The 56769-nt window shown below is 43.1% G+C and carries 42 protein-coding genes; 19 read left to right on the top strand and 23 right to left on the bottom strand.

What is annotated here, in order from left to right; genetic code table 11:
- Positions 1–68: 68 nt before the first annotated feature.
- Positions 69–1142, top strand: a complete 1074-nt coding sequence (locus AAEY79_RS11815; protein WP_352288462.1) for a dicarboxylate/amino acid:cation symporter — start codon at positions 69–71, stop codon at positions 1140–1142.
- A 211-nt stretch (positions 1143–1353) separates the two neighbouring features.
- On the opposite strand, the gene AAEY79_RS11810 is transcribed toward AAEY79_RS11815, so the two are convergent.
- Positions 1354–2109: a TSUP family transporter gene (locus tag AAEY79_RS11810; RefSeq protein WP_025652307.1), complete on the bottom strand. Its 756-nt coding sequence runs from the start codon at positions 2107–2109 to the stop codon at positions 1354–1356.
- Positions 2110–2626: 517 nt separating this feature from the next.
- On the opposite strand from AAEY79_RS11810, the gene nhaA reads away from it, so the two are divergent.
- Positions 2627–3826: a Na+/H+ antiporter NhaA gene (nhaA, locus tag AAEY79_RS11805; RefSeq protein WP_025652306.1), complete on the top strand. Its 1200-nt coding sequence runs from the start codon at positions 2627–2629 to the stop codon at positions 3824–3826.
- A gap of 72 nt (positions 3827–3898) precedes the next feature.
- A complete protein-coding gene (locus tag AAEY79_RS11800; RefSeq protein WP_025652305.1) occupies positions 3899–5239 on the top strand; it encodes an oxygenase MpaB family protein in 1341 nt (446 codons plus the stop codon).
- 110 nt (positions 5240–5349) lie between these two features.
- On the opposite strand, the gene AAEY79_RS11795 is transcribed toward AAEY79_RS11800, so the two are convergent.
- Entirely contained in the window at positions 5350–6102 is a 753-nt protein-coding gene (locus AAEY79_RS11795) for a CoA pyrophosphatase (RefSeq protein WP_037025361.1), read from the bottom strand.
- A gap of 519 nt (positions 6103–6621) precedes the next feature.
- On the opposite strand from AAEY79_RS11795, the gene AAEY79_RS11790 reads away from it, so the two are divergent.
- Positions 6622–7185: an NUDIX hydrolase gene (locus AAEY79_RS11790; protein WP_025652303.1), complete on the top strand. Its 564-nt coding sequence runs from the start codon at positions 6622–6624 to the stop codon at positions 7183–7185.
- A gap of 121 nt (positions 7186–7306) precedes the next feature.
- Here AAEY79_RS11790 and AAEY79_RS11785 read toward each other — a convergent pair whose 3' ends face one another.
- Positions 7307–10384: an insulinase family protein gene (locus AAEY79_RS11785; protein ID WP_352288459.1), complete on the bottom strand. Its 3078-nt coding sequence runs from the start codon at positions 10382–10384 to the stop codon at positions 7307–7309.
- Between the two features lie 298 nt (positions 10385–10682).
- Here AAEY79_RS11785 and AAEY79_RS11780 point away from each other — a divergent pair, with 298 nt between their 5' ends.
- Positions 10683–11150 carry a universal stress protein gene (locus AAEY79_RS11780; RefSeq protein ID WP_025652301.1) on the top strand — a complete coding sequence of 156 codons (468 nt, stop codon included), beginning with the start codon at positions 10683–10685 and terminating at the stop codon, positions 11148–11150.
- Positions 11151–11270: 120 nt separating this feature from the next.
- On the opposite strand, the gene AAEY79_RS11775 is transcribed toward AAEY79_RS11780, so the two are convergent.
- The gene (locus tag AAEY79_RS11775) at positions 11271–12200 is read right to left on the bottom strand and encodes a LysR substrate-binding domain-containing protein (RefSeq protein ID WP_037025358.1); all 930 of its coding nucleotides are present in this window, start codon (positions 12198–12200) and stop codon (positions 11271–11273) included.
- 187 nt (positions 12201–12387) lie between these two features.
- Between AAEY79_RS11775 and AAEY79_RS11770 the strand changes: the two genes are divergently transcribed.
- Complete coding sequence (locus tag AAEY79_RS11770) at positions 12388–13470, top strand: YeiH family protein (protein ID WP_025652300.1); 1083 nt, start codon at positions 12388–12390, stop codon at positions 13468–13470.
- A gap of 207 nt (positions 13471–13677) precedes the next feature.
- Here AAEY79_RS11770 and AAEY79_RS11765 read toward each other — a convergent pair whose 3' ends face one another.
- Both AAEY79_RS11765 and AAEY79_RS11760 read right to left on the bottom strand, forming a co-directional pair.
- Positions 13678–13887, bottom strand: a complete 210-nt coding sequence (locus AAEY79_RS11765; protein ID WP_010201661.1) for a cold-shock protein — start codon at positions 13885–13887, stop codon at positions 13678–13680.
- A 245-nt stretch (positions 13888–14132) separates the two neighbouring features.
- Positions 14133–14552: a YbaN family protein gene (locus tag AAEY79_RS11760; RefSeq protein ID WP_025652299.1), complete on the bottom strand. Its 420-nt coding sequence runs from the start codon at positions 14550–14552 to the stop codon at positions 14133–14135.
- Between the two features lie 455 nt (positions 14553–15007).
- Between AAEY79_RS11760 and AAEY79_RS11755 the strand changes: the two genes are divergently transcribed.
- Complete coding sequence (locus AAEY79_RS11755) at positions 15008–17071, top strand: carboxypeptidase-like regulatory domain-containing protein (RefSeq protein ID WP_025652298.1); 2064 nt, start codon at positions 15008–15010, stop codon at positions 17069–17071.
- A gap of 251 nt (positions 17072–17322) precedes the next feature.
- Positions 17323–18456, top strand: a complete 1134-nt coding sequence (locus AAEY79_RS11750) for a sterol desaturase family protein (RefSeq protein WP_201565529.1) — start codon at positions 17323–17325, stop codon at positions 18454–18456.
- A gap of 9 nt (positions 18457–18465) precedes the next feature.
- Here the strand turns inward: AAEY79_RS11750 and AAEY79_RS11745 are convergent, their stop codons facing one another.
- The 4 genes from AAEY79_RS11745 to AAEY79_RS11730 all read right to left on the bottom strand — a co-directional run bounded on the left by AAEY79_RS11745 (position 18466) and on the right by AAEY79_RS11730 (position 24596).
- Positions 18466–18654 (bottom strand): hypothetical protein, encoded by a 189-nt coding sequence (locus AAEY79_RS11745; protein ID WP_227692007.1) that lies wholly within the window; start codon positions 18652–18654, stop codon positions 18466–18468.
- Positions 18655–18799: 145 nt separating this feature from the next.
- Positions 18800–21196 (bottom strand): SIR2 family protein, encoded by a 2397-nt coding sequence (locus AAEY79_RS11740; RefSeq protein WP_201565530.1) that lies wholly within the window; start codon positions 21194–21196, stop codon positions 18800–18802.
- 169 nt (positions 21197–21365) lie between these two features.
- Complete coding sequence (locus AAEY79_RS11735) at positions 21366–21470, bottom strand: hypothetical protein (protein WP_201565659.1); 105 nt, start codon at positions 21468–21470, stop codon at positions 21366–21368.
- A gap of 180 nt (positions 21471–21650) precedes the next feature.
- On the bottom strand, positions 21651–24596 hold the full coding sequence (locus AAEY79_RS11730) for a valine--tRNA ligase (RefSeq protein ID WP_352288454.1): 2946 nt from the start codon (positions 24594–24596) through the stop codon (positions 21651–21653).
- A gap of 374 nt (positions 24597–24970) precedes the next feature.
- Here AAEY79_RS11730 and AAEY79_RS11725 point away from each other — a divergent pair, with 374 nt between their 5' ends.
- Positions 24971–26128 carry a formate/nitrite transporter family protein gene (locus AAEY79_RS11725; protein ID WP_025652292.1) on the top strand — a complete coding sequence of 386 codons (1158 nt, stop codon included), beginning with the start codon at positions 24971–24973 and terminating at the stop codon, positions 26126–26128.
- 146 nt (positions 26129–26274) lie between these two features.
- On the opposite strand, the gene AAEY79_RS11720 is transcribed toward AAEY79_RS11725, so the two are convergent.
- The 6 genes from AAEY79_RS11720 to AAEY79_RS11695 all read right to left on the bottom strand — a co-directional run bounded on the left by AAEY79_RS11720 (position 26275) and on the right by AAEY79_RS11695 (position 31939).
- Complete coding sequence (locus AAEY79_RS11720) at positions 26275–27198, bottom strand: bile acid:sodium symporter family protein (protein WP_025652291.1); 924 nt, start codon at positions 27196–27198, stop codon at positions 26275–26277.
- Positions 27199–27748: 550 nt separating this feature from the next.
- Positions 27749–28237, bottom strand: coding sequence for a YbjQ family protein (locus AAEY79_RS11715; protein WP_025652290.1), 489 nt, complete (start codon positions 28235–28237; stop codon positions 27749–27751).
- Between the two features lie 49 nt (positions 28238–28286).
- A complete protein-coding gene (locus AAEY79_RS11710) occupies positions 28287–28724 on the bottom strand; it encodes a YbjQ family protein (protein ID WP_227502364.1) in 438 nt (145 codons plus the stop codon).
- Between the two features lie 163 nt (positions 28725–28887).
- Complete coding sequence (locus AAEY79_RS11705; protein WP_025652288.1) at positions 28888–29445, bottom strand: UPF0149 family protein; 558 nt, start codon at positions 29443–29445, stop codon at positions 28888–28890.
- 511 nt (positions 29446–29956) lie between these two features.
- Entirely contained in the window at positions 29957–30193 is a 237-nt protein-coding gene (locus AAEY79_RS11700; protein WP_025652287.1) for a PA3496 family putative envelope integrity protein, read from the bottom strand.
- 207 nt (positions 30194–30400) lie between these two features.
- Positions 30401–31939 carry a hypothetical protein gene (locus AAEY79_RS11695; protein ID WP_201565540.1) on the bottom strand — a complete coding sequence of 513 codons (1539 nt, stop codon included), beginning with the start codon at positions 31937–31939 and terminating at the stop codon, positions 30401–30403.
- 527 nt (positions 31940–32466) lie between these two features.
- Between AAEY79_RS11695 and serB the strand changes: the two genes are divergently transcribed.
- The 6 genes from serB (at position 32467) to hemJ (ending at position 38284) form a co-directional block, all read left to right on the top strand.
- Complete coding sequence (gene serB / locus AAEY79_RS11690; protein WP_201632973.1) at positions 32467–33657, top strand: phosphoserine phosphatase SerB; 1191 nt, start codon at positions 32467–32469, stop codon at positions 33655–33657.
- Positions 33658–33918: 261 nt separating this feature from the next.
- Positions 33919–34923: a DUF368 domain-containing protein gene (locus tag AAEY79_RS11685; RefSeq protein WP_201632971.1), complete on the top strand. Its 1005-nt coding sequence runs from the start codon at positions 33919–33921 to the stop codon at positions 34921–34923.
- A gap of 250 nt (positions 34924–35173) precedes the next feature.
- Positions 35174–35575, top strand: coding sequence for an AciT family ciprofloxacin tolerance protein (aciT, locus tag AAEY79_RS11680; protein WP_352244183.1), 402 nt, complete (start codon positions 35174–35176; stop codon positions 35573–35575).
- A 266-nt stretch (positions 35576–35841) separates the two neighbouring features.
- Positions 35842–36348 carry an SCP2 sterol-binding domain-containing protein gene (locus AAEY79_RS11675; RefSeq protein WP_025652282.1) on the top strand — a complete coding sequence of 169 codons (507 nt, stop codon included), beginning with the start codon at positions 35842–35844 and terminating at the stop codon, positions 36346–36348.
- 358 nt (positions 36349–36706) lie between these two features.
- Entirely contained in the window at positions 36707–37741 is a 1035-nt protein-coding gene (bioB, locus tag AAEY79_RS11670) for a biotin synthase BioB (protein WP_025652281.1), read from the top strand.
- Positions 37742–37849: 108 nt separating this feature from the next.
- Positions 37850–38284 (top strand): protoporphyrinogen oxidase HemJ, encoded by a 435-nt coding sequence (gene hemJ / locus AAEY79_RS11665; RefSeq protein WP_037025402.1) that lies wholly within the window; start codon positions 37850–37852, stop codon positions 38282–38284.
- Positions 38285–38399: 115 nt separating this feature from the next.
- Here hemJ and AAEY79_RS11660 read toward each other — a convergent pair whose 3' ends face one another.
- Positions 38400–39209: a hypothetical protein gene (locus tag AAEY79_RS11660; RefSeq protein ID WP_352288450.1), complete on the bottom strand. Its 810-nt coding sequence runs from the start codon at positions 39207–39209 to the stop codon at positions 38400–38402.
- Between the two features lie 212 nt (positions 39210–39421).
- On the opposite strand from AAEY79_RS11660, the gene AAEY79_RS11655 reads away from it, so the two are divergent.
- Positions 39422–41557, top strand: a complete 2136-nt coding sequence (locus AAEY79_RS11655; RefSeq protein WP_352288448.1) for a WG repeat-containing protein — start codon at positions 39422–39424, stop codon at positions 41555–41557.
- 120 nt (positions 41558–41677) lie between these two features.
- Here AAEY79_RS11655 and AAEY79_RS11650 read toward each other — a convergent pair whose 3' ends face one another.
- The 5 genes from AAEY79_RS11650 to AAEY79_RS11630 all read right to left on the bottom strand — a co-directional run bounded on the left by AAEY79_RS11650 (position 41678) and on the right by AAEY79_RS11630 (position 49334).
- Positions 41678–42175, bottom strand: coding sequence for a hypothetical protein (locus tag AAEY79_RS11650; RefSeq protein ID WP_025652277.1), 498 nt, complete (start codon positions 42173–42175; stop codon positions 41678–41680).
- Between the two features lie 73 nt (positions 42176–42248).
- Entirely contained in the window at positions 42249–42965 is a 717-nt protein-coding gene (rph, locus tag AAEY79_RS11645) for a ribonuclease PH (protein ID WP_025652276.1), read from the bottom strand.
- 243 nt (positions 42966–43208) lie between these two features.
- Positions 43209–44993 carry an AMP-binding protein gene (locus AAEY79_RS11640; protein ID WP_025652275.1) on the bottom strand — a complete coding sequence of 595 codons (1785 nt, stop codon included), beginning with the start codon at positions 44991–44993 and terminating at the stop codon, positions 43209–43211.
- A gap of 430 nt (positions 44994–45423) precedes the next feature.
- Positions 45424–47151 (bottom strand): AMP-binding protein, encoded by a 1728-nt coding sequence (locus tag AAEY79_RS11635; RefSeq protein WP_201565547.1) that lies wholly within the window; start codon positions 47149–47151, stop codon positions 45424–45426.
- A gap of 368 nt (positions 47152–47519) precedes the next feature.
- A complete protein-coding gene (locus tag AAEY79_RS11630) occupies positions 47520–49334 on the bottom strand; it encodes a VWA domain-containing protein (RefSeq protein ID WP_352288444.1) in 1815 nt (604 codons plus the stop codon).
- A 365-nt stretch (positions 49335–49699) separates the two neighbouring features.
- Here AAEY79_RS11630 and parC point away from each other — a divergent pair, with 365 nt between their 5' ends.
- Positions 49700–51988, top strand: coding sequence for a DNA topoisomerase IV subunit A (gene parC, locus AAEY79_RS11625; protein ID WP_352288441.1), 2289 nt, complete (start codon positions 49700–49702; stop codon positions 51986–51988).
- A gap of 107 nt (positions 51989–52095) precedes the next feature.
- A complete protein-coding gene (locus AAEY79_RS11620) occupies positions 52096–54303 on the top strand; it encodes a P-loop NTPase fold protein (RefSeq protein ID WP_350587925.1) in 2208 nt (735 codons plus the stop codon).
- Between the two features lie 347 nt (positions 54304–54650).
- Here AAEY79_RS11620 and AAEY79_RS11615 read toward each other — a convergent pair whose 3' ends face one another.
- A complete protein-coding gene (locus tag AAEY79_RS11615; protein ID WP_350587926.1) occupies positions 54651–55250 on the bottom strand; it encodes a hemerythrin domain-containing protein in 600 nt (199 codons plus the stop codon).
- A gap of 244 nt (positions 55251–55494) precedes the next feature.
- On the opposite strand from AAEY79_RS11615, the gene AAEY79_RS11610 reads away from it, so the two are divergent.
- Positions 55495–56730 (top strand): cryptochrome/photolyase family protein, encoded by a 1236-nt coding sequence (locus AAEY79_RS11610; protein WP_350587927.1) that lies wholly within the window; start codon positions 55495–55497, stop codon positions 56728–56730.
- Positions 56731–56769 lie beyond the last annotated feature (39 nt).

The raw sequence follows: 56769 nt of genomic DNA, 5'->3' as shown, positions 1-56769 counted from the left end.
TTTATGATTATGTTTGATGATCGTATTAGTAAGCATTTAATCTAAATGGCAGTTACACAGAATTTGGGATGGTCTCAGCCATTGGGCTGGGTATCGTATTTGGCATAGGTAAAGGCATGAATGTCGAGACCGCAGCAGAATTTGAAGCAGCCTCTGCGCCACCTCTGCTTGATGTATTCTCCAATATTATCCCATCTAACCCCATCAGTGCGATGGCAAATGGCGATATGCTATCCATCATCTTTTTTGCCGTCCTAATCGGTATTAGTATCTTAATGGTTGGTAAGCCTGCTAAAGGGTTGGTAAAAAGTTTAGAATTGATCAACGAAGTCATCTTGAAGATGGTGACTATCATTATGAATCTTGCACCATATGGTGTCTTTGCGCTATTGACCAAAGCCATGGCTGAGCTCGGCTTAGACTTAATTTGGTCATTGCTTGGTTACGTTGCGGTATTGGTTGGCTCACTGGCTTTCCATTTCTTTATTACCATGATGATTGTCCTCAAGTTATTTTCAGGCTTATCGGTCAAAACCTTTTTGGCAAAAATGCGCGAAGTTCAGATTTTTGCGTTTAGTACCTCAAGCTCGAATGCGACGATTCCGATTACCTTACGTACTGTGACCAAGCGTATGGGGGTTAATAACTCTGTCGCGTCGTTTACCGTTCCTTTTGGCGCTACCATCAACATGGATGGTACGGCTATCATGCAAGGAACGGCGACCATTTTCATTGCCAATATTTATGGTATTGATTTGGGTGTGACCGAATATCTGACAGTTATCTTAATGTCAGTATTGGCCTCGATCGGTACGGCTGGCGTACCGGGTGTTGGCTTGATTATGCTGTCCATGGTATTTGCTCAGGTGGGCTTACCTATCGAAGGTATTGGTCTTATCTTAGGCGTGGATCGTATTCTTGATATGCTTCGTACCGCAGTGAACGTCGGCGGTGATGCAGCAGTGACCGCTATTGTAGCAAAGTCAGAAAACAAAATGGACGTTGCAATTTATAACGATCCTGATGCGGGTGCCAAAGACGTGTTTGATGGTCATATCGATGAAGACAACGAGCGCGAGTTCTCAAATGTCTTTAGCGATGGCATTATGGGTAGTGAATACGATGACGTCGATCGTCGCTAACCATAATTAACCATAGTCAATCTCATAACAATTGGATACGGTGTCAGGCTCGCTTAGTCTACTACTTGTAGTACTTTCACCCACCTTTCTTGTATCTACATTAGATTGAACCGACTCTATAAAATTTGAATGCTTATTCAAATAAAAAACCTCAGTCAAATTGGCTGAGGTTTTTTTTGGTATAGTCTAAAGCATGTTTACATCAAGGAAACTAGCCAAGTACGTATTTGGTTACCATGGCTAAGCAGACCAACACAATCATCGGACGAATCAGCTTACTACCGCCTTTGACGACCATATGCGAGCCAAAATAAGCGCCGATCGTCTGTCCCACCATCATTGCCAGCCCTACTTTCCACAAGACATTGCCGCCCAAAATAAAGAAAATCAGCGAGCCAATATTGGTCGATAAGTTCAAAACTTTCGCCGCGCCTGTTGCTTCGATGATCTGACGCCCACGCAGTGCTACATTACCTAACGCAAAGAACATGCCGGTGCCCGGACCGATATAACCATCGTAAAAACCAATTAAGGGTGCAACGACTTTTTGCCATTTGCCTTCTGAGATGCGCGGTGCCGCTTCTACTTCGCCAAGCCTAGGTGCAAACAAGGTATAGATACCGATCGCGGCAATTAAGAAAGGAATGAGCTTTTCGAGCAAGTCAGGCGGTGACATCTGTACGGCGATAGTCCCAATAACCGAACCGATAAAAGCCGCAATAATGGCGACTTTGATACGTTGCGGCTTGACGACCCCTTTTCTAATCATGGTGATGGAAGCAGCCAATGCGCCTGAAGCCGCTTGTAGCTTATTGGTACCTAGCGTGAGCACTGGCGGAATATTCGCCAGTAGCATGGCTGGGATAGTCAATAAGCCACCGCCACCTGCGATAGCATCAATAAAGCCTGCCAACGCTGCCACAGCAGTGAGCATTAAAATAATCTCTAACGAGAGGGATAAGTCCATGACGCCGACCTTCAACATTGAGGATAAAAAGAGAAACAAACTTTAGAAAACAATCTGTAGAAAACAACCCTAAAAATAAAAGTGAAATCGAGAGTAAGAACACCGCAATCAAACAGGCAAAAAGCGCCTAAATAACCGCGTGCGCAAGAGCATCTGTGTGCACGTAATGCCACTCATTATAGAGATAAAAGACTAAAAAAAGCCAAAAACGTAACAAAGTCTGCTAGATTTGTCTAACAGGTTACTGAAATCTTTAAGAATAATATTTTATTGACAGCAGATTTTATAGCTTATTTCCGTCCTGCCTTTCACCATATTGCTGTTATTCCACTGTCATTTCGCTATTATTGCGAGCGTAAGATAGTTTTATGGTTTCAGTTTGACGGATTTTGTTGTCTATCTGAATGAGATTATGAGAAACTGTTAGCATCTAGCTGCGCCAGCGTCAAAGTTGCCAGTATAGACACTTGAGGTTATTGAATTATTTAGCAAATTGTATTTAGTAAATGAGGATGATATGGCAATAAAAAGAATCAAAGCATTTTTCGAATTTGAGGCAGCAGGCGGTATCGTCTTAGCATTGGCTGCCATTGCTGCAATGATCATTGCCAATACACCTCTCAACGTTTGGTACGAGGCTTTTATTCACGCCCCCGTATCCATTCGCATCGGCGACTTTGGCATTGCTAAGGATGCGCATCATTGGATCAACGATGGTCTGATGGCGATTTTCTTTTTCTTAGTCGGGCTTGAGCTCAAGCGTGAAGTCTTGATTGGTGAACTCTCTAACGTTAAGCAAATTATCCTGCCCGCTGGAGCGGCGCTGGGCGGCATGATTATGCCCGCCATTGTCTATCTGCTCTTTAACTATAATGAACCTGATTTTTGGAAAGGCTGGGCAATCCCTGCCGCGACGGACATTGCTTTTGCTTTGGGTATCTTAAGTCTTTTGGGCAATCGCGTTCCTAACTCATTAAAAGTGTTCTTAGTCTCTATTGCTATTTTTGATGATATTGGCGCCATTTTAATCATCGCTTTATTTTATACCAGTGACTTGTCATTGGGCTCTTTAGCCGTCGCTGGTTTATGTCTGCCGTTTTTATACCTCCTCAATCGTCGCAACGTGACGAGCATCACCCCATATCTACTCATCGGTGTGATTATGTGGATTGCGGTACTCAAATCTGGTATTCATGCGACGTTGGCAGGTGTAGTGTTGGCTCTATTTATTCCAATGTTTGATCGTACTGATCCTGAGCATTCGCCATTAGAAGAGCTGGAGCATGATCTACAAAATACCGTCTCTTTTGGTATCTTGCCGTTGTTTGCCTTTGCCAACGCGGGTATCTCGCTGAAGGGTGCAGGCTTCGCTGAACTGTTCCACTCGGTACCGCTGGGTATCGCTGCTGGTCTCTTCATCGGTAAGCAGTTAGGAGTTATGATTATGTGCTGGTTAATCTTTAAACTTGGCATCTCAACCATGCCACGAGGCATGAACTTTAAACAAATCTATGGTGCCGCCTTACTATGTGGGGTTGGTTTTACCATGAGTTTATTCATCGGTGGCTTAGCATTCGCAGGCGACACTCCATTATTTGATGAGCGTTTAGGTATTATCATGGGGTCAATTGTTTCTGGTATCGCCGGTTACATGATGCTCAAAGCAACGCTAAAAGAAGACATCAACAGCACTTCGGTAGATTTGACCCGTCATTAATACGATTGACGGGCAATAAGGGAATCGATAAGTAACAGATGCAAGCGATAGAGGATGGGTGTAGAGACAAATATGGACAAAAAGTACAATGGTTTGAATTCAGACACCCATCGTCAGTCGGCATCTTCTTACCAGCGTCATGGTCGTACTACTGCTATCGACGATCATAGCGACTTACAGGTTTTAAAGCGCATCAAGCGTTATTTATTACCAAAGGACTTTGTAATCTCGCAAGATTTATTAGACGAGATAGTGGCAGGCTACGATATTGGCGATCCGTTGGCAGATACTTTAGCCGCTGATGGCATTCGTTTTGCCAAACCTTTACAGCAATTCATTATTAATGATCGCAGTGCAAAATTTGATACCAATCTGATAGATAACCCTGCGTTTAACGCCTTAACTGAGCAATTCAGTGGCCATCCTGCTTGGTTCGATCCCAAGCTTGCGCACATTGGGGCAGTCGCCTATCGCCGTTATCCATTGATGCTGATTTGGCTATTACGCAACGTCGCGCTGATGGCAGGCTATAGTATCCCTGCCCTCTCCTTGCCACTCATTCAGACCGGCGCTTTGATGCACGATGCGCTGCCGCGTTTGATGCGTACCTATGCTTATATCTTAGCCGTCTCTGAACATCCACAAGTCACTGCGCACATAGCTAACGGCCGCAAGCCTATCGACCAAGTACTAGCGATTGGCTCTGAAGGCTGGCGGCAATCTATTCAGGTGCGGCAAATTCATACATTGGTACGGCAGAATTTATTAAAAGGTAAAGGCAATGCTGCTAAGGGCGTCATACCGAGTGCCGATCAGCATCATAACCCCGATGGCAGCTGGAATACGATTTATTGGGGTCTGCCCATCAACCAGACCGATATGATCGCCACCCATTTGCAGTTTTCGTTGTTGATAATGCGCGGCCTACGACTACTGGGCGCACGCATCAGTCCCGAGGAGGCGGAAGGTATTTTACATTTATGGAATCTTGCGAGTTACTGGATGGGGGTGGATTTAGAGCGCTTGCCAACAGATGAAGCAGCGTGCTGGGAGTGGTTATATACCTATTTATCCATTCAACAGCTTGACTTTAAGATGGGACAACCACTAGCAAAAGCCTTGCACGATTTGCCTCGTCAGCTGATGGGTGAAGACAATCGTCGCGGGCGCTTCGTCGAGATGGTCAATGCCAGCGTGACTCGCACTCTAGTCGGCGATGATATCGGTGATGGCTTAGATTTGCCCAAATCAAAGATACGCTTTGGCGTCTTATCTTCGGTGCCGATTCTCTTTGCTCTTGACACTGCCAGACAGCACAATCAAGCCGTAGCGCATAAGTTAGAAGCCTTCCGTGCCAAACGCCAAGACAATATGAATTGGTGGCTTAAGAAAAACGATGACTATTATAAGTAGTCATTAGAATAGGTGAAAGCATTATCAATCGCCTCGACACTCATTATAATCAATCTATAACGGATAGGTTTACTCATGGTTTTGGGTGAGAAGTTATCAGCCGCTCATTCTTACTGCCTTACGTTTTGCGCTTGTTCATTTTGGATACGGTAGTACCATTCCAATTGTCGATCAAACCCCGTTTCTAACAAACTGGCGATGACGCGTCCTGTCAACCCCCAAACCGTCTCACCATCCACTTGCCAGCTGGGCGTAAGGATGGTCGCAGTCTCCTCTTGCATCGTATACTCTATCGCATACTCTACTGTCGGCTGTGTGAGCAGCGCTTCAAAATCTGCCCAAAAGATGCGCGATATCTCACCCATCTCAGGCACCAATACCAGACCCGGCGCAATGAGCGCCACAATAGGACGGACACTCATGCCGCTTTTGGAGGTTTGGATAGGCAGTTGACCAAGTAGTTGGACTTTGTTTGGTGGTAGCGCCGTCTCCTCGCAAGCTTCACGCAGCGCGGTGATGACGTTATTGCCATCGCCTATTTCATACTTGCCACCAGCACAGGATACTTCGCCAGCGTGACTGTTCATATGAGCTGCACGGCGCGTCAAGAGCAGCTTAGGATGACGCTCATGAGTGATAGCAACCAAGACTGAGGCATCAGCTATCGGTGTCTGATACAGACTGTCTAAGATACGAGCACTGCGCGAGGTATTTTGAGAGTTGTACATCGCTGGACTGGTCACCGCGTTTAAGGTTTCATGCTGCACCCGTTCTGCCAACTGTCTCAGCGTCGGATGACGAATAAAAGTGGGTACAGCGACTGACAATTCACTAAAAGGTGCAGACTGCTTGGGTGTTGCCATTATAATTGCCTTGTATTTTTATCGGTATAAAGCCTTGTCACCATATCCTAAAATCGCTACGGTACTGCTGATATCGATATTACTTCTCACTGACTATATTTGACGATGTTTAGCAAAATTTAGCCATTTTTAGCCCATTTAGGTACAATCGCTTGAATTGAGGACACGCCCTAACTAAAAACCTAAAATAATCTCTGAATCTAGATTAGCGCAATCGCCTGTCAACTGCATGCTATTTATGTGACTGCTTATTTGTATCATCAGAATTGCTTGAGGCCGTTTGGTTAATAGAATTAGGCAACGTCACTGCAAGTGAAATGATGCGTTACTGTTATCATCATTCTGTGCCACGAAAATGTGTGCTATCTTAAGGTAATAACGATTATTTATAGCACTCTTGTGGAATGACGCTTAACCTTGAGTATAATCAATCCACCATGATATCGATACAAACAAACTGAGTGCTAGCAATTACATTACACCCCCATCCTTTCTCATCATAATAACAAGGCAGTTTATATGCGCTATTGTCTACAATGTGGCCACGAGGCTGAACGTAAAATACCGGCCACTGATAATATACCGCGTTTGGTCTGCCCGAATTGCGGCTACATTCACTACGAAAACCCAAAAGTCATCTGTGGCTCATTGGTCGTGCATAAGCAACGTGTGCTGCTATGTCGCCGCGCAATTGAGCCACAATATGGCTTATGGACGCTGCCCGCAGGCTTTATGGAAAATGGTGAAACAATGGCGGAAGGTGCTGCGCGTGAGAGCTTTGAAGAAGCGGAAGCGGTGGTCACCAATCCGCACTTATATTGTTTATATGACATCCCTGATATCGGGCAAATTTATAGTATCTACATCACCGAACTAAAAGACGGTGCTTACGGTATTGGCTCTGAAAGTCTGGACTGCGCTTTGTTCGCCGAAGAAGATATTCCGTGGGATAAGCTTGCCTTTGAAGCCGTGCGCCGCACTTTAAAAAGCTATTTTGCCGACCGTCAGCAATACGATAACCATGAGAACTTTCCCATTCATCAAGAGTTGATTGGCAAAGACCAAGCCATTAAGCGTTATTAATACAGCTTTTAAAAATACTTACCGGCAATAAAAACCGCCGCTTTCAATATAAATATTGAAGGCGGCGGTTTTTTTATACAGTCAATAATTTGCTATGACTGATTTCACGATAAGTCAAAAACTAGCTTTTAATCTTACAAACCTTAAAGCCAAGCTCTTTCACTTGCTCTTCTTTATCATAAGGTGCTAATACTGCACGAACATGATCCTTTCCTTGCAAATATTGCTTAGCCACACGTTGTATGTCAGCAACTGTCACGGCCAATATGGCTGCACGCATTTTACGTTGCCAGTCTGCACCGCGATTATGCAAATCAGCAAAACAAGCTTTGATAGCTTCACCTGCTGGAGAGCCTGGTTTATCCATACCTGAGATAATACCTAAGATGGCTTCTTCCAACTGCTCATCGGTTTGCGGCTCATTTAATAACCATTCGATACTGGCATCAAAATGCGCAAAGGTTTCAGCACACTGCGGATCGCGGTAGCTAAAGAACTTAAAGGCGCAAGCATTGGCATCGTAGCCTGCACCGCCACCATAAGCACCGCCGCGCTCACGGATAGCACTATGCAAGTAACCATTACGCAGATAAGGCGCTAATACCATCAAGGCAGCGGTATCAGGATGGTCGGCTGCTGGCACGGTATATGCGCTAGCATTATGATAGACGTTGGTCGGAACTAGCCACGCCAAATCTTCAACATCGAGCGCCACACCACTTTCTAGTGCTTTGACCGCGTCTGTCTCGCCATTTAACGCCGCATCAAGTTGCAACTCGGCAAACTCGCTTGGGATATTGTCTTCAATACCCGCATCAGAGTTTGTGATTTTTTCCGCAATCTTTGGCGCTTGGCTGTCTTTCCAGCTATCAACGATTAAGTTACTTAAGCGTTCGGTTTGCTCGGCTTCACAGATAATAACGGCGTGCTTAGGTAAACTGATTAAACGTTGATGTAAATCCATCAAGCTGGTTGCCAATTTATCCCACTGTGCATCATCAGTACTGGCATGGGTTAAGAAGTCTTTTAGCGCGTTTAGTGCTGGCAGACCGCTGCGCACATATTCTAACTGTGCTTGGCGACTCATGCCGCGACTGGCAGTTTGCATCGCATAAGAATGCCCTGAACCGGCAAGGTTTGATTGCCAACCTGCTTGACGCTGCTGCAAAATCTCTTTAATACGGTCATGCTCACTAAAGACGCTGTGCTCCATGACTTCTTTTAGCAAGTCAATGGCCTCAGGCTTGCGATTCAACGCGCGCGTTGCCACAACAAAATAGCTGCTAATCGCTTGGCTGTCATCGATATTAGTGCGCTGACTGATACGTGCCGTCACCCCTGATGAATGCGCCGCTTGCTTGGCTTGCATTTCATGAGCGCTTAGCGAATCGGTACCGAGCTCAGATAATAAGCTTAAGTAAATAGGCAACAATGGATGATTAATCACTTCATTAACCGGTAGCACGCTGGTATCCTGATTACCAATCGCATCGGTCAACGGCACAATCACTTGATAATAATACAAGCCATTGGTACCCGCTTCATATTCAAATAAGGTGCTCTCTTGCCCGCTTAAATTCACTTGTTTTTGCGTGCCTTGCTTAAAGCTGATATCGGTCGGGACATCTTCTAAGCCAACTTTTGGCAATAGGCTTAAATCATCAGGTGCTGCTTGGCGCGCTGCCAAATCTAAAGCCTGTTGTTTTAAGATAGCTTTATCATCAGCGGTCAAATCCATCGCAATGGTATCAAGACGGGTTTGCTCAGCTGCTGCAAGGCGGGCAGTTTTTTCGCTGTCAGGCGTCATAGTGACACGGACACGATGCTGATTATCGAGTAAATGAGTCTTGATTAAATTCGGTAACCACTGCGCATCTTTTACTTGCTCACGTAGCCACTGCAAATGCTCGTCAACTTCCCAGACGTCGATAGGGTTGCCATCATGAATCGCCGTGCTAAAGCCTTCTAGCATGAGATTCAAACCATACGGCATGCTATCACCACCGATATGGCGCTGATCAATCTCAATTTGATGCAAAATGGTTTCAATGGTTTCATCATCAATCGGTTTGCTCGCGACCTGTTTAAGCAAATCAATAATCCCCTGCTCTACCGCTTCGGCATGCTCAGGGTTTGAACCACGCAGACCGGTATAAAAGACCATTTCATAATGACTGTCGTCGAGTCCCAATAGCGGACTTGGCGCTTTACCAAGTGGATGGCTATCCAAATACGCGCGCAATGGCGAGCCAGCATGCTCAACCAGTACGCCCTCTAGTAGACGCAGTGCTAAACGCTGCTTTGGATCGGTAATTGATGGCAATAACCACGCCACCACATGATGGGTTTGGTCAGGACCGGCTTCGTCAGCGGTATAAGTATCGACCGCGCTAATCGGTGCAGACAGACGCTGTTCTGGACGCGAGACGTGTTTTTTGCCAGCTTCAAATTGAATCAAGGCATCTTCATGGATTTTCGCTTGCGTCTCAGCGACTGGAATATTACCAAAGCTCATAATCACACTGTTTGATGGGTGATAATGGCTTTGATGAAATTCAACCAGCTCATGATGGGTCAAGTCAGGAATATCAGCAGGATCGCCGCCTGAATTATAATGATAGGTCGTCGTTGGGAACAAATGATGGGCGACCGTATGATAGAGCTGGTCAATCTCACCACTCATCGCGCCTTTCATCTCATTAAAGACGATACCTTTAAACTGCGGCTTATCATTTTCGTCTAACTCGACACGAATGCCTTCTTGGGCAAAATCAAGCGGATGAATATTAGGGAAAAATGACGCATCAAGATAAACGGCAAGTAAGTTAAAGTAGTCGTTCTTATTTTGCGTGGCATACGGATACGCCGTCCAATCGGCAGCCGTCATCGCATTCATAAACGTGTTCAATGAGCGTTTAATCATCGAAAAAAATGGGTCACGGACAGGGAATTTCTCAGAGCCACATAAAGCCACGTGCTCTAAAATATGCGCCTCACCTTTTGAATCCATTGGCTGAGTGCGAAAGCCGACCAAAAAGGCATTTTCATCACTCGGGTGTGCCAAATGGTAATGCATGGCCCCAGTCTTAACATGCTGACTGATCAGCACATCCATCGATAGCGCCTCAATGTGGCGATGCTCAATCAGCTCAAACGCTGGATGTAGCGTTAAATCTACAGTAAATGGCGTGTCAGTCATAGTTGTCCTTATAGCTTATTAGGTAAATAGCACCCTGCAATTCAGGGTAAATAGAATGGTCAAAAGGTGTGATGTATTGGTTTTTATAGTGGCAAACGCTAGTCATGAAAACAATTGGTCTAGCGCTAATAGATGGGGTTGGCAGATTGAGAAGTCAAGACAGTGACAGCAGAAAGAACAGTGCTGATACTACAACTAGGAAGCACGACACCGCAACCGTTTAAAAGTACGCCGACATTACTTAACAGCAGCCATCAGTAGTGCTATAGTTAAGACTACTTGCTACGAGGAGCACCTCATGAGTTACCAACATATTTTACTGGTCACCGACTTGTTATCTGATGCCGACACAGTGGCACAAAAAGCCAAACAGATCGTCGATAACCGCCCCGGTTCTAAGCTATCTGTACTGCACATTGTCAAAGACACCATGGTCGGTTTTGGTTATGAGTTGGTGCCCGCATCAAGCTTATATGACCAGATTGACGATGAGCGCTGCCAAGAGGCACGAGCCAAATTGGCACAATTCTTAGAGCGCAATGGCTTAACTGCCGTTAATGCCGAGGTAACCACCGCCATCTCTAGTAGCGAAGGTATCGTCAACTATTGCCATAAGCATGACGTTGATCTTCTGGTCATCGGTCGCCATGAGCGTCATGGTATCGTCGCATGGCTCAGCGGTGCCACAGCAGATAATATTTTGCCAAACGTCCCCTGTGACAGTTTAGTCGTTAGACTTGACAAGCCCGTATCAAAACGCAGCTAACCTGAACCCAAATATCGTTTTGATAAATGGTTTGTATAAGTTGATAAAAAGCGCATCGGTGAGCAATCTACGGGGCGCTTTTTTTAGCTCATTCATTTTAGCCCTAACTTATTTATTATCCTATTCAATAATATCAATAAAGGTCTGCCAAATCGGGCTTTGATGGCGGGCTTTGTGCCAAACTAGCCACCATGTGCGTGACAAATCGATACCGGCTATTTTTACTTGTACCAACTTCCCTGCTGCTAGCTCTGCCTCGATAACGTGTTGTGACAGACAGCCAAGCCCAATATCGGCACTAACCATACGCTTGATGGCCTCTGACTGTTGAATAGCCATGACCACTTTTGGATCGGGTAAGTGCTTTAGTAACTGCTCATCGATAATCTGCCGTGTCCCCGAACCTGCCTCCCTTACCAATAAAGGTAGCTGTGCCAATTGCTCGATCGTCAACAAATAACAATGCTCGTCCTTGTCATAGTTGACCAATCCTGCCAACCATTTGCTATGGTGTTTAGCAAATACCATCAAGGTATCGGTGCGCCACTCTCGCTGCTCGATGACTTTTATATCAGTCGGACGCGGCATGCCTTCGACCACAGCAATATCGATGTTTAATTGCTCAACCTCGCTGACCACCTCTTGCGTATTAGCAATGTAGACATCGACATTGGCATCCGGTAGCACCTCATATAGCTTGGCAAGTAGCGGCGGCAATACATAGTTGCCGATGGTGGTACTCGCACCAATATGAATCTGTCCTGCTTGATATTTATGATAATGCTCTAGCGTTAATGATTGCCCCAAGATCGCTTGCGCTTGTACATACACGGGATGGGCGTTGGGATGTTGGTTAAGCCTGCGCCCGACCCGTTCAAACAAGGGCATTTGCAACCTTGACTCGAGCTCAGTCAACGCGCTACTCACCGCAGACTGTGATAGATGCATCTCTTCACTGGCACGGCTGGTGCTACCTGTCTGATAAATACTAACAAATACCGCCAATTGCTTGAGGGTAATTTTCGGTAGCGTCTGCATGGGCTTTTTCATAATCTTTCTAACATCCTATACAAACTATAAATTTAAAAAATCACTTAATATTAAAAACCAATTATTAACCTACTTTTTCGATAGCTTGTATCTTATTAATCTGTTTTTATTATAAATCAGCTTGGCTTATACTGTCTATTCATAAGCTTATGCTTATTTTGATTATCAATAATAGGATGCGTACGCTATGCACGCTTTTGCCCAATCAGTGAATCATTATGTTCCAAACAACCGACATTTGGCAGGGTTGTTTGTCGTGCTGAGCGGTAGTGTATTTTGTCTATGGTTAAATACGAGTCTGGCGACGTGGTCGAACGGACGCATCGTTGGTTTGTCTTCCTTAACATTGGCCATTTTGCTTGGTATGCTATTGGGCAATACCATTTATCCTCATTTAGCTGAGCGCTTGAATGCGGGAGTATGCTTTGCCAAAGGGCAAATTCTACGCCTCGCTATTATGTTTTATGGCTTTAAGTTGACGATGACCCAAGTGGCCAGTGTCGGTATGCCAGCGGTGATGGCTGATGCCTTGGTGCTAACATCGACATTTTTGCTCACTTATTGGCTGGGTACAAAATGGTTAAAGATCGATCAGCAAACCACTTTATTGATTGGCTCAGGTGCTAGTATCTGCGGAGCCGCGGCGGTGATTGCAGCTGAACCAGTTGTCAAAGCTGAAGCCCATAAAGTAACGATTGCTATCGCGACGGTGGTAGTCTTTGGCACGATTGCCATGCTGCTCTACCCTTTCCTCTATCATCTTGGCTGGTTACAACCTTGGCTGAGTGCCCAACAATACGGTATCTATACCGGCTCAACCATTCATGAGGTGGCACAAGTCGTGGTAGCCGGTAATGCGATCAGTACTGACGTTGGTAATACTGCGGTGGTTTCCAAAATGATTCGGGTGATGATGCTTGCGCCATTCTTACTGGTACTATCTTTTGCCTTAACCAAAGGCGCGGGCAAAAATCCTGAAAAACAAACCCTACTTATGCGTGCCAAACAGGTCAAAGTACCTTGGTTCGCTTTTATTTTTATTCTTATTGTGGTATTGCACACGTGGGTGCCAATGACTCAGAATTTTGAGCGTAGTATGGTTATGCTAGATGACGTCTTGCTGACCATGGCTATGTTTGCATTGGGACTCACCACCCACCTAGGCGCTATCAAGCAAGCTGGCGTAAAACCTCTTATCTTGGGTGCCATTATGTTTGCTTGGCTTATTCTTGGCGGCGGACTTATTAATATAGGGATTGCTTCACTCTAAAACAGTTACTGACTAAACACCAAAACCAAAAATGCCTACGACTATCATCACAATCGTAGGCATTTTTACTCTAAAACCTTGCTTAATGTCTTATTATCAAAGCATTTATCATAAGTCATAGGCGATAAACATAAACAATAGACGAAAAAAAACGAACCCGAAGGTTCGCTTTTTTTTCATCTTGCTCTAGTTGTCTATAAAGACAAATTAGATAGCAACGATGTTATGGGCTTGTGGGCCTTTTTGACCTTGAGTTACAGTGAACTCAACTTCTTGGCCTTCAGCCAAAGTTTTAAAACCTGAACCAGTGATTTCGCTGTAATGAGCAAAAACGTCTGCGCCAGTTTCTGGAGCGATAAAACCAAAGCCTTTAGCTTCGTTGAACCACTTAACTGTACCTTTTTGAGTATCTGACATATTGATAATCCTACTTTTTAATTTATTAATGGCCTAGTGACCGGTAACGCTTGCAAATAGCTACTGAACGATAAATATTAAAACGAAGGATTATAACTAATACTACGAGGTAATGATTTGGTGCAGAACTGCTCTTAAGCTTGGGCGTATTATAAGGGGTACATTCTAGTAGCGCAAGCCTTATCTGACATTTCGTGTAACTAAAGGTCGTTTTTTTCTATTTTTAGCCTTAATTTTATAGCTTTTTAGGCGTTTGGCAAACGGAACAAATAGACCGCAACCCCACTACACACCGTGGCTACCAGCCATGCAACCCACATCATGTCGCTGGGTAAACGATAAAATAACATTGCTGTCGATAACGCCATCATAATTGTCGCCAGACACTTGGCATACAGCGGTACGGCATGGCGATCTTCCCAATCACGGACGAACTTCCCAAAATATTTATGATTGATCAGCCAAAAATGAAAGCGCCGCGAGCTACGTGCCCAGCAACCCGCCGCCAGTAGTATAAAGGGCGCGGTCGGCATTACGGGCAATAACACGCCAATAATGCCCAAAATAAAAAATATCCAGCCAAGCGTTACAAACGTCCAGCGCACTGTAGGGCTGTTGGATTGATTGGTCTTTGGTCGATAATAAAACGCTTTCTTTTCGGTCATGGTGATAGCTTCGTCAAAGGGATTTGTTATAGGTAAGGGTCAAGATGTTTGTTTTGAGGCGATAATAACGCTAGCAAAATTACCTCTACGACTTAGTAGAGCATGCTATAACCTTTAAAACGGCTCAATATTATTTTTGCATTTTTATGTCATTTTTGCACTGACAGATCATCATTTAATATCTCTCTCGAACCCAGCTCTTATGGTTAACAAAACAATAGTTATCCTCCATCCTAACTACTAGAATATTGTTGAACTATAAGGCATAATCCTTTTGTTACTAGATTATGTGCGATAGTAACTGTCCATACAAACAGCTCGTTTAGTTCTTAATCACTATCAAGATATTTTTTATAAAAATGCGCTCAACCGTGCACTACTCAATAAATCGCATAAATTAAAACCACCAAATTCCAAACATGAATTAAAACCCTGTCTAAATTAGAGACCCCCTTATGACCAAATTTAACACCCTAACTGCCAGTATATTGTTTGCTGCTTTGAGCTTAACGGCTTGTGGTGATGACAACGATACAGTCGCTCAGCCCAACAAACCTGACACAAACACTCAACAACAGCGTATCAGCGGTACGATAAAAGATGCTAATGGCAGCCCTGTGGTAGGTGCTGAAGTCAAAATCGGTAAAAGTGCGGTGACTACCGATAGCTCTGGCGCTTATTCATTGAGCTTAGATAAGCTAAAGTCTGATGCTGTGATTTTAGTACGTAAGACAGGCTATTTGACGATGGCACGTGAATTCAAAGTAGCGCCTAAACGTTCGCATAAATTAGACATTACCTTGACAGCCGACCAAGTCACAAACGCCTTCGCCACCAGTGCAGGTATTAGTGAACTACAAGTATCAGGCGCTAAGATAAGCATTCCCGCAAATAGTATCATCAAAGCAGATGGCAGCAGCTACACAGGTACAGTCAATATCGCTGCCAACTATTACAATCCAGACTCTATCGCAGGGGCACAGTCCTTTGCGCAGCCTTTTGCCGGACAAAATAGTGATGGCAGTCAGCAGACAGATCTGGTCACCGTCGGTGTCATTGACGTCAAGCTCACTGACCCTGCTACAGGCGCAGCGCTTAATCTCAAGAAAGGTACTCAGGCCACTTTAGTTTATCCTAAAGTATCAACTGACCAAAACCTACCTTCTATTCCTTTGTGGTATTACGATGAAGAGCAAACTGTTTGGGTGAAAGAAGGTGTCGCTACTCGTCAGACAGATGGTAGTTATAAAGGACAAGTCTCTCACTTTACGTTATGGAACCTCGACATTCCTATTGGAGAATATTATGCATTATTAGAAGGCTGTGTAATTGATGCCAAAACTAAAAAACCGTATGTTAAAGATGACTTTGCTGGTCAGATAACAGGGCGAGGCAGTTTCTTTAGTGCTGGTGGGGCTGATAGCGAAGGTAAGTTTAGTATCAAAGTACCTTTTAATACGCCTTTAACCTTATCTTCTCATCCATATTCGGTTACATTCAATGCCATTCAAATTCCTGCCTTGGCACAAAATGGTACTTACCAAATCAATAATGGTAATTGTATCGAAGTAGGAACTATTGATAGTGATGGTGAAATAGATCTAAATAATAGTGATGTGGGCGGGAATTTTAATGAGCTTCCCTTATCACCTGTTTCTATTACGCTTACGCCTACCTCACCAGAAGATTCTTTTCAACCACCTGCTACTAGTAATAGCAATGGACTAATTGGTTATAATTTTGAGTTTGATCTAGATAATAATGACAAGCTTGAGAACGTATCATTGACGACGTTTAATTCATTGACAACTAGTGTTGCTTTATATTTTGAGTCCCTATATAAAACAGGAAACTATCAACAAAGCGTGAATTTCTTAAATGCAACTGGTCCGTCCTTCATACTTACGCGTCAAGGGACAGCTATAGAAACAGCACCATATACTATAGATAATAATAGACTCAAGTTTGAGGTTTTAGGTACGACTGTAAGAGGAAACCAGCTCATACAGCAGTTCAATAATGGTTTTAGAAGTATACTTACATTCAATGACAAGTCTATATCTGGCCTAAAGATAGGGGATGTATTGTCATACAACATTGATGAAGAAGACTTCCCTAATGCTCTCGTCGACAATTTGAACAATTTGCCCTTTTCAAGAGGAACTTTTACAGGAGCTGCAAGCTGTAAAGCTATAAGATCTATAAATAATAATTTAGACTTTATAACCTTCGATGGACTTGGCTCTAGTAGTAATTTCGAAGATGAAGTTAGAGTTTTAGATCTAAATCCTATTCGAGGTATATGGGCAGGTATTCCTTGGGCTGCTAACAGAGTAGCAGATGAAGACCAAGAATTTGAGGCTCTTGTAAATTTTGATAATTTAGTATACGAAGGTTATTATACTAAGGGTGGGTTTGCTAACTTATCTACAGCGGATACTAATGAGTGCGCTTACTACAATGAAGCCGCTAAAGAGCAAATTCTTACAGCATTAAGAGAAGCTTATCCAACACTTTAAAAATTTATAAATGTATTAAATTCTAAGTAAAAAGACCGCTACAGCATGATATTGTAGCGGTCTTTTTGCTCTAGGCAAGCAGAATGAAAACTGAATTTAAGCGCCTAAGGGTGAGCTGTTAATCAATAATGGCTACCTCGCAGATATCATGAAAATCCACAGTATTTATCTAATAATGTCGAGTAAATAATATACTCATTTGCGCTAAACAATGCTAGATTAAACTCAAATCGCATCAGCAAATTAAAACTATGAGCAAATTACTCCGACAACACTTTGAAGACCGTGAAATTAAAAAAGGCTCAGGGCAAGTGTCTGCCTTTATTGCGCTGTCTTTAGGCATACTTGCCACGCTTGCTGCTTTGTGTTTTTTATTCCCCAATCTGCTTACCACACCAGATTTTAGACCCTTATATGATGCCAATATTTTACGAGGCCTATTGTTTGCCAGTGTGGTTATTGGCTTTGTGTCGGGTGTTATTAGTCTACTACGCAATCCGTCTAAGCGCTGGGGCATGGCGGGTATGTTACTCAATGCCTTGGCAGCGCTGCTCGCGTCAGGACAGATCGAGCCCAATTACTATGAGCGTAGTCTATATGCAGGCTTGGATTATTTTGTTTTGACTCTAGTGATTTCCGCATTAGTGTTTATACCTATGGAGCGGTTTTATGCCAAATATAAAGAACAAAAGCTATTGCGATCTGGCTGGGTAACGGACATTAAATACTTCATGTTTAGCCATTTAGGTATTCAGTTATTGAGTTTTTTTACCATCATTCCAGCGCAGATTTTATTTAACCAATGGCTCAATCCCTCATGGCATCAGCTGGTCAGTGGTCAGCCTTTAGTGCTGCAATTTATAGAGATTTTGATCATAGTGGACTTTTTTAGTTACTGGATTCATCGCACTATGCACAAAGTCCCGTCGCTATGGCGCATACATGCCGTGCATCATTCTTCGCATCACATGGACTGGCTGGCGGCAAGTCGGGTGCATGTATTTGAGCTAATTGTGAATCGTTTTGTCGGTTATATTCCCTTATTGTTTATGGGCTTCTCTCCAGCGGCAACTTATGCTTATTTGGTGTTTATCTCTTTTCATGCCATTTTTATTCATGCCAACGTACGGTTCCGTTTTCCGTATTTTCGCTGGCTACTTGCAACGCCAGAGTTCCATCATTGGCATCATTCCTCAGAAAAAGAAGCATGGGACAAAAACTTTGCCGCTTTTCTGCCTATTTATGATGTGCTATTCAAAACTGCTCATCTACCAGACCATTTACCCAAAAAATACGGTACGACAGCCAATACAAAGATACCAGAGGGCTTTGTGGCGCAGTTAGTATATCCGCTGCAAAATAACAAACAACGTAAGAAGAATTGATTTAAGTATTTAGGCTCTTGTCTGCTGCCGGCTGCGACTCATAACGCATAAGCTTGATTTGCCCGCTGCATCTAAGGCAAAACAGCTGATGTCCATCTCTATTGGACTTTGTCGGGTAAACTTGAGCGTGATGGGTGCGGTGTCGTCAATAGCAAGATTGCTTAAAGGCGCGCGTTGTCCGACAGTGAGATGGTTCATGGTGTTCCTTACGTTAGATTTTTATTCCTTTAAAGATAATAGACTAATAACTGACATTAAAAAACCGCTAACAGCACGAGCTGGAGCGGTTTTTTTGAAATAGAAGAATTAAACATTAAAAAAATATTAAATATATTTTTAATGTTTATAATTTTTCAAGCCTGCTTTCAAATTTAGAAACATAACTTGTAACTTCAGGATCCTGGGTGATAATCTCAGCATTTTTCAATAAAGATAAACCTTGCTCAAGCCATTCTACATTGCCTGTCCTTTGAGCTATTATAACTCCAAGGCTACACATTTCTTTCAGTAAAAACCTATTATTAGGAAAGTGATTAATATAAATTATCAAATCATCAACTGCTTTATACAAAATTGCATTTCTATCCTCATCCATTATACCTTTAGTTTTTAAAGCTCTTTCGACTTTTAGTTTAGTCCTATATCTGTATATAGTAGGATCCCTACCTCCAAAGTCATTTTCGTATACTTTTATTTCAGCCTCACTATTCTCAAAATCATCGATTTCTACTAAATTCCTAATCAATCTATGCCTAGGTATTCTTTCACTAGGTACCATAGATATTATTTTCCTAAGCAATCTATTTTGGTCGACTTTACTTTTTAATGAGGGTATCCCAGTCTCGAAATTACACAGCTCTTTTAGGCTTCTTACTTCAATATCATAAGCAGGAATAATATTATCTACAACTCTTTCAATTAAATCAAACAACTCAGACTTATCATGGAATTTGTAATCTATTATTATTTTAGTAATTACAGGATGCCTTCCTTTCCAGCCATATATCCCCTCCTTCTTATCAATATTGTATTCATATATTATATCAATCAAACTATCTAAATAATGTGATATAACTTTACCTTCAATACCCAAAAGTCTAGTGACTAACTGTCTATGAACTCTTACTCCACAATACTCAAGCGCAGATACTAAACGGTAGATTTCTTGAATCTCTTCACTAAGGTTAGCGTACTCTCTGAGAATAATATCATCAAACTTTTCTGTAGCATATATATTTTTAAGGCATACGAATGTCTCAGATTCACATTGTACTTTCAATCTTCTCTTAATCTCAGAGCGTGTAAAACCATCAAAATTACTATTAATTACTTTTCTAATCGAATCATGGTTTTCGACCACATTTATTAAACTATCAATCTCTGGGTTAGATAATAATTTAATATCGTAATTTATATTGTTTTTAAAATAGCTTGGATTTTTTGTCCTAAAAGTCCATCTATCTTTTGAAGATGTTAATAGAATGGAAAGTACTTTTATACTACCTTGATCTAAGTATTCAATCAGTTTCATAACTTCGTTCAAGGAACTATGTGCATCATCAACTAATAGCACAGCTTTCTCATCATTTTCTATAAGTTTTTTTACGTATTCGATCCAGTCATAAAAATTAAAGTCATAATCAACTCGATGTTCGAAACATTTAAATCCATCATGATTTAAACTGAATAACAATTGTCTAGCTAAAGTAGTTTTACCTACCCCACTAGGTCCTAAAATTGTATATGAAATAAATTCTGTGCTAGTTATACTGTTTTTAATATCATTAAAAACATCCCTCTTAAATGTAAAGTTACTTTTTATATCTGAATATGATGCGGGGCTTCCGTTAACCATTAAATTGATATTTGAGCTTTTAACCAATTCTTCAGATATTATTTTTGTAGTAGGTGTAAGACTAGTAACTGTATCGAATGTATTATCGTGTGCCAACTTTTCTAGAGGCATACCGTAACTCGAAGCATCCATTTTATTGAAAAACTCGCTAATACCTCCAAAGCAAACTTCAAATCCTCTTCTTTCCCATATTTTAGCTCTATTTTCATCTTCACTGTAAATAAGTAAAGTAACTTTACTGCTACCAGTTGACTTACCTCGCTTAACAGCTTCATTCGTTATTTTCTTAATATGCTCATCATTTAATGAATAGCCAATTATTATTAAATGAGAATCAATAAGATCAGACTTAAGCTTTGTAATTAAGGCATCTCTATACTCTTCAATTTCATAATAATCAAAGTCAGTTAAAACTATACGTGATGAGTCACCGTAGGCTATATCTTTTTCAATAGTTCCGTGTAATTTATAATATTTAGTAACTTGAGGTAAAGAACGAGCACTAAAATCGTGGTTAGATGCATATACATTAAGATCTTTATTTTTTTGCCTATAGCACTCTTCAATTACATTGTCATAATTTGTAGTATAAAGAGTTTTCCAAGAGTATAGAGGTAGGTTTTTTATGCCTCCTATAGGTTGCGTTCTACTAAGATAATCTTGTAATTTATCAATCAACTCTCGACGACTGTAGTCCTCTTCAATAATCGCAGTAATCTCACCCAAAGTATAACCTTTAGGATTTATCTGAAAGTCTTTGCCCAAATCAGATATAATCGTTTCTACTGAAGGAGCATTTGACTCTACAGTAGCACCTGAACCAAAAAAAAGTATGGTTTCTTCAGGTACTATTTTATGAACTAATTGTTCAAGCTTTATAGACATTTACCATCCTTGATTAATCAATTTTCATTTTATATCTACTCCAATACCTGATTTTTTGTCAGGGACGAAGCCGAGAAAGCTCTTTAAAAAACGCTACCTCATTCATCACATATTTACTCCCTATTAAAGGACTTCGATGCTGGGGCCATATTTTTTAAGCTTTTGATATTTACAACGCTTTCAACTCTTCCATCTGCGCCATCAAATGCCCTCCTAGCTCAGCCAGTTTATCCTTTTCAGCATCGACCACTTCCGCAGGTGCTTTACTGACGATACTTTTTGCAGCTTATATAGATATATTCGAGTTCATATTAATAGACTGTAAATAATAGCACACAAATATTCAGTTATACTGCAGGATCAAGAGCTATTCAGAGAACTAACCAGTAAACAATAAAAAACGCCATCACAATTGTGACAGCGTTTTTTATTACTATAAATATTTACGCTTTATTTACAACGCTTTCAACTGCTCCATCTGCGCCGTCATCGCCGTCAACTGCCCTTCTAGCTCAGCCAGTTTGGCTTTTTCCGCATCGACCACTTCCGCAGGTGCTTTACTGACAAAGCCTTCATTACCTAGCTTACGTGCGATACCTTCGGCTTGACCTTTCAACTTATCATATGACTTACCTAGACGTGCTAGCTCAGCCGTTGGATCGATAAGTCCTTTCATCGGTACGAGTACCCGTAGCTGACCGACCATACTTGATGACGATAGCGGCACCTCATCGCCTTCTTTGACGATCTCTAAGCTCTCGACTTTGGCAAGCGCTTTGAACTGGTTTTTGATACGTGATAGACGCGCATCTTCGTCGCTAGAGATATTTTGTAGTAGCACGGGCAGACGTACCGCGTTACCCAGTTTCATCTCGCCACGGATATTACGGACGCTAGCGATTAGCTCTTGTAGCCATGCCATATCCGCTTCGGTCTGCTCACTGATTTGGCTGGCATCGGTCTGTGGATAGTCAGCGACTACGATGCTGTCGGTATTTTTGCGACCCAATAGCGGCGCGATGGTTTGCCAAATCTCTTCGGTCAAATACGGCATAATCGGATGGGTAAAGCGCATGGCGGTTTCAAGTACATCCAAGAGCACGTAGCGGATTTGCGCTTTACGCGCGTCCGTCACTGAATCATCATTTAGGCTGGCTTTGGCAAGCTCAACGTACCAATCACAGTACTCGTTCCAGATGAACTCATAGATATCTTGGCTGACCATATCGAGACGATACTGGGCGAAATGCTGATGGATATCGGCAACGGTAGAGTTCAGACGACTCATGATCCATTTTTCTGGTAATTCCCACACATCAGGATTAGCCGCTTGGTCGATAGGCTTGGCATTGCCTTCGCTATCGACACAGTTCATGAGGACAAAACGACTAGCGTTCCAAATTTTATTACAGAAGTTACGATAGCCCTCGACACGCTTTAGATCAAAGTTAATATCGCGACCTGTACTGGCCAATGAGGTAAAGGTAAAGCGCAGTGCATCCGTACCATAAGCTGGGATACCCTCTGGGAACTCTTTACGCGTTTGCTTCTCAATCTTGGCCGCGTCTTTCGGATTCATCATATTGCTGGTACGTTTTTCGACCAACGCTTCTAGCTCAATACCGTCAATTAGATCGATCGGATCTAAGACGTTACCCTTTGATTTTGACATTTTTTGACCGTTGCCATCACGTACCAGACCATGCACATAGACGGTCTTAAACGGTACTTGCGGCGTGCCGTCTTCGTTTTTCACGAAGTGCATGGTCATCATGATCATGCGGGCCACCCAAAAGAAGATAATATCAAAACCTGTCACGAGCACGCTGGTCGGGTGGAAAGTGTCCATCACGCGTGGATCGGCGTTGACGTCTGCCCAATCAAGCGTACTAAACGTCCATAGACCAGAGCTGAACCACGTATCGAGCACGTCATCGTCTTGGCGCAGTTTTACATCTTCGCTTAGGTTGTATTTACTACGCACTTCCGCTTCGTCACGGGCGACATAGATTTCACCTGTCGCATCGTCATACCATGCAGGGATACGATGTCCCCACCAGAGCTGACGGCTGATGCACCAGTCTTGCAGATTGTTCATCCACGCCATATACATGTTTTTATATTGCGCAGGCACGAACTCGATGCTACCGTCTTCTACCGCATCAATCGCAGGCTGTGACAGCTTATTCATGGCGACGTACCACTGATCGGTCAAAAATGGCTCGACGATCGTACCGCCACGCTCAGCGCGCGGTGCTTTGAGCGCGTAGTCTTCGATGTCTTCTAGCCAACCTTGCTCACCTGCTTGCTCAACGAGGAATTTACGCGCCGCAAAACGCTCAAGTCCCGCGTACTCAGCAGGCGTAGGCTCAAGTGCAGGCTCACGCACTTGCAAGTCAGCGTAGACCTCCATGTCAGCTAAGATATTGGCGCGCTCGTCGAGGATATTAATCAGTGGTAAGTTATGACGACGACCAAGTTCATAGTCATTAAAGTCATGGGCTGGGGTGATTTTTACGCAACCCGTACCAAAGTCTTTTTCGACATAATCATCAGCGACGATAGGCACTACGCGCCCAGTAATCGGCAAGGTAATGGTTTTGCCAACTAAGTGTGCATAACGTTCATCGCTAGGATTAACTGCAACGGCGGTATCACCAAGTAAAGTTTCAGGGCGTGTGGTGGCGACAACCAGATAGTTTTTGCCGTCTTGTGTAGTGATATCTTTATCGGTGAAATGATAGCGGAAATGCCACAAGCTACCTTTTTCGTCGTGGTTTTCGACTTCTAAATCTGATAACGCCGTTTGGAACTTTGGATCCCAATTGACCAGACGCTTACCGCGATAAATCAAACCATCATCAAATAAACGTACGAACACTTCTTTTACCGCATTGGACAAGCCATCATCCATCGTAAAGCGTTCCCGCGACCAATCCACCGAGCTACCAAGCCGACGAATTTGGCTAGTGATATTGCCGCCCGACTCTTCTTTCCATTCCCATACTTTATCCACAAAGTCTTCACGAGTCATGTCACGGCGCTTGATACCTTGCGCCTCCAAACGACGTTCAACGACCATCTGGGTAGCAATACCCGCATGATCGGTACCCGGTTGCCACAAGGTATTGTCACCATCCATACGGTGATAACGCGTCAATGCGTCCATAATGGCGTTATTGAAACCGTGTCCCATATGTAGCGAGCCGGTGACGTTTGGCGGTGGCAAAGCAATAGAAAACGATTCGTCTTTATCAAAGCTTGGCTTAAAATAACCACTGTCTTCCCAGCCTTGATACATGCCTGCTTCGACATCGCTTGGATTGTAGGCGTTTTCTAATTGGCTTAAGGCGGCTTGAATCGATTGGGTTAAATTATTTTTGCTATCAGGGTTACTCATAAGGCTCTCAGACTAAAATGTAAATGGATTAAATAATAAGCAAAGGTATGGTTATCGTCGAATTCATACAATTAACCAACGCAAGCTAGGTTCAGACCTAGCGCTAACGTTGGATAATAATAAGTCATCCGAGCAAACAAAAAAGTTAGTAGGATGATTTTATCTTATATGGGCAAATTTTGTTAGCATCGAATGCTTTTTCGCTGCTTGCAGTCGTTATTGGCTTACTGTAACTTATTAAAATAAGCTGTCTTTAGTAATACAGCAGCACGGCATAGCGCCATTACAGCATGGCAATGGCTATAAGTCGATGTCGGTTTGACTCGCACTTTTATATCTTTTACTCACCGCTTCTCTTATATAAGTTTACTAGCATGCCTAATAACAAAGATCATTCTCATGAAAATAATGAATCCAGCGTCACCACTCACCGTCACGCAGCAAAGAGCAGTGACGATAATAATGCCAATACCGATGACAAGAACAATGCAGTAGCAGTGAGCAATGAAACCCATCAGTACGTCGCTCAGGATGAAGACCAAAATGATTCTAAAAATGAAAGCCAAGATGACTCTAAAGATGAAAACCAAGATGAAAGTGCGTCAGAGGGCAAAACCCTAAAAGACGAAGACTTTTCAGAAGGCATGAGCGATGAAGACAAACAATCTATCAAAGAAGTGGCCAGCGATGACAACTTAAGCGAACCTAAAAGCTATGCCAGTATCTTGGTTGAGCAAGTGATGGATGCCAAAGAAACCTTTGAACGCTCGCTTGGCTCGTTATTTACCAGTGCCTTTACCGCTGGACTGGAGATTGGCATTAGCTTTTTTATGATTTTATCAGCTTTTGCGCTGTTGAGTGGCGTGCTACCCAGTCATTATGCCATTGTCCTCGCTTCCCTACTTTACCCGATTGGCTTTATCATTGTCGTCATCGGGCAATCGCTATTGTTTACCGAGCAAACGTCTCTGTTGAGTCTTCCTGTACTAAATGGCATCGAACCATTAAACAAACTCATGCGGCTGTGGGGCATTGTGATCGCGGGTAACGTCGTTGGTGGCTGCTTATTTGCAGCGTTAATGATCGGGTTGGGTTTACATATGCAGCTATTTAGTGCGAGCGATATCGACGCCTATTCTGAGCATGTCTTGGGATTTGAATGGTGGGTGATATTTGGTAGTGCTGTGCTGGCAGGTTGGATGATGGGGGTCGCCGCTTGGCTGGTGACCTCGGCACGCGATACCATTAGCCGTATCGTGCTGGTGTCATTAATCACGGGTAGTATTGGTTTTTTGGGTTTGCATCATAGTATCGTGGGTAATATCGAGGTGTTTTCTGCCCTACTGTATGGCAATACCGTCAGCTTTTGGCGTTACTTGATATTTTTGGTGGTAGTGATATTAGGCAATACCGTAGGCGGTGTGGTGTTCGTCGCGGTACTCAAAAACCGTACCTTCTTATTTGAAATCGAAAGAGTGAAGCAGCAAAACAAAGACAACCAAGTCGCGAGGATGAATAGACGACGGCGCTAGGGTAATCAAATGCCTATCGACTCGTAAAGCCTCTGACTCATACAAGCAAATGCCAACACAAACTCATTATTTAAGAGTGTGCGCTGGCAATATTTTATCAGTAATTATATTTTATAGGCAATAAGTGCTCAACACTGATGATACCTTTAGAGCATACGGGCGGCCAAAACCCCTTTCTCAATTTCCGTCTTCTTCAACTTATTGAACTTCGAGCTAAATACTCTCACCAATATGCCAGCGGTCAAGAACATAACTAAGGTATAAATAGCTGGGGTCATCGACATATCGTAGTTAGACAAGAGCGTGAGCGCCATAAATATAGATAAGGTACTATTTTGCAAGCCGACTTCCATAGTGATAGACGTTCGTTGTGCTAGGTTCAAGCCCAACCATTTACTACTGTAGTAACCAAGCGCCATGGTTGATAGGTTTAGTAGCAACGATACGGGGCCAGTAGCGATAAGCGCCTCAACGATGATATCTCTTTGTACATAACTCAAAAACACCACTAAAAATGTCAAAAACGTCACGCCAAAACGAGAGACCAATACTTGTGAGCTATCGGCAACCCTTGGCGCAAAGCGTTTGATCAGCATACCAATACTAATAGGCAAAATGGTGATGACGAATAAAGAAATCATTGTCTTTATAATTGGCAGTTGAAACTCGCTTCCAGCACCCATAAAGTGAATCAATGAAAAGCTTAGAACAATAGGAATACTAAATACCGTGATGATACTAGCAATCGCAGTCATAGTGACGGATAACGCTACATCGCCTTTGGCAAGGAAGGTAAATAAGTTGGAAGTGGTGCCACCCGGACAGAGCACGAGTAACATGACCCCTACCGCATATTCAGGTCGCAGCGGCATGATATTTGCCAGTGCAAAACCTATAATAGGCAACAAAATAAGCTGATTGAGCAAGCCAATACTGACCGCTTTTGGGTATTTTAAAACACGTTTAAAATCGTTGGTAATGAGGGTCATACCCATACCCATCATAATCAAAAATAGGCAAAGGGGAATCACGACTGAGTTTACTAAAGTGACTATTTCAAGATTTTCCATAACTACATCCATGTAGAAGACCTAATACTAGGTCAGTTTATAATGATTAAATGATGCCAGATTAGCGCTCCTTGCTAATACGGGTTCATCGTTACCGACCCTTATGAATAACGGACATCACCCATTTTTTTATACCATTTCTGATATAGATTTTTATAAAATACTTTATAGATACTGTGATTAATCATTGATAATTATTAAGAATCAATAAAGGGAGTATATAGGGCGAAAGTTAGGTTTATCTGCTTTATTCAACGACTCATCAGTCAAATGCAGAATAGGGTCTATTGAACAACAATAAAAGCGGGTTTAATAAGATTAAATGAGAGTGTGTACCGTCAGCTTCTATAGTCATTCCACTATAAAAGTATTACTGCGTTAACCTCGTTTGAAGTATTAAATATACATCTACACTCGGTTGCCTTGTACTATTTTTAAATTGTATCGACTATAAGGGATTTGGCTTTTAAATGAATTGGCGGTCGATAATTTGGCGTGAAGTAGTTATAGCTAAATAATGATGGCTAAATATTGATAGTGCTATGAGCGCTTATTTTGGGGACGTTTTGGTAGCAATCTCAGTGCTAAGAACTGCCGTACCATAGGCAATGGCTTCAACCATGCTGCCCAATTGATTGATATTAGTGACTTCCAAACGCAAACCATAGATATGATTGTAGCCTTTGGCTTGTGCCTGCGAGCGCATACGGACGATAGCCTCACGTCGTGCACGGTCTAACAGCGTCTCATAAGTGGTTAGATTTTTGCCAAACAAACTCAGCACCCGAGCGATAATCATCTTAAAGTAATCTTGCGCAATCACCACGCTGCCAAGCACCAGCTCACTGTCACTATTGGCTACCAGCTTGGGGCGATAAAAGCGCTCGCTTGAGACCACAATATGACCCACGGCTTGCTCTGAAACCATCAGCTGCGCCAAATGCTGACGCTCATGACGCGAGCCAAAGAACCACCCTACCACGAATAATATGATAAGCGGCGCGTAGTTAATGAGGAACTGAGTCATAGAGTTATTCATGGCACGTCTCTTATCATAAAAAAGCTTTAGTGTTTTAAAACTTAATTAACTAACCAAAAGGATTGAAACGTGGCAAATCATCCGCTGGGGCTGGCGGTTGTGAATTCTGAATAGATGGGTCGTGACTAGAGGGAGAATGTGGTGGTTGCGCTGAGGCAGGCTGCTGTTGTACCGGCACTGCTTTGACCGCAGTACCATAGACAAATAGCTCAGAAGCGCCTTGGGCAATGCTAGAGGTCGAAAATCGCAGACCAACGACGGCATCAGCACCGAGTGCTTCGGCTTTTACAATCATGCGATCTATCGCCTCTTGGCGCGACTCTTCTAGTAGCTCAGTATAGGCAGTCAGCTCGCCACCAACGATGTTTTTTAGACTGGCGAACAAGTCCTTACCGACATGCTTTGAGCGCACGGTACTGCCGTAAACCACGTCCAAGCGCTCAGTGATCTGATAGTTGGGCAAGTGCTCAAGATTGGAGAGTTGCACAGTCATAGTACGACCTTATCGGTGACTTATAAAAATAATTTAGCGAGTAACATTCAGCGTTCATCGACGTTGATTAAGGGTAATGTTAGCGCGCATGGCTGCGAACAAAACCCAATATTAATAGAAATAAACAGTGTTAATAATAAATGCTGTCTCTAACAAACTAATCATTTGTATGGAACAATAAAAATAGCTCAGTCAGATTGCCTTCGATACTGTTGGCCATCTGTGCCATTTTATCTTGATCCACACGCATTTCGGCCAGCTCTGGATCTTCATCATCGATACCGCTGAGCACAATCATTGGCAAGGTTAATACAGCCACGTCTTCTGCCGTTTCTTCGTTTTCAAACCAGTCGCTGGCTTCATCACCATACATGGCATCGACAAAACCAATTGACCAAGCAACGATATCGGACTCTTCAGAAAAATCAACAGCCACTTCTTCGTTGCCCGCATCTTCACCAAAAGGCAATTCAATAGGCGTCTCGTTCTTTAGCTCAGCCATGATAGAGTCGCGCCAGCGCTGGATACCATCAATAACGTTTTCTGGAATTTCGCTCACATGACCTTCAAAAAGCGCCTCAAGCCAGTTAGGCAACGGACGCCCAATGACAGTCGCCGTCAAAAAACCATGGGTTGCGACACTATCAAGCACGAATTGGCTCTCTTGATTGTCCAAATAGTCTAATAATTCGTCGAAACTTAATTGGTTATTCATGGTGTGATGGTCCTTGAAAGATAGATTGCGTCAGTCGCCACAAACGATCGATTAAATGTAAGGTGGTAAATAAAAGATGGTAAATAAAAAGAGGATAGCAGTTGCTTGGCGAGCATACTTAGAACCAAACAACCTTTATAAAGCATAGTCAGTCCTCTATAAGTCAGATACGGTATCAAGCTCGCTTAGTCTACTATTTGTAGTACTTCACTCGCTCTCCTGGTATCCAGATTATATCGAACAGACTATAAGTCTATTAGATAAAGTAGATAATGTCGCAGTCGGTAAAAACGAAAATCAAGCGTTAACCACTAATATGTAGACAGTCAGCTTAGCACAATTAAGTCGCGATAATCTGCTAAGGCGTTGGCTTAGTTTATTGAGCTTCTTTTGCGCGACCTAATTTACATAACCTAGTTTGCGTGACCCAATTTGTATGATCTACTTCGTATAACCAAGGTTATAACGGCTGTTTGGCTGACGCCTCTAGCGCTTAACTTAAGTCTAAAGCCTAGAGGTCGTCATCATCCCAATCATCGCCATCTTCATCGAAGTTATCTAGATCATCAAGGTCGTCTTTTAACTCTTTTGCCAAACGCTTTTCTTCTAGCAAATTATCGATTAGTCGACGCTTCTCGAGACTGCTTAGGCGCGTACGCACACTGGTCTCAGCCTCTTCTACCATCTTTGCGTCGTCATCGTCGACAAAATCATCATCAAAATCGTCGTCAATATCAGCGTCACTCATGACAAACTCCTATCATTTTTCGGCAAGTGTATTAAAAATACATGAATATATATATGCCTTATAAAGTCTCTACTGAGCGTTGTCAATCCTTTTTATCACTATGCGCTATTTAGTCGCAAATACAAAGTGAATCTGACCAGCTATCGCGTAGGCAATTGTAGAGAAAGTAGCTGCGTTAAAGGCAGCGAAATACCATACTTGTCATCATCACTCGTCGTCTTCAATCATCAATACGGCATTACGGACATCGGCTAAGCGCTGAATCATGGCGTCATTGCCACCATCAAATATCGCGCACTCACGCTCATAGACAGTCGTTGGGCGCATGATGCTGTGTACTTGGACATGGTTGCTGATTTGCTTAAGGCCAGCATTGGGGAGCAATATCAGCATCTGCTCTTTTTTGCCCACGCTTTGTAGCAATTGGCTCATGGCATCGGCTTGGGCATCATCACTCACCCCAGCTTTGGCTGGCAAAGCAAAGCGTGATAGCTCAATATGCTTGTCGTGGATGATTTTATTAAGCATTAAATAGAGCTTACCCAACATTACACCTGCTAGCGCAACTTTGGCGTGGCTATTATCTGCTTTGAGCAGCGCACAAGCACCGTTTTCATCAAAGCGCGGTTCATTCATCGCACTCACACCCATCAGCAGTGGCTGTTTGAGTAGCTCGGTCATTGCTTGATTCAGAAGCTGCGTACATAGCGCCAGATAAGGCAAGCGCTGAGAAGGCGCTAGGCGCTCAAGCATATTAAATTCGTCATGAAAGACGATTTGGACGCTGACCGTGTCAAATGCGCGGGTGGCAGATAGCTTGGCGTTAGATAGCTTATTAGTAGATAGCTGGGAGGCACTACGAGTAGTTTTGTGAGCGCCGTTATCAGTATCAAGCTCCTCATAGTGCGTCGCGTTGGTTACCTGATAATCTGTGTGATTTTCAGATGTACGATCAGAGTTAACAGCAGTCGTCTCAGCCGTCGCCTCTTGATTCTGCTGCGCTCTTAAGTAGGCATTGACTTCATTGTGAACATCAATTTTGCGAGTACGCGTGGTTGTATCGTTTGTCTCACCACTGGCATTCGCTTGGCTATCAGTAAGGTTAATATCTTTATCCGCTGTCTCAAAATCGTCTGAGCGCTTGCCTTTTCCATCATCCGCATAGCCACGAGCATTCTCGCGGTAATGGCCACGCTGATCAATCTGCCGATATTGCTCACGGTGCAAATCTTCGATATCACGGCTCAGGGCATTAATCTGCTCTTTGGTCGGACGGGCAATATAGCCATAGATGAGCCACAATAATAAATGCAGCAGCATAGTACCGATTACAAACGGCCACTGCATGGTGATGATCTCGCCTTTGCTAATATCCTTCAACGTCAATGACACACTGCCAATCACCGCATCGCCTTTAGTCGCGATTTGACTGATCGTATTGCCTTGCTGCATCGGCGCATTGCCGACCGGCACTAATATATCGTCGTTATTGTCTTTGATCAGTATGCGAGTCACGTCTTGCTCGCTGGTATAGCGATTGGCAATGACGCTCAAGCTGACACGGTCTTTGTTTTCCAAAGACAAGCGCGCCTCATCAATCAGTTGGGCGACCATCTGTTCGCCCTTTTGCGCCCGACTCTCGCTCAGCTGTTGATCGGTACTGATGACCAATAATAGAGTTTGCAAACAAAAACTAACCAGAAGAATAATGGCAAACAACCCTTGCCGCGGCGCTAAATACGTCATGATATAGTAAACTTTTTTGGATAAAAGAAATTAAAAAACAAGGCGATGGCTCATTTTTTGGCTAATTTTAAAAAATTCTGCGATGTTTATATTTATAAAGATGATGACATTAAGCACTACATTATAAGACGTAATATGTTCTAAAAAGCTCCACAATCTAAAAAGCCTTACCATCTAAAAGGCACCACAGCCTTAAACTTAACGAGGTCTAAAAAATAGCACAGCTTAAGATAAAATTGCTCAGCATCGCCTTTTAAATATAAAGTCATCATCTTAAATATAAAGTCATTATCTTAAATATAAAGTCATTATCAAGGCAATAACGCTACTATATCACCATAGTAAGCCTGATGGCGTTAGCCGTTTTATAAATTTGTCATAATCGTTTGAATTTATTCTAACGGCTTTTTTACCCCTCAGAGTCGTTTTGATACAACGCTGAGACTTTGCGCCTCATCTATAGGCGCTGCCGAGTAAAGCTGTTATTATTCCCAATCTTATATGAGCATACAAGGGACAATTGAGCCATGCCAAAAAATACCTCTTATTCGTTACCAAAAGACAGCAAAGCATGGCAACAAGCCGTCGACTCTATCGCTTCACTACTACCCGACGGTACTAACTTGCAAGATTTCGACGCGCTGCAATCACTACCGGTTTTTGCCCTCATTGTAGTGTTGCCGATGCAAGTCACAACGCTTGATATCCATCAGTATATACAGTCATGGGTCGATGAGCAGCCAAGCTGGCATTTGGTGACCGTCGCTGAAGATACCGATGCCAGCTTCGTCGACATCATGGTTTCTGATACAGAACCGACAGCAGCAGACGTCCAACGCCTGCCTTTTACACAATCACAAGTCTTCCGCTATTTGCTAGTACCAGTGACTGATACGCTCATGCACCCTGGTAAAAAGACCGCAGCAGCTCATATCATCGACGATCAGCTAACCACGCGTCTGCGTCATGACTTGACCGAAGCCTATAACAATACGCGTAACGCTGGCAGTGTAGATGACTTAAACGTCGTCGATTGTCATATTTTATCAGTCGGTCATATGCTACGTACTCACAAACTTGCCTGCTTTGATATGGATTCAACCTTAATTGAGCAAGAAGTCATCGTCGAGCTGGCCAAAACAGCGGGCATCGGTGAGGAAGTCGAAGCTATCACGGAAGCGGCAATGCGCGGCGAGATGGATTTTGATGAGTCTTTTGCCCAGCGAGTGGCGTTATTAAAAGGTATCTCAACCGATGTACTGGATGATATCTGCAGCCGCTTGACGCTATCAATGGGTGCTCGCACAACGATCAAGGCGCTCAAAGCATTGGGCTATCATACGGTATTGGTCTCCGGCGGCTTTACCTACTTTGCGCGCTATATCGCTGAGCAATTAGGTATTGACGAGATTCATGCCAACGCTTTAGATATCGAAGAAGGTGAAGTCACCGGTTATATACAGCTGCCCATCGTCAATGGTGCAAAAAAAGCAGCTATCGTTGAGCATACTGCCGAGCGCTTGGGTATCGACATGTCGCAAGTGGTCTGTATCGGTGACGGTGCTAATGATTTGCCAATGATGGCTATTGCTGACCTGGGTGTTGCGTATCATGCCAAGCCTATTGTACAAGCACGCGCCGATGCCGCAATCAATGTCACTGGGCTAGAAGGCACGCTCTATGCGCTTGGTTATCCAGCGCTTGCTTCTACTGTATAGAGGCTAAATGCTTAGATCTGTTCATACAAATTAGGTTAATGCTTTATCATTACTCTGGTTTGTATGGTCAGTTCAATATAAAAAAGAGCCAGCGTGACTGAGATAAATTTTTTGTCGCCTCTGTCTGCGTAGGCACAGCCAGCAAGAAAAATTTGTACCAGTCATGCATTTTATACTGCCGTATCTCTATTTTATTTAGTATCGACTATATGTTTCGCTGATTTTTAGATTTATTATTTTTTTAATCATAAAGGATTGTCCATGACGGCATCACAATCACCACGGCCAAATGCGCCGTCAGCGCCACAACCCTTACCACAATCTTTGGATAACAGCACTAGCCCTGCCACCGACAATCCAAAACAGCTACTGGGCGTATACTTCAAAGGCATGGCGATGGGCTCGGCTGATATCGTGCCTGGCGTTTCTGGTGGTACCATCGCGCTGATTGCCGGTATTTATGAGCGTTTGATCAATGCGCTCGGCAGTATCGGTCCCAGTCTGTGGCGAGTATTTCGACAAGACGGTGGTATTAAAGGGTTGCTTGCCGTTTGGCGCCAAGTTGATGCCACGTTCTTATTGTGTCTGCTACTTGGCATTGCGACCAGCTTTGTGACCTTGGCTGGCATTATTAAGCATCTACTAGACAATGAGCCGCTACTGATTTGGTCGTTCTTTTTTGGACTGGTCGTCGCCACTGTCTTTATTTTATTGAGTGAGATTAAGCGCTGGAACATGGGACGGGCGGTGCTGTTTGTCATCGGAATTGCGGCAGCGGTCATTATCAGTAGTTTGCCTTTATTGACCACCACCCCAAGCTTACCCTATCTGTTTTTTGCCGGAGCCATTGCCATCTGTGCGATGATCTTACCGGGCATCTCAGGGTCGTTTATCTTACTGCTAATGGGCGCTTATGATACGGTATTAGAGGCGGTGCATACCCATAACTTTACTATCATCCTTACTGTTATGGCGGGTATGGCAACGGGGTTGTTATTATTTACACGCGCGCTCAAATGGCTATTGTCACATTATTATCAAGCCACCTTGGCCTTGCTTACCGGTTTTATCGCTGGCTCCTTGGTTAAAGTCTGGCCGTGGAAAACAGACGCTTTGGGTACTTTGGATAGCGAGGCAGTCACCAATGTCATGCCGTGGCAATACCCTACTGGCCCGCAGTGGCTCACCACTATAGGACTGATGCTATTAGGCGCAGTTTTAGTCTCACTATTGGCTTGGTGGGGCAACCGCAGCAATCGTCTTTAACCGTTAAACTGTCAAAATTCGATTTAGCAATAGTTTTGTTAATATCTTATTCTTAAACCATCGCCAGTCTCAAAAATAAGCGCCCATCCTTGCGGCGCTTTGCCTGCCAATTACACATGCTCAACGGTCAAAATTAGTCAAAAAACCAAACGTCATCTGTTGTCGCAAAGTCGCCTCTGCCCTCTTTAGCTTTACTCAGCAAACTTTCATAATGGTCACATTGGAATTCACCTTATGACTAGCGAGATGAATGATGTTATTGACAATATTTTCTATGATCAGTATAGACACGTGGAGCAGCGCGACGTGGCTCGGCTATGGCTTGTTGGCAAGCTTGGTAGTGGCGCTTGCCTTGTCATCACAGCGCTGGCTGCTGCTATATCTGTTTGGTGGTATGGCCTATTGGCTGGCTGTTGAAGTCATCCAAGGTTTGTTGGCGACTTGGCCGATGCTCGCCACGCTCTCAGAATGGCACAGCTATGTCATCGCCATGGGTATCAGCTGGCTACCTTTAGGTGCTTGGGTACTGTATCGGGCGCTACGTTACGACGACGTCAGTCAAACGGTACAACAACAGCGAGAATTGGAAGCGGCACGCTATATCGAACACACTCCTGTCTACGACGACGATTATCAGCCGCGCTTTCATTGAGACGTTAAATAAAAAGCAGACAATCAAAAAGTAATTTATAAAAAAGTAGATAACTGCAAACAGTTCAGCAGAAGTAAGAAAGCCAATGCGAAGAAACTGATAATCAGTAAACCTTGAGCGATTAATGTTACAAGATACTTAACGCTCTCTACTTAACTACTAAAGAGTTGTGACCTTGCAATGGTTTATAATCTACTTATATATTTGTCGCAAAAATTGGTATAAAGTACGCTTTATTTTTATGTCCATTCTTTAGGAGTTGCACTATGTTTACTGTTCCTGTGTTAGATATCAAATCTGATCCGTTAGACGTGTTATTGGCTGTGGTTGGCTATCGCTTATCGATGTTGGCTGATAGCGATAACGAAGACGTTAAAGCGCTGTTTGCTGATCGCAAAGTCACTATCGAGCTTGCCAGCACTGAGGCGGATATCGCACGTTATTTTAGCTTTGATAATGGACAGTTTAGCCAACATAGCGGTCATGCAAAAGAAGCAGATTTAACGATTAACTTTAAAGATTCTATGACTGGCGTCAAGCTTTTGACTCAAGGCAGTCTTCCTGCTTTTATGACTGCCGTACAAGAAGGCAATCTGAGCATTGAGGGTGATTATAGCCTGATGATGTGGTTTAACAAGCTTGCTAAGCACATCGTGCCAGCCATTCCAGAAGAGTGTAAGCCATATATTGATAAAGCCAAACCTTATGCCTATAAAGCGCAGAAATTTGCGGAGCATTGGATTGGTTTTGCTAAGCACAAATTGGGCAAATAATCAGACATAAGTCGCTAAATCATTGAGTAGCTATTGGTTGCGCCTGAGGTGCAGCTAAAATGATTCTAATGTGCTTAATTGTAGTCATTATAAATACTAGCTAGTCGCGTTCTGACTTTCTAAAAAGGTTGCGGTATACTATATCGCAGCCTTTTTTATTATTTCAAAACCCTTAAAGGCACCGATATTCAAATTTTAATACCGTTATAAAAGGATTTATATTATGGCAGGATTGCTTAGTATCTCAGAACCTAACGCCGACAGCCAAACGCCAACTAACACGCTTAATCATTCAGCCAATGCAACCCATGACTTGCTAGCGGCACTAGCTACAGATGCCACTACAGTGAACTCAAATATGGGCGTGAAACACAGTCGTGAACAAATTGCTCAATTGTTTGATTTGCCGTTGATGGATTTATTGTTGCAAGCACAGACCGTTCATCGCCAGCATTTTACTGCCAATGAAGTGCAGATCAGCACATTGCTATCCATCAAAACCGGTAACTGTCCTGAAGATTGCGGCTACTGCTCACAATCGGGTCATCATCGCGACACAACCAACCTGCAAGCAGAGAAGCGTATCGAAGTCGATAAAGTCATTGCCGCAGCCAAGCGTGCCAAAGCCAGTGGCTCATCACGTTTTTGTATGGGTGCGGCATGGAAGCACCCTAGCGCCAAAGACATGCCCTATGTGGTTGAGCTGGTCAAAGAAGTAAAAGCCCTCGGTCTTGAGACTTGTATGACCCTTGGCATGCTCGACACTGAGCAAGCAGCGCAATTGGCGGATGCCGGATTGGATTATTACAATCACAATTTGGACACCTCGCGCCGTTATTATGAGCAGGTTGTCAGTACGCGCAGCTATGATGAGCGTTTAGATACGATTACCAATGTGCGCAATTCTGGTATTAGCGTGTGTAGCGGTAACATCGTTGGCATGGGTGAAAGCCGTGATGATCGCATCGATTGGGTGCATGAGCTGCTAAAAATGCCCAAAGCGCCAGAGTCGATTCCGGTCAATCTATTAGTGCCTATCAAAGGTACACCGATTGGCGATAAGGTATTAGCAGAAGGTGAGCTGTCCGTTCTTGAGTGGATTCGTACCATTGCGGTGACACGTATTTGCTGCCCAACCAGCTACGTGCGTCTGTCCGCTGGTCGCGAAAGCCTATCTGATGCTGAGCAAGCATTAGCCTTTATGGGTGGTGCCAATTCGTTCTTTTATGGTGACAAGCTGCTGACCACGGGTAACGCCAGTCAATCAAGCGACAATCGACTGATGCGTGAGCTTGGTTTGACCGCGCAATTTGCCGCGCCGAGAGTACCCAAGCAAGTGCCCGTTATGGATGCGATGAATGGTCATCAATCGCAAGTCGTATTGGCGGAATAGTTTGCGGTATAACGCTACCATTATTGGATAATCTGCGCTAAGCTTGCCAACATTATTGAACGCCCTAATAAACGAGGGCGTGTCCTAAAATAAGTAAGAGAGAGGATGATGCCAGATTATTTTAACTGGATTAAAGCGGCACATATTATTTCTATGGTGTGCTGGTTTGCCGCGATATTTTATTTACCGCGCCTGTTTGTTTATCATGCGATGAGCGATGATAGCATTAGCCAAGAGCGCTTTGTCATTATGGAGCGCAAGTTATATCGCGGTATTATGACGCCATCGATGATAGCGACATGGGTATTCGGTTTATGGATGTTGGGACTTGGCTGGGATGTTTATAAAACCCAAGGCTGGTTGCACGTCAAGCTGTTATTAGTGGTACTACTATCTGGCTATCACGGTGCGTGTGGTTTTTATCGCAAAAAGCTGATGGATAATCCTCACTATAAATCACACAAGTTTTGGCGCTGGTTTAATGAAGTACCAGTTTTTGCCTTAGTAATTATCGTCATTTTAGTGGTGGTCAAACCCTTCTAACATTCAGACAAAGGACTGATGACCGGCTTTAGAACTAACGATCTAAAAATAAAAAACGTCCGCTACTTTAATAAGTAACGGACGTTTTTTATTAGAACCTTTTGAACCTTAGTGCTTACACACTAGGGCGCATGATTTGATAGACATTGCTTAAATCATACACACGGTAGCGCGCAGGCTCACGGCGGTTTTCGCCTGCATAGCTCAGTATCAAGGCTTGCTTTGCACGTTCATCGACCCAACCGACGAACAAACCGCTATGCTCGACGCCATTGTAGCCATGATTGATATAATAGAGCCAATCACCGACCTCAATCTCGCTACTATTGGCATAAGGTCCTTGCCCATAAGTGCCTTTATGCACAGTATCACGAGTCACCCCTGCGCGCTTAAATACCGCATCCAGATAATCCCAACAGCCGCCTTGAACAATCGCGCGCTCGTTCAGTGCCATTTTGCGCGCGGTACTTACCACCTCACGCGCCGCCCTGTTGCTTTGCATCTCAGCACTGCTGAGTAACGGTAAATACTCACTATCGACATTGTCATAATTACCGGACAAAAATTCTGGTAATGCTCTAGGCGTTTGACGTTGTACGTCAGGATAACGATAAGCAGTATTGACAGCTGGCGGATTGGTGTAAAGGGTGTTATTAGAATAAGTCGTGGTTGAATAAGTGGTGTTGGTTGTCGGGCGAACATTGATAGGGCTTGAGCGATAGCTGCCAGCACGTTGAATCGTAGAGCGCGTGCTCACTTTGGCAGAGGGCACGGAAGAGTATGAAGGTGAAGCATAATCAGACTGGACGGACTTTTGGGCAATGAGTGCGCTCATACTATCTGCCTGAGCTTGACTGACGGCGCCAAAAGTTAATAAAAATAAGCTACACGACGCTGAAACCAACGATATGGGCAAACACGACATGGGCTAACTCCTTGCCAATAATATATAAGTCATCGCATAAATGACAATCGAACATTGCAGGCTTACTTATAAACTATTTCGCTATGCGTCTGCAAGCTTTGTGAATACATTCTCAAACCCAAATGCATTGTAAGAAAACCTTAAGACCACCTTACCATTTAAATTTAGTTGAGTTATTATTCATCCAAACGATAAAAAACTTAGGAAATAGCGTGTTATCGATTAAAAAACTGATTATTGTTTGTATTTTTATACCCACTTCTATGGTTCATGCCAATGAAGAGTGCGTCAAACCGTCAGTGAATGGTGCTACCTACGTAGGCTGTTTACGCGAAGATAAATTAACGGTGGCAACGCTTGATAACACCTTATGGGCTTTAGTCAATGAAAAAGGGGCGCTGTTAACAGATTATACGTTCGACAACTTTATTGATATTAATGACACGCTATTAGGGGTGGCTAGTGGCAGTAAAAAAGGTATCATCAACAAACAAGGAAAACAGATTTTACCGACCGTTTATGATGGCATTACGCTCTATGACAATCACTACTTTCGTCTAAATCAAGACGGAAAGTATGGAGTGGCTGATCCTCTTGGAAACATCGTATTGCCCTTGGAGTATGATTGGGTTGACAGTCTAGATAATGACCACAATCACAATCGAGCCTTGATTTCAAAACAGGAGAAAAAAGGGTTAATTGACGAAAAAGGTCATATTGTCTTACCTGCAAAATACGACCGCTTATTTTGTTGTAGAGAGCCTTATTACGGCAAAGTTGCTATAGGTAACCGATATGGTCTAACCAACGAACTAGGAAATCTACTGAGCCCAATTGAGTATCAAGAGATTAAAACGTTTTCGCATCGTCCTATGATGCTAAAAGCAAAGAAGGAGGACAAATGGGGGCTCCTAGATTTAAAAGGCAATATTCTACATCCCTTTGAGTTTGACCAACTGCCTAGCTTCTATCCCGATGAGGTTGGAATAGAAACATTCAAAAAGGATGGCAAGGTTGGCTTTATTAATAACGAAGGTAAGATTGTATCGTCAGCCAACTACGATAACATCTCCGTTTTTGACGATAAAAAATACGAATTAAAAAACGACAATCTTTACGGCCTTGCCAACTCCGCGGGTCAACTTATCGCTCCAGTTGAATACGCTGATATTAGTACCGCCGATGAACAAGATTTGAGAGTGGTTGAAAAAAACAAAAAATACGGTCTCATTAATGGTGCTGGCGAAATCATTTTAGCAGTAGAATACGATAAATTGGGATATCCAGATGATGAATCAGGTGTTCGAACGATCAGGAAAGAGGACAAGTACGGGCTTATCGATCGTCACGGCAGCATCCTGATACCCCCTGAATATGATATGCTAATTTGCTGTTATGCAAATGGCTATGGCTCTATCGCAAAAGGCCATAATCAAGGAGTCATTGATTCGTCTGGGAAGATATATTTGTCCGATGACTATGATTATGAAGGCGTCTCACTCAATGGGCTATTTTTAGTGGCACGTGATGATCTACAAGGTTTGGCTAATAAAGAAGAACAGCTCATGACTCCTATCGTATATGAAGATATATCTCCATTTAGTGATGGCCTATCAGCAGTTCAAAAAGACGGCAAATTGGGATATATAAATACTGCTGGAACGCTGGTCATTAAAAACATTTATAAGCGTGCACAAGCATTTCATGACGGTATTGCGGTTGTCAAAATAGACAATAAAAACTGGTTTATTGATAAACAAGGTCGTAAGGTTTTACCGCTACCCTTTGACAGGATTACTTATAATAATCCTAACCGCTATAGGGTCAGTAAAAACGGTAAGACTGGCATGATAGATGTGAAAGGCAACGTGCTTATACCGCCCATGTACAATAGACTGATGCAAATTGGGGCGCAGACCTACTTTGCGGCAAAACCAAACGCATGGGGTATGATAAGTTCCACCAATAAGACCATAGTGCCTATCAAATACCATGATATAAAAGAGTTTAGTATATTTGATAGTGCAACGACAGATAGTATGACGACCACAATGGTAGGGTTTTCTGACCCAGGAGACTGGCGCCTATATGATGCTCAAGGCAAGCGCCTTCATCCTGATAAGCGGTTCTCTAAAATCACAGCATTAAATAATGACAGCATTGTCGTTCAGTCAGAAGAAAAATGGGGATTAATTGACGCTAAAGGAGAAATCATCATTCCTATAGACTTTGAAGACGAGCCGCTCGATTACGGCTATAAGGATGAATTACACTTTGTAGGCGATAAGCAAACATTCATTTTCAATAAAAAAACGAAAGAATCTATTCTTATAGAGAAGCTACCTTAATAAATTAAAGCCAAAAAATAAAGTAACTCGCTGAGTATTTCAGATATTCGGTGAGGTTTAAGTGATTGCGTTACGTCATTACATATTATGATGTCTAAATACCATGCTAGATTTTTAATGCTAGGGCGTATCATCATCCATCTTGATATTCACATGGCGCTTGCCCAATGCTTGACCTTGCAAAATAGCTTTGGCAGCAGTTGCTTCTTGGGCAGTATCGAAGCCGCTAATATGGTACTTACGTGCATTGTCACTATCGACAATTTGTAGCTGTGCGCCGATGAGATTCACTTTATCGCCATCAAGCAGTTGAATATGCGCACGCTTACCGTGATTGTCATGAACCAATTCGCCTACACGCACCCACAAGATGCCGCTATTGATAACGCCACTCATGGATTTTTTACGCTGCTGGCGTTGCTTATTAAAAATAAAACTGCCGATAATAAGCAACGCCAGCGCACCAATAGCCAAACGCTCAGAGAGTAGACTCATCGCCATCGCAACTGCAACCGCACCAACCAATAACGCGGCCCCAAACCAAAACAGGCCATTATCAGCCATTGGTGGCTGATCCTGTAAGGTAATTTTGGCGCCATCATCAGTCAGCTTAAGCATGCAGTACTACCTATTATAGGATAACGATAAAATCAAAATAGACTATCAAAGTCTCTTAAGCATTAATAGCAAGTTACCAACCTAAGGCTGTTTTTTGCATGGCAATAAGCTCAGCGATGCCTTTTTCAGCGAGAATCAGCATATCGTCGGCTTGCGCACGAGTAAATGGCTTTTCTTCCGCCGTTCCTTGCAACTCGATAAACTCGCCTTTTTGGGTCATAACCACATTCAAATCGGTATCACAGCTAGCATCTTCTTCGTAGTTCAAATCTAGATACGCTTTACCATCTTTCATACCAACTGACACCGCCGCGACCAAACCAATCAGGGGATCCGCTTTTAGCTTTTTAGTTTTTTGGATACTTTCTAACGCATCAATAAGTGCAATCGCTGCACCGGTCACACTTGCAGTACGAGTACCGCCATCAGCTTGTAGCACGTCACAATCAAGATAAATGGTATTTTCACCCAGCTTGCTCAAGTCAATCATCGCCCGTAAGCTACGACCAATCAAACGCTGGATTTCTTGGGTACGACCTGACTGTTTGCCGCGTGCCGCTTCACGTTGGTTACGGGTATTGGTCGCGCGTGGCAACATACCATATTCTGCGGTGATCCAGCCTTTACCTTTACCTTTGAGCCAACGCGGTACGCCTGATTCGACACTAGCCGTACACAGTACTTTAGTATCGCCAAAGCTGACTAATACAGACCCTTCAGCATGCTTAGTATAATGGCGCTCAAAGCTGATCGAGCGAAGTTGGTCAAGCTCACGATTGTCAATACGCATAAAAATCCCTAGTACGGTGTTATAAAAGCAATGTCATAAAAATAATAAATAGAGGGTCAACTGACTAGCCAAACTTTATCTAGCACTGTGTTTATATCGTCAAATAGAATTCTATGATCGAATAGAAGCTAACTGAACGCCTTAGCGAACCCAAATCTTAAGATATCCTAACGTGGCAGCGGCGCAATAGCAAGATTCGCTCAAGCCATTACGCCGCTGCGTTGGTCAGTTGTAATGCTACATTTATTCTAACCCTTCCATCTTACGCAATTCTTTACGCAGGATTTTGCCCACGTTTGATTTTGGTAATTCATCGACGAACTGAACATGACGCGGACGCTTGTAACCAGTTAATTGCTTTTTGCCAAAATCAAGCAGCTCTTGCTCGGTCACGTCGCCTTTTTTGACCACGAATATTTTTGGTTCTTCGCCGCGCTTGTCACTTGGCACCCCAATAGCACCGCACTCTACAACTGCTGGATGCTCACTCATGGCTTCTTCGATTTCGTTCGGATAGACGTTAAAGCCAGAGACCAAAATCATGTCTTTTTTGCGATCAACGATTTTGATAAAGCCTTTTTCGTCCATGATACCGATGTCACCTGTTTTTAGGTAACCATTGGCTGTAAAGCTCTCAGCGGTTTCTTCTGGGCGATTTTGATAACCAATCATTACCTGTGGACCTTTGACACAAATCTCACCACGATCACCAATAGACACTTCTTTTTCGTCATCATCGATAAGAATCACATCGGTGCTAGAGGCCGGAATACCAATTTTACCCGTGAATTCAGCGATGGTCATGGGGTTAAAGGCCACCACAGGCGAGGTCTCAGATAAGCCATAACCTTCAACGATAGGCAAACCAGTGATTTTATGCCACTCTTTTGCCACGCTTGGCAAGACAGACATACCGCCACCGATAGCTGCTTTTAGGTTAGAGAAATCTAAGTCTGCAAAGCTTTCTTTATGTACTAAGCCATTAAACAAGGTATTGACTGCAGGAATAAAAGACGGTTTATATTTGGCCATCTCTTTGATCAGGCCGTCAAGGTCGCGAGGATTAGGAATCAGTAGTCCCGCATAACCTTGATACATACCATACATACCGCACACCATAAATGAGAACACATGATATAGCGGTAGCGCAGTCAGGATGACATCATTCGCTTCAGCATCGTCTTCAAAGGCGCTGTTCATCAAGGCGCTGATCTGTAGCATATTGGCGACTAAGTTGCCGTGCGACAACATCGCACCCTTGGCCACCCCAGTGGTACCGCCAGTATATTGCAACAACGCCACATCGCTTAGATTCATATCAGGGCGCTTATATTTGCTGGCTGAGACCGCATTTAGCGCATGCTTAAAGCTGGTGCTCTCTGGCAGACTATAAGAAGGAATCATCTTTTTGACATGGCGAGCGACGAGATTAATCACAGTGCCTTTTACCGTGCCAAGCATATCACCAAGCTTACAGACGATGACGTGCTTGACCTGACCTTTATCTTGCGCCTCTTCATAAGTCTTGGCAAAGTTTTCGACGATGAATAACGCTTTGGCACCGCTGTCGTGCAACTGATGCGACAGCTCACGGCTGGTATACAACGGGTTGACATTGACCAATACCATACCTGCCCGAATGATACCTAGCATCACAATCGGATATTGCAGGACATTGGGCATCATTACTGCCACTTTGTCGCCTTTGACCAGTCCTAACGACTGTAAATAACTAGCAATTTGGCGACTGTATAGGTCTAATTGCTTAAAGCTAATAGACGAACCCATGCAGATATAGGCAGGTTTTTGTCCATAACGGCTAAAGTTACGCTCGAACACTTCAAGTAAAGAGGTACTGTCATCTGGCATGTCGATAGTCGCATCGATACCATAACGCTCATAAGCATTCAGCCAAGGACTGTCGCTGGCTATCGTCGGCATCGTAGGAAAGGTGTTTGTCTCGGTTGCTGACTGAGTATCTTTCGCCACATTGTCGTTGGTTGTCTCTTTATTGATATTGTCCGTCATAACTTTCCCTAAATATTACCGTTAAAAAGATAGAATAATCTGCTCGACAGAGATTTTTTATGAATTCAAATAGATAAAAAATCTGATGCTCATTATTAAGCCTACTACAAATCAGGCAAAAAATTTATGCCGCTAATACGTTTTTACGACGATAATTATGCCAGCTCTATAGCGCCAAACCCGTACTACTCTATCGCTAAATAAGAAAATATATCGGCAAACACTATAGCAGTTTTACTCATAATTCTCTACGAATACTGGCAAAACACACGGCTAGAAACAAAAAAAATGATAAGGCGGTATATAAACGGCCTTATCATTTTTAGTAATCACGATGTCTTATACCATAACAATTGCTATCAGTGCTCATAGACAGTAACTGATAACAAACTGTCTAGAATAGACTGTTTATCGTCTAACCTTTTACCATCTAACCATGGTCTTTTTCTTCAAGCACTCGCAGATCTTTATGCAAAATCTTACCGACGTTCGACTTCGGTAATTCATCGATGAATTCAACATAACGAGGACGCTTATAGCCGGTCAAGTTTTCTTTACCATAAGCGATAACCTCTTCTTTAGTCAGGCTGTTATCACTACGCACGACATAAATCTTTGGTACTTCACCACTTTTTTCGTCCTCGACACCAATGACGCCACATTCTAAAATCTTTGGATGACCTGACATTACATCTTCCACTTCGTTTGGATACACGTTGAAGCCTGAGACCAAAATCATATTCTTTTTGCGATCGACAATCTTAAAGTAGCCCTCTTCATCCATCACGCCGATATCACCAGTACGGAAATAACCGTCAGAGGTCATGACTTCGGCCGTCGCATCGTCGCGTTTCCAGTAGCCTTTCATAACTTGCGGACCGCGAACACAAATTTCGCCGCGTTCACCCAGTGCCACTTCGTTACCTTCTTCATCCAAGATGGCCATATCCGTCGCTGGCATTGGTAAACCGATGTTGCCTGAGAACTCGCCTGTCCCTTGCGGATTCGCTGAGGCAACGGGAGAGGTCTCTGATAAGCCATAACCTTGTACGATCACATTACCAGTAATCTTCTGCCATTTGTCCGCCGTGTCCTTCAACACTGCCATGCCGCCGCCCATAGACATCTCAAGCTTGCTATGGTCTAACGCTTGGAAAGCTTCGCTGCTAGCAAGGGCATTGAATAAGGTGTTGACCGCAGGGAAAAATGCTGGTGGATAATCTTTATAAGCCTTAATCAAGCTCGCACCATCGCGCGGGTTTGGTACCAGCGAGCCGATACAACCACGATATAACCCATACATACCACAAACGGTAAACGAAAAAATATGATACAGCGGCAAGGCCGTCATGATAACCGGCTGCTCATTCATTTTGTCAAACTTATCAAAAGCATCGCCAAGGTAAGTATCACACTGAATCAGGTTAGCGACTAAGTTGCCATGGGTCAGCATCGCGCCTTTGGCAACACCAGTAGTACCACCGGTATACTGAAGTACCGCAACATCGTCAAGACCAATATTATTAGGGCGTTTATAGCTCTTGGCTGGGAAGCGGTTTAGCGCTTTTTTGAATTTTACGCTACCTTTGATATGGAATGCAGGTACCATTTTTTTGACATGACGCACCACTGTGTTCACAATGAGGCCTTTTAGTGGACTCATCAAATCACCCATAGAGGTCACGACTACATGATCAACCAAGTTTTTGCCAATGTCTTCATAGGTTTTGGCAAAGTTCTCTAACAGAATCAAAGCTTTGGTATCAGAGTCTTCTAACTGATGTTCAAGCTCCTTTGTCGTATAAAGCGGATTGACATTCACTAAGGTCATACCAGCGCGCAATACACCCAATACAGCAACGGGTAGCTGCAAGATGTTTGGCATCATAACCGCGACTTTATCGCCTTTTTTCAGCCCAAGTGACTGCAAATAAGCGGCAATTTGTTTGCTATAACGGTCTAAATCTTCGTAAGAGAGCTCGACATTCATGCAGACAAATGCAGTTCTACCCGCATGGTTGATGAAGTTTTGCTCAAGTATGTCGATTAAAGAAGTGTTGGCAGGTGGCATCTCAATATTATACTGAATACCAAGTTTTTCGTAAGTTTTGACCCATACTTTGTCATTACGACGAATGAGGTTGCCTTGATTTTCCATAATCTTATCTCTCCTAGTAAATAGTGCGCTATCGTTCACCCATATCAATCACAGGGTGATAAACATACGAAAACTCGGAGCGCAGGCAAATCCTCTTCAGGATGGCGAGGCTGACGAAGTGGGCGTATGGCGATGAGTAAACAATATAGCGTTAAATAGCCCTTTGTTCTTTAACATACACACTTTATACAAACTACTCAATACAAAAGATTGCTACCTGAGTTCGCAAAGTACCTTGACGCACTATATTATTTTTTATATCAATAGCTTACCTGACAATTGATAGCAGTTAACAGCAACTATTACCATATCTAACTACTGAACATTTATCCATTTATATCAGCCATCGTAGCCTAATAGCCGTTTCGTTAGCGTTTGCTGTCGAGCGCACTAGCAAGTTCTGTTAAGGTCACAAAGTTACGGCGCGTGCCCTCTTTATCGCTATTTGGTTGCTTGGTAAAGGTATTTGTCGCCAGTTTAGAGCTGTCACTATATTGCCAATCATTGATATAGTCACTCTGACTTAAGCGTTGACCAAATCCTGCAACGGCGATGGCAAACTGGGTATCTACATTGGCACTGTCTAAAGACTGGCTACGCTTATTAATCGGTTGATTAATGAGCTTAGAGCTGCCACCTTTTGGCGCTTTATAGCGAATTTTTAGATAGCCAAGCTCATTTAGTGCCTGACTGTTTTTGACGCTAGATTTGCTATCGCTATCACTATAACGGCGGTCGCTAAACAATCCTTTTGCACCAGTTGATGTCACTTCAAACAATGCAATGACTGCCTTACCTGCTCCCAACTCGCCGGCATCTACTTTGTCATTATTAAAATCTTCTTCCGCCAGTACACGGTTCTCGTAACCGATCAAGCGCCACTCGCTCACCACATTTGGATTGAACTCCACTTGTACCTTGACGTCTTTGGCAACAGTGTTAAAGGTCGCTGCCAGCTCATCGCCAAAGACTTTTTTGGCTTCAGTCAAACTGTCGATATAGCTGTAATTACCATTACCGTTGTCCGCCATCTGCTCCATCATATAATCGTTGAGATTGCCACGACCAAAACCGACAGTCGATAGAGAGATACCACGATCACGATTGGCTTTGACCAAGTCCAACATCTCGTCGACGTCACTAATACCGACATTGAAATCGCCATCGGTGAGCATGATAATACGATTGATACCGTCTTTTTTCAGCGCTTGTTGCGCTTGTCTATAGGCCAGTTTTAAGGCGTCTTCGCCATTGGTCGAGCCAGCAGCATTTAAGCTCTCTATGGCAGTAAGTATTTTGGCTTTTTGATTGCCCTTGGTCGCAGGCAATGCCACACTTGTACTGCCCGAATACGTGACAATGCTAATACTGTCTTGCGCGCGCATCTGCTCGGTGAGCAACTTCAATGACGACTGTGCTAATGGCAGTTTATCGCGTGATGACATGGAGCCTGACACATCGACCAAAAACACTAAGTTGGCGGGCGGCATAACTTGATTGGTGCTTTTATTAGACCAGCTATTATCAACTGCTTTAATCCCAACTTTGACAATTTTATTATCCTGATCGGCCTTGTCCCATGGCGAATCAACCACTTCTGTTGCGACCACAAAAGGTGCATTGGCGATACGTTTGCCATCATCAAATTGATAATTAAAATAGTTAATCAACTCCTCTACGCGCACGGCATCGACAGGTGGCAGCTGCCCGTCATTAAGATAGCGGCGCACATTGGCGTAGCTGCCAGTATCGGTATCGATGGATAGAGTGGCAACCGCCATCTCAGTAGTGCGGTGTACCGGATTGGCGTCGTTTTTTTGATAATTATCACGGTCTTTTGGCTGTACAATGATTCCTGATAATGGTCGTACACTCAACTGCGGTGCAGCGTTTATCATTCTAGTATTGGCGCTTTTCGTATAGAAACTACTTGGCGCTATCATCTCTGATTGTGCTGATGTTTCTACCACTATGACAGGTGACGTAATATTTTGGTTTGACGCTGTTGCATCTTGCGTGACGGTACTGCTCGATGTCTCTGTCATCGGTTTACTTACCTGTGATGAGCTACACGCCGTCAGTCCCATCATACTGGCGACAGCACTGACTAATAGCGCATTTTTGGTTAAAGAATGAGCATGCGTTCGTGATAAATAGGCAGGTGATATAGATGACGATGACATAATAGCTACTCCATATGATAGACGGCTTGGATAGATAGACGGCTTGGATAGACAGTTCGATGATAACGGTTCCGTGTTACAGCCTTTATAATAATTATTGCTGAGCACTATTGCATAGTGCGTTATGAAACAGGCGCTTAGTAAAAAGACAAACCATATGCGTCTGATTCACTATACTTATCTTATTTTGTAAAAGCTATCAGCCAAAGTGCCATCAGTACATCTATCTAGCACGTCACGACCTGTCGTCTATTCTGACTTATGCCTTTTTAATTTTGCCAATATCCTTTACGATAGCACTATCCTATTTGCACACTTGCACCAATTATTTATATCTATTAAAACTGATAAGTGAACTCTATTTTATGCCTGATATTATTGATAACAGTCCTGCGATTCTATCTGATGATGTGATGGATACCCGCTCCGTGGCGGAATTCACCGAACAAGCCTATCTCAACTATGCCATGTACGTCATCATGGATCGCGCGCTGCCAAATATCGCCGATGGTCTAAAACCCGTCCAGCGCCGTATCGTCTATGCCATGAGCGAGCTAGGACTAAAATCGACGGCGAAGGCGAAAAAGTCTGCGCGTACCGTCGGTGATGTGCTAGGTAAATACCATCCGCATGGTGATAGCGCCTGTTATGAGGCGATGGTTCTGATGGCACAGCCGTTTAGTTATCGCTATCCGCTGATCACCGGTCAAGGTAACTGGGGTAGCCCAGATGATCCGAAATCCTTTGCCGCGATGCGCTATACCGAAGCCAAAATGTCTGCTTATGCCAATACCTTGCTTGCAGAACTCGGACAAGGCACGGTCGATTGGCAAGATAACTTCGATGGCACCATGCAAGAGCCAACCACTCTGCCTGCCCGCCTGCCGAATATTTTATTAAACGGCACGACTGGTATTGCCGTCGGTATGGCAACCGATATCCCGCCGCATAACCTAAATGAAGTGGTACGCGCGGCTATTCGTTTGCTAAAAAATCCTGAGCTATCGGTTAAGCAATTAACCCAATCAATACCAGCACCTGATTTGCCAACGCCAGCTGAAATTATTACCAGTAAAAAAGACTTGCAGGCGATGTATGAGACTGGTCGCGGCAGCTATAAAATGCGCGCCACCTTTCATATTGACCCAAAAGAAAAAAATCTCGTCATCATCGATGCGCTTCCTTACCAAGTGTCAGGCAATAAGATTCAAGAGCAAATCGCTAAGCTCATGACGGATAAAAAGCTGCCTTGGATTACTGATATTCACGATGAATCAGACCATGAAAACGCTTGCCGTATCGTGCTTGAGCTAAAATCTACCCGCGTCGACGTGCAGCGAGTAATGAGCCATTTATTTGCCAGTACCGACCTTGAAAGCAATTACCGCGTCAATATGAATATGATTGGCCTAAATGGTAAACCTCAAGTCAAAAACCTCAAAGAAATCCTTGAAGAATGGCTCGTCTGTCGCCGCTCAGTGGTCACGCGCCGTTTGCAATATCGCCTCGATAAAATTGATAAGCGCTTGCATATCCTTGCAGGTTTGCTGATTGCTTATCTGAATATCGATGAGGTCATTCGTATTATTCGTGAAGAAGACGATCCAAAATTGTCATTGATGCAAGACTATGACCTGACTGAGATACAAGCCAATGCTATCTTGGACATTCGTCTGCGTCAGCTCGCTAAACTAGAAGAGATTGAGCTGCGCCGCGAGCAAGATGAGCTGGCAGCCGAACGCGCCATCATTCAAGAGTACTTGGACAATCCAGACAGCTTGACCAATCTGATGATTGATGAGCTCACCGCCGATATGAAGGAACACGGCAATGAGCGCGTATCGCAATTGGCGGAACGCGAAGAAGCGCAAGCGTTAAAAGAGTCTGACCTCGTACCGAGTGAGCCTGTCACTGCTATCCTATCGAAAGCGGGCTGGATACGCGCCGCCAAAGGTCATGAAGTCGATGCCGCTGGCATGAGCTATCGCTCAGGTGATAGCTATCAAGCACACGTGCGCGGTAAATCCAATGAGAGAATCTACGTGCTCGATAGTACCGGACGCAGTTATAGTATCGATGCGCATAGCCTCGCATCCGCCCGTGGTCAAGGCGATCCGCTGACCAGCGTACTCAAACCACCCGCAGGCGCAAGCTTTGAGCAGCTACTCACGGGTAACGATGATAAGCGTATCATCCTTGCCAGCTCTAACGGCTATGGCTTTATCAATACGTTAGCTAATCTTGATAGCAATCAAAAGGCGGGTAAAAAGATCATCAATCTGGCCGCCAACAGTCAGCTGTTGCCAGTAGCTCGTATCGACGCTAATACAACGAGTAGTGAAGATAACGCAGAAAAAGTCACTCCTGATCATGTCGCGGTGGTGACGAATGCTGGCTATTTATTGATTTTTGCGCTGGATGATTTGCCAGAACAAGCGCGCGGTAAAGGCAATAAGCTGATCACGCTCAAGGGCGATGAAGAGGTATTAGCTATCACGCCGCTAAGCTTGCAAGACAGCTTAATCATTACCGCGGGTAAGCGTCATGTGACTTTAAAGCCGATGGATTTGGCGAATTATACGGGCACGCGTGGTAATCGCGGTGGTCAGTTGCCAAGAGGCTTTCAGAATGTGACTGGGGTTGAGGTTGGGTGAGTAAAGTTGTAAATTTAATTCAGTAGTGTGGGTGGAGCGATAGCGAAACCCACAGTTTGGAATTAGAGTGCTTATTTTGACTTAAGCTCAGTTTATTAAGGATTGAAATGACAACTGAAAACTACTCGTCCGACGCTCCAGTTTCTACTAAAGATGAAGATATATTCTCTCGTTGGAAGTTTTCTGAACGAGTAGCACAAGTAATTGCTAATCGTCGTGATCCAAGCAGTATCGTAATTGGTCTCTATGGTAGATGGGGCGATGGTAAAACCTCAGTCCTCAACTTTATTGAACAATCTCTCAATACAAACGATGATGTTATATGTATAAAATTTAATCCTTGGCGCTTTGGTACAGAAGACCAACTCTTAATGGGATTTTTCAACCAAATAGCTAATGCTTTGGACACCAAACTAGAAACTAGAGAAGATAAACTTAAAGATATTGGCAATAAAATCCTAAAACCTATATCTAGTGCAGCTGGCATGGGAGTAGTAGGCGATATAGTATCATCTTACATTTCAATGCCTGACATAGAAATTTTCAAAAGTAGAACTGAACAACTTTTAGAAAAGTCTCAGAAGCGTGTATTAATCTTAATTGATGATGTAGATAGGTTAGATAAGACAGAAATTCATGCTTTATTTCGTCTAGTAAAATTAACCGCAGATTTTAAGTACACCTCTTACATTCTTGCATTTGATAAAGATATTGTCGCTTCATCTTTACAAGATAGATATTCGACATCTCAAGGAAACTCTGGCGAAGCGTTTCTAGAAAAAATTATTCAAGTGCCATTGCATTTACCATATATTGACAAACAAACTTTAAGAAGTTTTTGTTTTCAAGGAGTGTATACAGCTCTTGAGTTAGCTAATATCCAACTAACTGAAGAGCAGGCTCAAGATTTTGCTCGCAATTTTGTTTCTGCATTTGATAGCTGTATTACTACACCAAGAAAAGCAAAACTTTATGGCAATATTCTAACGTTCTCTTTGCCTATTTTGAAAGGTGAGGTCAATCCTGTTGACCTGATGTTAATCGAAGGAGTTAGAGCTTTCTATCCTAGGCTATACGAATCTATCAGGGATAATGAAAAACTATTTGCCGGAACATTCTCTACAAGTAGTGGCTCATTTCATGACGCTGATAAAGAACTTATCAAAACATTAATTGACAATTCGCTGAGTAAAACTGCTTCAAGTAAAAAGGAAGATTTAAAAGAGTTATTAAAAAGTATTTTCCCTAAATTACAAGCTGTTTATGGAAGAATGCACTACGCAGGAGACTCACATAAAATTTGGAATGACAACCAAAGGATATGTTCAAAAAACTATTTTTCGAGATACTTTGGTTACTCAGTATCACCTAATGATGTATCTGACATAGCAGTTACCCAGGCATTGCAGGATATAAACAACTGGAGTGAGCCTTATAATTATCAAGATAATCCTCTTAAGGACTTTATAACACCTAAGAATGCTGAAAAGGTAATACAAAAACTACGTAGCCAAGTTGACTGGAATAGTGGGAGATATCAGCCAATTATTTTATCTGTAGCGCAAGTTGGCGATATTATTCCTAATACTAGAACCTTTTTGTCTTTTAATCCTCTTGTTCAATCTGTAGTTTTAATAGCAGATATGATAATTAGTACCAATAAAAATGAACAAATAAAAATTGCTAAACTTGCGCTTGATAATGCCCCAACAATTGAATACAAAACTGAATTATACAGATGGCTGTATCATAGCGAAAATGAAAACCCTAAACCTAACTGTTTTAGCTTGGAAGAAAGAAAAGAGTTAGGTGAACACCTAGGAAACAAAATCTTTTCTGAGATTGAGTCTATTGACATCACTTCTGAAAACCCCGACTTAGTATCACGTATTTTCTGGATATTAAGTGAATATGTGGACAAAAACCGTTTGAATGATTATGTAAAGTCATTAGTTAGCTCCGACCCATCAACTGTTTATAAAATCCTTAATAATTACGTTCCTACTTTCACGAGTCTTACAGATGGAACTACGGGTAAAGAAGGTTTTAATGAAGCTAACTATAAAAGTTTATCCAAAGTTATCGATGTTTCAATTTTATTTGAATCAATTGAACGGCACTATCCTGACTTGGTAGTTAACATAAATGAATATCCAACATTGCAAAGTCGTGATGAAGATAGAGAGTCAATTATTTCTCAACAATTTGTATGGTGGTATAGAAAAGATCTTAATAAAAAGACTTTTAAAAAAATTACTCAGCTAGATAATTTGAATAGCCCTTATATCGAGAATCTGAAGAAGTTTGTAATATAGTGGATAATTAATCTACATTTTGTATTAGTATTTAGTTTGCATAAGGTGAGCCTTGCACACCGCCAACACTCGCAAATGGTGCGCGTGGCGCACCCTACTACTAACTCATCTTATGATTTTCCTACAAGTAAAACCCCAACTACGACCACTATCAAAAAAATCATAAGCTCACCGCTAGCCCCGACTGTAGCGGTATCCTGCTGAGATGGGCGAGTTGTGAGGGCTAGGTTTTGGGGTGGCTCGCAGAGCAGGAGACACCCCAAACCATAGCCCTCGCCTCGCGCGGGTAAGCAGATACAAGTGTAAGGCGGGAGAAGCTATTAATAATGTTTTATATATTCCAACCCCTACCCCTGCCGCAACCCCAAAATCGGAATCACCAAATCCTCTTCATCAGTGAGATGTTGCTGCAGTAAATCGGTCACGGCTACTAGCGTTTTATGTAGCTCTTCAGCCAGCGCTTTATCCTCTACCTCACTTCTCGCCAGCGCATCGTTTTGAATTTGCAATTTATCCAGTAGCGCATTGAGATACTCATGGTCATGACCTAATACCTCAAACCCTGCCTGTAGCTGCGGATACATCCTCACAAATTCTGGGAAAAACCCGTCATCCTCTACGCCATGATGTTGATGCAGTTTAAGCACATGCATATTGATACGTTTCAGTATCTGCGAGCGGTATTCTGCCCAGTCATACTCGCCATCAATATAAGCCTCGCTGATTTGCGTAAGGATGCGTTGGCGCTTACGAATATTGGTATGTACCTTGAGCCAACCTGAAGTTTTATAGGCATAATCGGCGGCAAACCATTGATCAGGTGGCAGCTTATTGTATAAAAACAACCAATCTGCCTCTAAGCGGCTATCTGGATGTCTTGGCGCGAGACTGAATAAATCATCGTCGAGGGCTTGTTGGCTAGTATTGTTTTGGACGAAATCAGTCATTAGGGAGTCCTCGTTTTTATTGTTAGCGTTCAATTTTTACGGCTTAACTCTTTAGCTTAATAATTACTATATGGGGTTTTTTATCCCTTCTTTATAGTGGCAACCAAGCAAAACACTTTTCTAATCTTCGCAACAATAGTATTAAAGACATTGTTTGGGCGCGAAACCAGTAACATAACCCACCATTACAACCTCATAACCGCTCATTTATAATGGCTTGTCTTAGTGAATATAAGCTTACGCCATGAGTAAACGTATCAGCCTAATTTTCCCGCATCAACTGTTTGCTGATACCTCGCTTTGGCAAGAGGAATGCTATCTGATTGAGGAAGATTTATACTTTACCCAGTTTCCTTTTCACAAGCAAAAGCTAGTCCTGCATCGCGCGAGTATGAAAGCTTATGAGCAAACGCTAATAGATGCTGGCAAAACCGTACATTATATTGACTCATCACATGAGCATAGTGACTGCCGCCAGCTCATTGCTAGCTTTGTCAGTATTAAGCATGAGCCTGATACTGACATTAATAATAGCGATGCCATTGCAAAAATATACTGCATTGATGTCGTCGATGACTGGTTACGGATACACATTCAAGAAGCCATAGTAAAAGCTGATATTGAGTTTGATGTTTCGCCAACGCCAATGTTTTTGAACCCGCTACCTATCTATTGTGACTTCTTTAGAAACAATCGACTGTTTCATCATGACTTCTATATCCAAGCGCGAAAACGTGAAAAAATCCTTATCGATGACGAGCAAAAACCTATCGGTGGGCAATGGTCATTCGATGAAAACAATCGCAAAAAGTATCCACGTAAACAGACGCCGCCTGCGGTCGAATTCCCTGAATTAACCGTATATTATGAAGAAGCAATAGCGTATGTTGAGGACAACTTTAGCACGCACTACGGTGAGGCCAATCCTGACTTTCGCTATCCGACTAGTCATATTGAGGCCGAAGCTTGGCTAGAGAATTTTTTATCGAAACGCTTCAAAGACTTTGGTAAATACGAGGACGCTATCGTTGCCGACGAGCACGTTTTGCATCATAGTATTTTAACCCCAATGCTGAATACGGGACTGTTAACGCCTGAACAAGTCATCACGCGCACGCTTGAGATTAGCGAAGCATATGACATTCCTATTAATTCCTTAGAAGGCTTTATACGCCAAATTATCGGCTGGCGCGAGTTTATGTATGGGCTCTATGAGTCTATTGGACGTAAGCAGCGCACGAGTAATTTTTGGGGTTTTAAACGTAAGATACCGCCAAGCTTTTATACCGGTGATACCGGCATTGAGCCGATTGATACCACGATTAAAAAGCTGCTTAAGACAGGTTACGCGCATCATATCGAGCGTCTAATGATCTTTGGCAACTTTATGCTGCTGTGTGAGTTTGATCCTGATGAGGTTTATCAATGGTTTATGGAGCTATCCCCCTATGGCAGGATAGTTGTCACCCCTAAAGAATAATCCAAATGGGGGCACAAGGACCAATCATGCCACGTTATA

It is taken from the genome of Psychrobacter sp. GW64-MNA-CIBAN-0177 (assembly GCF_040309585.1).
In the GTDB taxonomy this organism is placed as follows: Bacteria; Pseudomonadota; Gammaproteobacteria; order Pseudomonadales; family Moraxellaceae; genus Psychrobacter; species Psychrobacter okhotskensis.
This window is presented reverse-complemented; position numbering and strand designations above follow the sequence as displayed.

What these genes read in the sequence shown, in the direction of transcription:
- hemJ (WP_037025402.1), top strand. Translation starts at nt 37,850, where the DNA reads ATGCCAGATTATTTTAACTGGATTAAAGCGGCACATATTATTTCTATG.
- AAEY79_RS11705 (WP_025652288.1), bottom strand. Translation starts at nt 29,445, where the DNA reads ATGAATAACCAATTAAGTTTCGACGAATTATTAGACTATTTGGACAAT.
- AAEY79_RS11780 (WP_025652301.1), top strand. Translation starts at nt 10,683, where the DNA reads ATGAGTTACCAACATATTTTACTGGTCACCGACTTGTTATCTGATGCC.
- AAEY79_RS11740 (WP_201565530.1), bottom strand. Translation starts at nt 21,196, where the DNA reads ATGTCTATAAAGCTTGAACAATTAGTTCATAAAATAGTACCTGAAGAA.
- AAEY79_RS11765 (WP_010201661.1), bottom strand. Translation starts at nt 13,887, where the DNA reads ATGTCAGATACTCAAAAAGGTACAGTTAAGTGGTTCAACGAAGCTAAA.
- nhaA (WP_025652306.1), top strand. Translation starts at nt 2,627, where the DNA reads ATGGCAATAAAAAGAATCAAAGCATTTTTCGAATTTGAGGCAGCAGGC.
- AAEY79_RS11785 (WP_352288459.1), bottom strand. Translation starts at nt 10,384, where the DNA reads ATGACTGACACGCCATTTACTGTAGATTTAACGCTACATCCAGCGTTT.
- rph (WP_025652276.1), bottom strand. Translation starts at nt 42,965, where the DNA reads ATGCGTATTGACAATCGTGAGCTTGACCAACTTCGCTCGATCAGCTTT.
- AAEY79_RS11675 (WP_025652282.1), top strand. Translation starts at nt 35,842, where the DNA reads ATGTTTACTGTTCCTGTGTTAGATATCAAATCTGATCCGTTAGACGTG.
- AAEY79_RS11810 (WP_025652307.1), bottom strand. Translation starts at nt 2,109, where the DNA reads ATGGACTTATCCCTCTCGTTAGAGATTATTTTAATGCTCACTGCTGTG.
- AAEY79_RS11620 (WP_350587925.1), top strand. Translation starts at nt 52,096, where the DNA reads ATGACAACTGAAAACTACTCGTCCGACGCTCCAGTTTCTACTAAAGAT.
- AAEY79_RS11720 (WP_025652291.1), bottom strand. Translation starts at nt 27,198, where the DNA reads ATGGAAAATCTTGAAATAGTCACTTTAGTAAACTCAGTCGTGATTCCC.
- AAEY79_RS11760 (WP_025652299.1), bottom strand. Translation starts at nt 14,552, where the DNA reads ATGACCGAAAAGAAAGCGTTTTATTATCGACCAAAGACCAATCAATCC.
- AAEY79_RS11700 (WP_025652287.1), bottom strand. Translation starts at nt 30,193, where the DNA reads ATGAGTGACGCTGATATTGACGACGATTTTGATGATGATTTTGTCGAC.
- AAEY79_RS11695 (WP_201565540.1), bottom strand. Translation starts at nt 31,939, where the DNA reads ATGACGTATTTAGCGCCGCGGCAAGGGTTGTTTGCCATTATTCTTCTG.
- AAEY79_RS11775 (WP_037025358.1), bottom strand. Translation starts at nt 12,200, where the DNA reads ATGAAAAAGCCCATGCAGACGCTACCGAAAATTACCCTCAAGCAATTG.
- AAEY79_RS11610 (WP_350587927.1), top strand. Translation starts at nt 55,495, where the DNA reads ATGAGTAAACGTATCAGCCTAATTTTCCCGCATCAACTGTTTGCTGAT.
- bioB (WP_025652281.1), top strand. Translation starts at nt 36,707, where the DNA reads ATGGGCGTGAAACACAGTCGTGAACAAATTGCTCAATTGTTTGATTTG.
- AAEY79_RS11725 (WP_025652292.1), top strand. Translation starts at nt 24,971, where the DNA reads ATGCCTAATAACAAAGATCATTCTCATGAAAATAATGAATCCAGCGTC.
- AAEY79_RS11745 (WP_227692007.1), bottom strand. Translation starts at nt 18,654, where the DNA reads ATGAACCATCTCACTGTCGGACAACGCGCGCCTTTAAGCAATCTTGCT.
- AAEY79_RS11750 (WP_201565529.1), top strand. Translation starts at nt 17,323, where the DNA reads ATGAGCAAATTACTCCGACAACACTTTGAAGACCGTGAAATTAAAAAA.
- AAEY79_RS11790 (WP_025652303.1), top strand. Translation starts at nt 6,622, where the DNA reads ATGCGCTATTGTCTACAATGTGGCCACGAGGCTGAACGTAAAATACCG.
- AAEY79_RS11730 (WP_352288454.1), bottom strand. Translation starts at nt 24,596, where the DNA reads ATGAGTAACCCTGATAGCAAAAATAATTTAACCCAATCGATTCAAGCC.
- parC (WP_352288441.1), top strand. Translation starts at nt 49,700, where the DNA reads ATGCCTGATATTATTGATAACAGTCCTGCGATTCTATCTGATGATGTG.
- aciT (WP_352244183.1), top strand. Translation starts at nt 35,174, where the DNA reads ATGATGTTATTGACAATATTTTCTATGATCAGTATAGACACGTGGAGC.
- AAEY79_RS11815 (WP_352288462.1), top strand. Translation starts at nt 69, where the DNA reads ATGGTCTCAGCCATTGGGCTGGGTATCGTATTTGGCATAGGTAAAGGC.
- AAEY79_RS11660 (WP_352288450.1), bottom strand. Translation starts at nt 39,209, where the DNA reads ATGTCGTGTTTGCCCATATCGTTGGTTTCAGCGTCGTGTAGCTTATTT.
- AAEY79_RS11685 (WP_201632971.1), top strand. Translation starts at nt 33,919, where the DNA reads ATGACGGCATCACAATCACCACGGCCAAATGCGCCGTCAGCGCCACAA.
- AAEY79_RS11795 (WP_037025361.1), bottom strand. Translation starts at nt 6,102, where the DNA reads ATGGCAACACCCAAGCAGTCTGCACCTTTTAGTGAATTGTCAGTCGCT.
- AAEY79_RS11615 (WP_350587926.1), bottom strand. Translation starts at nt 55,250, where the DNA reads ATGACTGATTTCGTCCAAAACAATACTAGCCAACAAGCCCTCGACGAT.
- AAEY79_RS11640 (WP_025652275.1), bottom strand. Translation starts at nt 44,993, where the DNA reads ATGACGGACAATATCAATAAAGAGACAACCAACGACAATGTGGCGAAA.
- AAEY79_RS11755 (WP_025652298.1), top strand. Translation starts at nt 15,008, where the DNA reads ATGACCAAATTTAACACCCTAACTGCCAGTATATTGTTTGCTGCTTTG.
- AAEY79_RS11800 (WP_025652305.1), top strand. Translation starts at nt 3,899, where the DNA reads ATGGACAAAAAGTACAATGGTTTGAATTCAGACACCCATCGTCAGTCG.
- AAEY79_RS11630 (WP_352288444.1), bottom strand. Translation starts at nt 49,334, where the DNA reads ATGTCATCGTCATCTATATCACCTGCCTATTTATCACGAACGCATGCT.
- AAEY79_RS11770 (WP_025652300.1), top strand. Translation starts at nt 12,388, where the DNA reads ATGCACGCTTTTGCCCAATCAGTGAATCATTATGTTCCAAACAACCGA.
- AAEY79_RS11635 (WP_201565547.1), bottom strand. Translation starts at nt 47,151, where the DNA reads ATGGAAAATCAAGGCAACCTCATTCGTCGTAATGACAAAGTATGGGTC.
- serB (WP_201632973.1), top strand. Translation starts at nt 32,467, where the DNA reads ATGCCAAAAAATACCTCTTATTCGTTACCAAAAGACAGCAAAGCATGG.
- AAEY79_RS11650 (WP_025652277.1), bottom strand. Translation starts at nt 42,175, where the DNA reads ATGCTTAAGCTGACTGATGATGGCGCCAAAATTACCTTACAGGATCAG.
- AAEY79_RS11715 (WP_025652290.1), bottom strand. Translation starts at nt 28,237, where the DNA reads ATGAATAACTCTATGACTCAGTTCCTCATTAACTACGCGCCGCTTATC.